We start from the raw sequence: 57,671 nt of genomic DNA, 5'->3' as shown, positions 1-57,671 counted from the left end.
GCGTAGTCAAGATTTTGATGAGAATGGAAATAATTTTATAGATTCTTCAGGTGCTGCTTATATTTTTGAAAGAGATAACAATGGTAATTGGAATGAAATCCAAAAACTAGTAGCTTCAGATAGAGAAACATTTCAACCACTTTTAGGAGAAACGGTTGCTATAAATGGTAATTATGCTGTAGTTAATGCTCCTTTGGAAGATAAAGGACTTGCAGGGCAGGATGATATTGATAAATCAGGAGCATGCTATATATATGAACGAGATACCAATGGTGTTTGGAATGAAGTGCAGAAAATAGTATCCAGTTTTAGAGGTGTAAATGAGCGTTGGGGAGATACATCTCTTGCTGTTTTAGGAGATATTATTGCTGTTGGTGCATTTAGGGATGATACAGACGTTTTAGGAGAAAATGAAATTCCCAGTGCAGGAGCAGTATATGTTTTTGAGCGTGATACTAATGGTGTTTGGAACCAAATTCAAAAAATTGTAGCGTCAGGTAGAGAACAAGGAGAATGGTTTGGTCGGTCAGTCGACCTATACGGGAACACATTGGTAATTGGTGCTGCTAACGAATACTTACAAGGTAATTTAAGTACGCAATATGGTGCTGTATTTGTGTTTGAAAGGGATGTAAATGGCGTTTATATTGAAACTCAAAAAATTAAACCAGATGCATTAATACATCAATCAAAATTTGGACATTCTGTAGATATATATGGTAATCGTATGATTGTTGGAGCTCATTTTATGGATATAGGAAGTGTATCCTTTGGAGGTGCAGCTTTTATATTCGAAAAAGATACTAATGGGGATTGGAATCAAACTGCTGTCATGTATGATGATGCAGTAAATTCTGGAGATGATTTTGGATATGATGTTGCGATTAGTGGCGGTTTTGCAATAGTTGGAGCTTATGAGCAAGATGATGATGTTATGGGATTGAATCCATTATCGCAAGCGGGAGCAGCCTACCTATTTGATGTTAATGAGCCTAATACTTTAAGTTCATTAGCTACGTTAAGCATAGTTGATAAAGATGCTAATTCTAACATTAGGGCTTACCCAAACCCAATTAAAGAAATGCTTAATCTTGATTTAGGAACGTATTATACCAATACTACTATCAATGTAAGCAATATTTTAGGGCAAAAAATTATTTCTAAAACATATCTAAACTCAAAATCAATTCAATTAGAATTTTACCAACCAAAAGGAATATATATGGTTGAGATAATGACCGAAAATAAAATCATTTCTGTATTGAAGGTCGTTAAACACTAATTTGAGAAAATTACGTGTAACTTTGCAGTCTAAAATTGTTACATGTCAAACATTATTTACATTGGCTACTATTTCAAAGTAAAACCATTGCAGCCAGCAGTAGAAATCCTAATTGCAGAATTAGGATATGCAGGTTTTGAGAGTTTTGTGGAAACTGAAGAAGGCGTAACAGCATACATTCAAAAAGAAGAGTGGAGAGCGGATATTTTAGAAGATATCCAAATATTGAATTCTGAAGAGTTTACTATAACATTCACTTTTGAAGAGATACAGCAAACCAATTGGAATGCAGAATGGGAAAAGAATTTTAATCCTATTGTTGTTGATGATATTTGTGCAGTTAGAGCACCATTTCATGAGTCATTTAATACCCAATACGATATTGTTATCGAACCCAAAATGAGTTTTGGTACAGGACATCATGAGACTACACACATGATGATTCAGCATATTTTAAAAAACGATTTTAAAGACAAGTCGATTTTAGATATGGGCTGTGGTACAGGCGTTTTAGCAATATTAGCTGAACAAAAAGGAGCAAAACCTATAGATGCTGTAGATTACGATAATTGGTGCTATTTAAACAGTATAGAAAATGTAGAGCGTAATCAATGTAAACACATCACAGTGATAGAAGGAGATGCATCTGTATTGGGTAAAAATAAGTATGACATCATTATAGCGAATATTAATCGTAATATTTTAATGCAGGATATGGAAACTTATATATCATGCCTAAATAAAAAAGGGATGTTGTTTTTAAGTGGATTCTACAACAATGATATACCGATGATTAAGGCAGAATGCGAAAAGCATCTGTTAAAATTTGAAGAAAAATTGGAGAAGAACAATTGGGTATCATTAAAATTTTTAAATTAGTATAAAAATTGTTTCCTAAAGATTAAAAATGAGTTCAAAAGAAAAAGTATCCGAAGAGTTATTACTCGAAGAAGATGTTTTAAGACAAAACGAAATTGTATTATACAATGACGATGTAAATACGTTTGATCATGTTATCGATACGTTAATTTACGCTTGTGACCATACTTCAGAACAAGCAGAACAATGTTCTTTAATTGTGCATTACAAAGGAAAATGTACTGTTAAAACAGGAGAATATGACGATTTAAAACCACGCTGTTCTAAACTTCTTGAAGCTGGATTGAGTGCTGAAATTGTCTAGATGTTTTATTAAAATATATGCTGACCTACTAAGTTTTTAAATCTGGTAGGTCTTTTTTTGTTTATAAAGATGAGGGACACACAAAATCAGTAGTAGGTAAACCTGTATTTTTTATTGCAGCAAAACCACCTGCAATGTCAACCAATTTATCAAAACCACGTGCTTTTAAAATAGATGCAGCAATTACAGACCGATACCCACCAGCACAGTGTACATAATAGGTTTTGTCCTTATCAATAACATTCATGTTGTCATTAATATAATCTAAAGCAAAATGTTGCACGCTATTTCCTTTAAGATGTTCTGCGATATACTCGCCCTCCTTTCTCACATCTAAAACATGAATTGTTTCATTATTAAACTGATTTGAGAAGGCTTCAGCAGATATTGAAGTAATAGTTTCTATGTCCTTACCAGAGTTTTTCCACGCTTCAATGCCTCCTTGTAAATACCCTAAGGTGTTATCGTAGCCTACACGAGATAATCTTGTAACGGTTTCCTCCTCACGTCCTTCTGGGGTTATCAATAAAATAGGCTGTTTTAAATCTGTAATTAAGGCGCCAACCCAAGGTGCAAAACCACCATGGATCCCAATAAAAATAGAATTTGGGATATGGGCTTCAACAAATTCCTTTTCGTTGCGTACATCCAAAACCAAAGCCCCTTCTTGGTTGGCTATGTTCTCAAAATCTTCGGGTAACAAAGGGGTATTACCTTGTTTTAATATAGTTTCGAATGTATCATAGCCTACTTTATTCATCATTGCATTTTTTGCGAAATATTGCGGAGGCGGCGTGATGCCATCTAAAACTTCTTTAATAAATTCCTCTTTGGTCATATCAGCTCGTAAAGCATAATTGCTTTGTTTTTGCTCTCCTAAAACACCTATGGTCTCCTTACTTAAATTTTTACCACAGGCAGAGCCGGCACCATGAGCTGGATATACAATAACATCATCAGATAAGGTCATGATTTTATTTCGTAGTGAATCATATAACATTCCAGCTAAATCTTCTTTAGTTAAATCAGATTTAATAGCTAAATCTGGGCGGCCAACATCGCCGAGAAATAGGGTGTCTCCTGAAAAAATAGCGTGTTCTTTCCCGTTTTCGTCCATAAGTAAAAATGTAGCAGATTCTAGCGTATGCCCAGGTGTATGTAGTACCTTAATGGTAACGCTACCCAGTTGGAATTCTTCGTTGTCTCTAGCTTCGTGAATGTCATACTCTGTTTTAGCGCCAGGTCCAAAAATTATTGTAGCACCAGTTTTTTTTGCTAAATCTACATGTCCAGAAACAAAATCTGCATGAAAATGCGTTTCAAAAATATACTTGATTTTGGCATTTTCTTTTTCTGCTTTATTAATATATTGTTGTGTTTCTCTAAGAGGATCTATTATGGCTACTTCTCCATTAGATTCTATATAGTACGCTCCTTGGGCTAAACAACCTGTGTAGATTTGTTCTATTTTCATAGTGTCGTTTTTGTCATTCCCTCGAAGGAGGGAATCTATTCGATTCTTTTTCAAAATTAATAAACCTAGAGTGTATGGTTTGTAACTATTATCACATTTAGATTTATTTTAACTCTCTGTAAATAATATAGGTAGCTATAAGGAGTATGAAATACCCAAAGCTTTTTTTGAGTTTTTCTCCACTGATAAATTTTGATATATACACACCTAAAATGATACCTAATATTGCTATACCTGTGAATGTTAAAAGAAATCCCCATTCTATATTTAGAGTTTGTACATCTCCAATAAAGCCTATTAAGGAATTTATGGTTACTATAATTAAAGATGTACCTACTGCTTTTTTCATGGGAATATTTGCCCAAAGTACAAGTGCTGGTACGTATAAAAAACCGCCACCAGCTCCTACAATTCCTGTAATTGTACCAATAATTAAACCTTGCACAAATGTTTTGTAATAAGGCTGGCTTTTAGAATTTATTATCTTGTTTTTTCCATTTTTTATCATGGAATAAGATGCAATTATCATGATGATGGCGAAAAATACCATTATACCTATATCCTTTGTAAGGTTGAAACTTCCTATGCTGAATAATGTGTCTGGAATTCCGGGTACTAAATAACGTCTTGATAGATATACCGCAACAAAGGACGGAAATGAGAATGCTAATCCTGTTTTAAAATCTACCAATCCCTTTTTGTGTTTTTGATATGTACCTACCAAGGACGATGTCCCCACCACAAATAACGAATACGCTGTTGCTAACACTGGGTTATAGCCTAGTAGGTATACCAGTAAAGGAACGGTTAATATGGAGCCACCACCGCCAATTAGTCCTAAAACCAAACCTACAATTAGGGCACCAATATATCCTACAATGTGTATTGAATTCATTTAATGGGGCAATTTGTTTTTTAGGAGCCCGTAAATAAAGGTTCCAAATATGGCAGCAGTTATAACGATTAGCATACTCCACACACCTGTGCCAAGAAGAATATACATAGGGCCAGGACAAGCACCGATAAGCGCCCAACCAAAACCAAAAATTGTTCCGCCAATTATGTAGCGCATAAACCCGTTCTCCTTTTTTGGTACAAAAATAGCTGCACCTTTTATGCTTTTTATGTAACCTCTTTTAGAAATCTGTAAAAACAAAATACCTGATGCTATGGCAGTTCCTATGATACCATACATATGAAAAGATTGGAAACGAAACATCTCGTAGATACGATACCAGGATACGGCTTCTGATTTTACTAGAACTATGCCAAAAAAGATACCAACCAATAGAAATTTTAATGCTTTCATAAGGTTAAAAAATTAGAGGTAAAATAAAGTTTGTCATGATTAGTCCACCAATAAAAAAACCGATAACTGCTATTAATGATGGTTTTTGTAAACTGCTCAAGCCAGTAATTGCGTGACCAGAAGTACAACCTCCTGCATATCTGGTTCCGAAGCCAACTAATAAGCCACCTATTACCAATAGTAAAATTGCTTTTGGAGATGCTAAAACATCTAGACTATACATTTCGTTGGGTACTAATGTTTGTCCTGGGTTGTTAAACCCCATAGTTTTGAGTTCTGTTACTGTGGTTGGGTTTAAATCTGTATCTGAGTTGTTTGACAAAAATTGTATTGCAATAAAACCACCAATAATGGCACCTAAAACAACGGTAAGATTCCATATTTGTTCTTTCCATTTAAAATTGAAAAAGTCGGCAAACTTCCCTGCTCCGGCTATAGTACACAGGGTTCGTAGGTTTGAGGACATACCAAATGTTTTTCCAAAGTATAGCAGTAGCGCCATGACTAAGGCAATTAGTGGACCTGAAATATACCAAGGCCAAGGATTTAAAATAGTTTCCATGTTTAGAGTTTTTATGCGAATTTATAATGAGAACTTGTAAGTTCTTGTAATACATGTTACATAACAAGAAGTTAATGAGTGATAATTTTAGAATCAAGCTGGTGGGTGGGGGAGTTGGGAATGGAATCTTCGCACATATTGGATAGAAGTTGTTTTTGTGCTGCCTGTTGGTAAGTAGACGCAAAAAAATTAAAACACTTCTATTTTGTTTCGGCTTAGTTTTATTTTGTTTTGGTTTTCTAATTGTTTTAGTATACGTGACACTACTACACGCGAGGTGTGCAAATCTTCTGCTATGTCCTGGTGTTTTACAATAATGGTGCTAGAGTTGTAGAGTTGGGTTTTGTTGATGAGGTACTTATAGAGGCGTTCATCCATTTTCATGAATGCTATATTGTCTATGGCTTCTAACATTTCGTCAAAACGGCTTTGATAACTTTCCAAAATAAAATTTCGCCAGCTGGCATTATTGTGAAACCATTTTTGCATGTTTTCAACGGGTATAAGTAGTAATTTAGAATCTTTTTCGGCCACTGCTCGTATTTTACTTTTTGTGGTGCCCATACAGCAGGTAAGTGACATGGTACAGGTTTCTCCTGCTTCTAAGAAATAGATAAGCAGTTCGCTACCGTCTTGATCTTCGCGAAGAATTTTAATGTTTCCTTCTAGTAATAGGGGAATGTAGTGTAAAGGCTGATTAATATCTATAATGATATCGTTTGCTTGATATGATGCTATTTTACCTATGCTTTCTATTTCTTGTAATAGAGTACTATCTAAAATATAACTAAATTTTTGTTGTAACAGAGTAGAAGTCATAGTCAAAAATAATCATTTCGAAATTTGAAATAAAAGTTTGGTTAAGATTTAATAAAAAATGTATATTTGCAGCCACTAAAAAAGGCCACGTGGCGCAACTGAATAGCGCACTTGATTACGGCTCAAGAGGTTGCAGGTTTGAATCCTGCCGTGGTCACGAATAAAATAAAAATCCCAGTGTTAAATCAAGCTTGCTTGAATTTATAAGCTGGGATTTTTATTTTTCAAAGCGGAGCTTTGTCAGGATATACAATCCTGCCGTGGTCACGAATAAATGGAAAACCGGAAACGAAATTGAGTTTACTCAAAATTTTGTTTTCGGTTTTTCTATTTTCAAAGCGGAGCTTTGAGGGATGCGCGTTAGCGAATCCTGTTGTGAATTTATTTATCAGGTTAATATCTTTATATAAAAAGTTTGATCTCTGTCCTGTCGAGGTCGAGAAAAACAAGAAACCACGTCCAAATAAGACGTGGTTTTTATTTTATGGAACAGCTAACGTCGTTTGAAGTTTAGGAATAAAACAAGGACAATAACATTAAAACAGGCTTTCTTGAATTTATTAGGTTGGATTTTTTAATAGCTAACTAAAGCTATAATGCGAACAAGTATATATAAATACGTTGTATTTTAACTTTAATAGATCTAAATTTATTTAGAAATACTGTCCGCCATAATTAAAGCATTGTAAGCATTTACAATTTTACCAGATTTTGAGAGTTGATTGAAGGGTGTAGTTCTGTTCTCGTTTTCTACGGTAGGCATCTTTACAGAAAACGTATATTCCACGCCACTATCCATGATGATTTGTTTGACTTGAGGGGCAGTTAGATTGGGGTAATAAGAAAATAGTAAAGCAGCCACTTTTGATGTTAGAGCAGAGGCAAGTGAAGTGCCACTATCGAATCTATATTCATCGTTAGGATACATAGTATAAATTTTATCTGCAGGTGCAAAAATATCTACATTCTTCTTACCATAATTACTATCTTCGAAATTCAAATCTTCGTTTGCATAACAAGTAGAGCCACCTACTGATATAAAATTATTTACAAATTCAATCCTTCTACTTGCGTCCAAGTCTGTGGGGTATTTAATATTTTTAGGATTGTCTACATCATAATAATCATTACCTGTAGAACTTACTAACAATACATTATTTTGTTGTGCATATAAAAAGGCTTCGTCGACCATATGTTTATATACTGAAAATTCCTTACCAAAACTCATATTGATAACTTTTGCTCCTTGGTCTACCGCGTAACGAATCGCTAAAGCTATATCCTTATCATGATTCGATCCATGACCAGATATGGCTAAAGGCATAATTTTAATCTCAGTGCTTTCTTTTACAACAAGGCCAGCAACCTTTGTACCATGAGAATATATACCCAGATTACTATTTACTCGGTTTGACCCATAACCAATATCATTGATATTACTGGGATTATCGCCCAGAAACGCTCGCTCATCATAAACAATATTTAGTTGTTTATTTATTAGTATTCTTGCCTTTACATTTAAATGCTCAATATACTCATCTGTATAGCCATGTTCTATAAATCCAGACAGAATCTGTATATTTTCTAGCAAAATACTATCCCTAACTATACTTGATTTAATACTATCTAATTTTTTTAATGTAAAATTAAAATCATCATCATATCCGAGAGACATAATAATTTTTGATTTGGCTTTACCTTTCCATTTCTTAACATTCTCTGCATATTGTTTTTCTTCTGGTACAGATTTTAATTTCTGGTTTAATCTGTATTTTGCATGTTGATATGTTATGAAACCTAGCGAATCTTTTGGATCTAGATCACTAAGGGTTTTTCCCTTATAAAGGCTGTCATACTTTTTTACATATCTAGTATAACTGTAGTGTAAATACTTATGATCGATACTATCATTGCTTCCTAGAAAATCCCAACCATTAATGTCATCAACATAGCCATTGTGGTCATCATCCAATCCATTGTTGGCAATTTCATCAAAATTTTTCCAAATATGATCCTTCAAATCCTTGTGTTCGATATCGACTGTACCATCAATAATAGCAACAATTACCTTTTGGTGCTTTTTGTTTTTTAATAGTTTTTTTGCTTTGTCTAAACTTATACCAGGAATTGAGTCTTCAATAATATCTTTCTTAAACCAAGTTTTTTTGTCAAATAACGTATCACTAAAAACCAAAGGGTTTTCTATTTTTTTTATCTGAGGATACTCCTTTTTCTTGGTACACTGAAAAAGGAGTATTGTAATAACTGAAAGAAAATAAATTCTAATAAATTTCATAAGAAAGCGGGTGATCATTTATAAATGGTATTTATGAACCTAATCTCTCTGTTTTTGCCTTTTTTTATATTTCTTTACGTTTTCTACCAGATATGTAGCCTATCCAAAAGCAAATTATTTTAATTGATAGTCAGGGTGCCCTGTTTGCCAAAAAATAAAAGAAAAGATGTTTGCCCAATCTTTATATACCTTGAGCTCATCTGGATTATCACCATGTCCAGTTTCATAATCTGCTAACAATAAAACAGGATTTTTGAGTTTATTATTACTTTGTAATTTAGCAACAAATTTTCCTGACATCCAAGGCTGAACTTGAGGATCGTTCATGCCTGTAGTTAAATAGACTGCGGGATAATCCACATTTTTTTTAAGATTTAAATATGGATCCATTTTAATTAAAGACAAACATTCCAAAGAATCTTTTGCAGATCCAAACTCTTCAGAATTAGTGCCTGCAGAGCCTATAACCTCACCTCTAAAAGGATTTAAATAACCATATTGAGAAATAACAACTTTGAAAAGGTCTGGACGTTCGATCATGGCTCTTCCAACAGTTATACCTCCAGCACTTGCTCCATATAGTGTAATTTTATCCTTGGTTGTTAATTTTTCTTCTACAAGGTATTCAGAACAGGAAATCAAGTCTTTCCATGAATTAGACTTAGTAGACTTGTATCCTCCTTTATGCCATTTATCACCTTTTTCTCCTCCTCCTCTAACATGAGCAATAGCATAAATACCTCCCCTTTTGACAAAACTTAACATTAAACTTGAAAAATATGGACTTTCGATATCTCCATAAGCTCCATAACTATACAAGAAAACAGGAGCATTATGGTTTTTATTAAAATCTATATTTCTAATAATCGATAGAGGAATTTCTTCTCCATCATGGGCTTTTATAAGCACCTCTTCTGCAATTATATTATTGAATTCAGGATATTCTATATTTGAAGATAGATTATGTTTTGAAAATGTATTAGATTTAATATTATAAAAATATTCAATGTATGGACTTGTCCATCCCTCGATAGCTACCCACAAATCGCTAGAATAAGGAGACTTATTACTTAAACTTATTCTACCTGCTTTTTTGGGAGTTTTTAATTTTTCTTCTTTTCCATCAACTAATCTGTATAAATTGGCATCCACACCATATTTTAGAGTTGAATAAAAAATGGCATCTTTAGTTATTTCAAAATCATCAATAACTTCTTCTGGTTTTTCATTTACTAAAGTGATTGCCTCGTCAAAATTTAGTTCAGAAGTATTTACCGACATTATTTTTTTGTTGTCTGCATCTTTAGCTGATAAAAAAATGAATTTATCATCAATAAAATATCCTTTTTGGGTTAAAACTTTATCTTTTTTACCATACAAAGGTTTCCAATTATAGTTTCCAGATTTTATGTCTACAATATTAGCATAATATGCTTTCCAGTAATTATCTACCTCTGAAAGGTAACCTATAATATATTTATCTTTCTCTGAATGAATTTTAGTAGTAGGATAAATAGTTTCCGAAATATTTAATTTTGAATGCGTTTTATTTCCAAAAATATAATCAACTTTTCCATTTTTATCTTTCAATAAGTGTAAAACGGATTGGGAATTTTGTTTAAATTTTGGTTTTGTTATATCAGTATCTTGAAATCTTAAGTAAGTGAAACCAGAGTTGTCAGGCAACCAATTAATTCCTAAAAAACTAGTGGGCCAAGCATTAATCAAAATTTGTGGTAGTAATTTTTTATTAGTAACATCTAACACTACTAAATCAGACAAGTCTCTTCCTGAATAAGTAAGTGACACCGCTACATACTTACCATTCCAACTAGGTTTAATGTAATTAATGACATAATCATTCCTGTTATTAATGTTTAGTTTTTTTGGATCTAATAAAATAACTGCATCAGATAGTGAATTTTCCTTGTAATAAAGTTTGTAGTAACTTTCGTCTGCTTCCTTTTTCAGGAAAAAATATTTACTGTTTGAAGTGACATTAATCCTTTTTGTTTTAAAAGATTTTCTATTGCTTACTTTATATAATTCTCTAGCCAAATCATCTCTTCCTTCAATATTATCTAAAATTGTTTTAGCAAAAATGTTCTGACTTCTGTACCAATTATCAACCAAGGAGTCCTTAATGTCTTCTAAATTCCTATAACTGTCATTTACAGTAGTACTAAAATATTTTTCAAAAGTAGGCTCTTTCCTGATTTTTGGAGAAGGGTAATTCTTATAAAAGTTGTTTTTTTTAATACAGCCTACTATGGAAAGTAGACTTAATGTAATCAACAGTTTTTTCATATTGTTAAAATAATTTTATCCCTTAAAGAGATCTTCTATCTTTAAGGGATATGATATTATTATGCAATTTTAATTAATTCTATCATTTATTTCCTGGTATTTTTAATTTCTTCCTATCAATGTCGTCGTCTTTCCCAACTCCTCCATATACTAAGTTAGTATTGTTTAGTTTGAATTTAGAAAAAGTTTCTAAATTTTTGACGTTTTGTTTTTTGTCTTTTTTCATTTTTATAAAGATTATGATTAATACTCAAACTTACATCAAAAATCTTATGATTATTAGTATCTATTTCATGTTGATCTCTTAATTTATAAATTTAGAGAACTTTTTAAGTAATATTTATGTTTGATTTAGTTGTTTAATAAAGTAGGAAGGGTAAATGCCTGTTTTTTTATAAAATGCTTTGGAAAATGATTCAGGGTTGTTGAATCCTATTTCTTTTGCCATAGCTGTTACTGTATAATTTCTAAAAGCTTTATTGTTTTTCAATTCTTTTATTGCATACTCTATTCTCAAATTGCTTAAGTAACTTGAAAAAGACTCCTTCTTGTAACAGTTTATAACCTTAGATAAATATGATGTGTTAGTCCTAAATTCTTTTGACAATTTGTTTAAGGTAATATCATTTTTTGTAAAATTACCTTTAGATTCAAAAAGTTCTAATTGTCTCAAAATATTTGATATTACTTCTTCAGAAATTCCTACATGTTTACTTTTGTTATTTAATGTAATTGCTTTACTTTTATTGGTGTTATTGTTATGTTCTTGCTCGTTAATAATTTTGTTAAATCTCTGTTTGTAACGTTTCTGTTTTCTGTAAAAATTTAATAATAAAAAAGTAAAAACTAATATTATTATGATCGCTGTATATACTATTCCTTTGTTATTTAATTTATACTTAATTAATTCTTTTTCTAATTTAACTTTTTCGTTTTTAAGCTTAGGAACTTCATAATTTTTAATAATCCCATCATTAATGTCTTTGAAATCGATATCCAGAATACTATCTATTTCTATCAATTTGTTAACCGAATTTAATTGCTCTTTTTCAGTTCCGTTTTTAGAATAATAATCAAACATTGATTTATATACATCTCTTAATTCAAGAAAAGAAACATTATTTTTTCTATATATTGAATCGACTTTTTTAAAATATTGAATTGTTTTTTGTTCGTCATTATTTTGAAAAACTTTAGCTTTATAATACATACAAATTGCCAAACTAGTATTGTCTAACATTGATTCTACTTTATTTAAGCTATCCAAAGCTTTGGAATTTTCCTGTTTATAATAAAAAGAAATAGCACTATTTAATAAAAAGCGACTGTACATTTCATTATCATTTAGACTAAGTTTAATTCCTTTATTAGTATATATTAGAGCAGAATCGGTTTTCTTACCTCTTAAATAAGACTTAGACAAGTCATCTAAAACTAACAAATAATCATCTCCATTTTTTATTTTAAACTTAGGTCTAGCTTCAAAATAAGAATACTGATTTTTGAAAATTTTTATAGCTTCATTATAATTCCCCGAATTATAATGCATTCCTCCAATGAACTGTTGTATTTCAATTTGTTGATTTACGTTATTTCGCTTTAAGGCATAGGTATAAGCTACTAAATAATCATCTAACGCCTTTTTATCTTTACCTATTGAATAATGATGATATCCTCTTATCATATATCCTAGAGCAGGGAACTTTTCATTTAAATAATCTCTAGTCAATAAAACAATACTATCTGAATATTTTATGGCTTCGTTATATTCTAAGTTATAAGACTTATACAAATATGCATTAGCTAGGTTAAAAGTATCCTTTGCTACTTTCGCTTTATTTACCCATGCATCAACATAAATTGAGGCTACCTTAGAATCATCTTGATGCTTAAAAAATTTCTTTTCTAGGTATTTATAAGGTTTGTTTTTTAATGAATCCTGTTCATAATCTTGACAATTAGCAGAGTTGTAAATTGAGACTATAAAAAACACAAAAAACCAACTATAGGATAAGTTCATAATATTTTTTTGTAAGACCAAATTTACAAATTCAGCCCCGAAATTTATAAATGCTGACGTGTTTTGTTTGCAAAACTACTACGTACATTGCAATTTTGAACAGTCCTAAAATTTATATCGACATAAATTATTTTGGATTAGTCTATTAGCAGGTGCAACAAAAATTGTGCCTGCTTCACTAAAATTAGCTTTTTAAATGCATCAAATTTTTCCAAAAGAAATTATAAATTCCAGTATTCATTCCCATCAATTTAAGCACAGTAAAAAGAGTAAAGTTATTTACACTACAATTTTATGTGCAATAATAGCTGTATTAGTAGCGCTTCCCTTTGTTAGAGTTGATATTTATAGTACGCATCGTGGTTTAATAAAACCAGATCAAGAACGATTAACCGTTACTTCTATAAATTCAGGTAAGGCCGTCTTTGTAAACTTAAAAAGTAATCAGTTTGTCAATAAAGGAGATACCTTAATTAGTTTAGATAATACTCTTATTAACGAAAAACTAAACTTATTAAAACTACAAACAGATAACATCAATATATTAATAGATGATTTAGCATATTTAGTTAGTGATTCTAAAATTCAAAACAGAAAGATATCTTCTCCAAAGTATAAAAAAGAATATTTGTTGTATACCCAAAAATTACAGGAGCTATACACCCGCCATAAAAAATTAAATAAGGACTATGAGAGAAATAAATTACTTTTTAAAAAAGGTGTAATAGCTAAAGTAGAATTTGAAAATGTTACCCTAGATTTTGACTTGATAAACAACAGCATTTACCAATTAAAACAGCAACAAATGAGTGTGTGGGAATCTCAATTAACCGAATATAAAAACAAGGTAATTGAGTTGGAAAGCAACACAAAACAACTTCTAGACAACAGATTGGAATATGTGATTAAAGCTCCTATTTCTGGTAATATAGTAACCTTAAAACCCCTAGAGAAAGGAAGTATGGTTAGTGCTGGAGAAGTGCTAGCAAGTATATCCCCTAACACTTCATTACTGGTAGAGTGTTTTATTGCACCAAAAGATATTGGTTTAATAAAACTTAATAATACAGTTACTTTTCAAGTAGATGCTTATAACTACAACCAATGGGGTTTAGCTACAGGAACCGTTATAGATATTGCTGAAGATATTGAAATAAAGAATAATGCGCCAGTATTTAAAGTATTATGCCAACTGAACGAAAAAAAATTAGGTTTAAAAAATGGATTTAAAGGGCAGTTAAAAAAAGGCATGACCCTTAATGCTCAATTTAAATTAACCGAACGCACGTTGTTCGATTTATTATACGATAAAGTAGATGATTGGGTAAACCCAAGCCAAAACGAATTAGTAGCTATAAACAATTAATCTGAATACAAAACATGAAAAGTATAAAACACTTAGAGCGTTTACAACAACTCCACCAGCGTATAGAGCAAGCCAATACAGGTACCCCTAAAGAACTTGCACGTTTTATGAATATAAGCGAACGGCTGTTGTATAATTTAATTGAAGAGTTAAAGGATTTTGGTGCCCCTATATCCTATAACCGTAGAATAAAAACGTATTATTATAACGATGATTATGAGTTGCAAATAAGTATATCTGTAACAGCACTAAGTAATAACGAGGTATTACAACTATTTGGAGGCACTTATTTTTTTAAGAGAAATACACTACTGCAAGGTTTATGCAGTCAACCCGCATAAATTAGTAGCATAAAAACAAAACCAGACGTGGTAAAAGTTAGACGTAACTTGTTTGTTTTTTGAATTAATGTTTAATAATTAAATTTTAAAAAATGAAAAATTTACATAGTTTTGATGTCAAGGAAATGAATACAATGGAATTAACTACTACTGAGGGTGGTAGCTGGTTGACTGATGCAGCTGCTTGGTATATTTCAACAAGCACCAAAGTACTTGTCGCTTTTATAGAGGGAGTTAGTGATGGAGCAAATCGTGCGACTGATGCACATGCAAATACATATCATTAATTAATAATTTTAAAAATTGAAAAGATGAATATAGAAACATTAGATGTTCAAATTATGAACATACAAGAAATAACTGAAATTGAAGGAGGAGGTTGGTTTACTGATTTTGCAGAAGACGTGGGCTATGCTGTTGGCTATGCTGTTGGGGTAGCAGCCGGCACAGTAGTTACAGCCGTTCACATACTTACACATGAAGCGCAACAATAGCTTTAATATAGTAGTATATTTAAATAACGCCCGTAATTTACGGGCGTATTTTAATACATTTGATTTAAATAGAAAATCATGAAATTAGTATCCGAACTCTCTCTTTTTCTTAAAAATCCGAAAAGAATAAAAAGAGAGAAAGTGAAATTAATAACAGTTTTAAAGGGATTTTTAATTTTTGATCTGACTGTAACATTTTTATGGGCTTTAGTAGTAGGTATACTTTCGGTAATATTTGATGAGTTTGCTATGATCTTTAAGAGTAAAAAAGACCTTGAGACTAACGTTGTTAATGCTTTTTTACTAACAGTTTTTATTGCACCAATTATGGAAGAGTTAGCTTTTAGATATAGTATAAAAATCAACAAATTAACTATTTCTATTAGCCTGTCTATACAACTAGTAATCTATATGCATATGCTTAACATTTTTGAGGCCACATTTTATGAGAGAGTTCTTTTAATGATTGTGTTTGCCGTAATCTGTTATTTTACTGTAGGTCAAAAAATAAGTACACTTTTAAATAAAAACTTTAACATCTATTTATATTTTAACTTATTGATGTTTAGTTTTTTACATGCGTTTAATTTTTCTTATTACGAAATTTTTCATTTTTTGTTCATACCTATTTTAATCTCTTTACAGTTTTTCTTTGGGCTGTATCTAAGTTTTATAAGGCTTAGACATAATATATCATTTGCTATAAGCTTTCATATCATCCATAATGCATTCATATTCGGTTGGGGGCTGCTAATACAATAACTAGATATAATTTAAAAAGTATAAGAAATTAACCTCCAATAGAAACCATTACTAATAAATATTTCAACTGCAAACGTTTTGCAGTAAGCTTCTCTAATATTGCCATAATAAAACCTATTTATGGCAAACATCAAAATAAAACAACACGATATTACAGACTGTGGTGCTGCTTGTTTGGCATCCATCTCAGCACATTATAAATTACAAATCCCTATTGCTCGCATACGGCAATACGCAGGTACAGATAAAAAAGGTACTAATGTATTAGGTCTTATTGAGGCTGCAGATAAATTAGGCTTTGAATCCAAAGGGGTTCGTGGCGAGCTAGAAAGCCTTTTTAAAATACCCAAGCCAGCTATAGCACACATTATAGTGAAAGAGCGCTTACATCACTATGTGGTAATTTATGAGGTTACTAAAACTCATGTTACCGTAATGGATCCTGGTACAGGGAAATTTCATAAAAAAACGCATGAGGAATTTACTAAAGAATGGACAGGAGTTTTAGTATTATTAATGCCAAAGGATACGTTTAGTACTGGCAACGAAAAAGTATCTATTTATAAACGGTTTTGGTTTTTATTAAGACCTCATAAATTTGTTTTAATTCAGGCTTTCATAGGTGCAGTGGTTTACACTTTACTAGGGTTTTCTACATCTATTTACATACAGAAATTAACGGACTTTGTTTTGGTAGGCGGCAATACTAGACTTCTTAATTTATTAGGAATTATAATGATTGCCTTACTAGCATTACAAATAGTAATAGGCGCTTTTAAAGATGTTTTCCTCATTAAAACAGGTCAGCAAATTGATGCACGTTTAATCTTAGGCTATTATAAACACCTATTTAAATTACCACAACAGTTTTTCGATACTATGCGTGTTGGAGAAATTATTTCTCGCATTAATGATGCTGTTAAAATACGCACTTTTATTAACGGTGTATCTCTAAGTCTTACGGTAAATGTACTCATTTTGTGCTTCTCCTTTGGGTTAATGTTTTTCTACTACTGGAAGTTAGCATTAATCATGCTATTGGTTATCCCAGTATATGCGCTCATTTATTTTATTATTAACAAGCTTAACAAGAAAACAGAACGCACTATTATGGAAAGAAGTGCAGATTTAGAGAGCCAATTGGTGGAGTCTCTTAATGCTGTTGGTACTATAAAACGATTCGGATTAGAAGATTTTGCAAATATTAAAACAGAAACAAAATTTATTAACCTATTACAAATTGGGTACAAGTCTGCTTTAAATTCGGTTTTTTCTGGGACGAGTTCAAGCTCAGTAGCTCAATTATTTACCATAATATTATTATGGAGCGGTTCTTACTTCGTTATTGAACGAGAAATAACAGCTGGAGAGTTAATGTCATTCTATGCTATTGTTGGTTATTTTACTGGACCTGTAGCTAGTTTAATTGGAGCTAATAAACAAATACAAAATGCGTTGATTGCAGCGGATAGATTATTTGAAATCATGGATTTAGAACGAGAAGAGTCTGATAACAAAATAAAACTTACAAAAGATGCTATAGGTAACATAAGCTTCAAAAATGTTAAGTTTAGATACGGTACGCGGGTAGAAGTATTTAAAGATTTCAACTTAACTGTACCAAAAGGCAAAATAACAGCCATTGTTGGAGAAAGTGGCTCCGGAAAATCTACTTTAATGTCTTTACTTCAAAACATTTACCCTATACAAAATGGGCGAATTACTATAGGCGATTTGGATTTAAAATATATCGAAAACGAAAGTCTAAGACAGTTAGTAAGTGTTGTGCCTCAAAAAATAGATTTGTTTGCAGGAAATGTAGTAGAAAACATAGCTGTTGGAGAATTTTCACCAAATATGGAACGTATTATTGCTATTTGTAAAGCCATAAATATCTTAGAGTTTATTGAAGCTTTGCCAAATAGCTTTGGTACTTACTTGGGAGAAAATGGAGTATCCTTATCTGGAGGACAAAAACAACGTATTGCTATTGCCAGAGCCATTTATAAAGAACCTGAAATATTAGTATTGGATGAAGCTACATCTTCATTAGATAGTAAATCTGAAAATTTCATTCAAAATACTATTAATAATTTGAGAAAAAACAATAAGACCATCATAATAATTGCCCATAGATTGAGTACCGTGATTAATGCTGATAAGATAGTAGTCTTAGATAAAGGGAGTGTTTTGGAGGCGGGGTCTCATGATGAATTATATTCAACAAAAGGACATTATTTTAATTTATGGCAACAACAATTACCTGTAGTTGCATTGCTTTAACAATTATAACTTATGATACAGCTAATAATATTAATAATTGGTCTAATAATGGGAATTCTAGATCAGTATCTTTAAGAAAAAAATTACATTTGATACTTTTTTAGATTCTAACTAGAATGAAATTTCCTCATTACAAACAATATGATTTAAAAGACTGTGGTCCTACATGCTTAAAAATTATTGCCAAATTTTATAATAAAACGATACCTCTTCAACAACTACGTAATCTTACAGAGACTACGCGATTAGGTTCTAGTTTACACGGTTTGGCAGAGGCTTCAGAGCAATTAGGCTTCCGTTCTATTGGGGTTAAAATTTCACTAGAAAAATTACTTGTAGCGCCTTTACCTTGTATCTTACATTGGAATAAAAAACATTTTGTGGTCCTGTATAAAATAGTAAAAGGTGTTTTTTATGTCTCAGATCCTGCACATGGTTTGTTAAAATACTCAAAAGAGGAGTTCTTGAAATGTTGGATTGGAAATAATGCTAATGATAAAACAGAAGAAGGAGTAGTTTTACTTTTGGAAACTACACCTGCATTTTATGAAATTTGTTATACTGATAAAGATAATAAACTTGGCTTTTTATTTCTTTCTAAATATATTCTGAAGTATAAAAAGTTTATTTGGCAGTTGGTAATTGGTCTAATAGCAGCTAGTGCTTTACAACTGGTATTTCCTTTTTTAACACAAAGTATTGTTGATGTAGGTATAAAGAATCAGGATATTCACTTTGTTTATCTAATTCTTTTTGCACAATTAGCTCTTTTTATCGGAAGAACTTCAATAGAAGTAATTAGAAGTTGGATTTTACTGCATTTGAGTACTCGAATAAATATCTCGTTGGTTTCTGATTTTTTTATAAAACTAATGAATCTACCAATAGCATTCTTTGATTCAAGAATGACTGGGGATATTCTTCAGCGTATAAACGACCACAGACGCATTGAACAGGTATTAACTACGTCATCTTTGAGTGTCCTTTTTTCAACATTTAATCTGATTTTGTTCAGTTTAGTACTACTGTATTATAATCTTCAGATTTTTGGTGTTTTTATTATAGGGAGTGTTCTCTATTTCTTATGGATTAGTATTTTTCTAAAGAAGCGAGCCAATTTAGATTATAAACGATTTTCTGAGGTAAGCCAAGAACAAAGCAGGGTTATTGAACTTATCAGTGGCATGCAAGAAATTAAACTCCACAATGCTGAAAAACAAAAACGTTGGGGGTGGGAGAATATCCAAGCAAGATTATTTAAGGTTTCTATAGATGGCCTAAAATTGGAACAATACCAAAGTGTTGGATCTAACTTTTTTAACGAATTAAAAAATATTTTAATTACCATACTATCTGCTAAATTGGTAATTGATGGAGAAATTACCCTGGGTATGATGTTAGCAATAAGCTACATAGTGGGGCAATTAAATTCTCCTATAGTCCAACTCATAGATTTTATTAAGGAAATTCAAGATGCTAAAATTTCTCTAGAGCGTTTATCGGAAATACATCAAAAAGAAGATGAGGAAAAAGAATTTGACAATAGAATAAATGAAATCCCGAAAGGTATCAACTTCAATATAATGGATGTGTCATTTAGGTATTCTGGCTCTGACCAAGTAGTGCTAAATAAAATTGATCTAGAAATCCCTGCTAATAAGATTACGGCTATTGTTGGAGTGAGTGGAAGTGGCAAGACAACCTTAATGAAATTATTATTGAAATTTTATGAACCTAATCAGGGAAAAATTATAATTGGTCAGAACGATCTAAAACACATCTCCCATAAGCATTGGCGAGAGAAATGTGGTGTGGTAATGCAAGAGGGTTATATTTTTAGCGACACTATAGCGAATAACATTGCCGTTGGTGAGGATGTTATAGATAAAACTAAACTGGCGCACGCTGTAGATATAGCCAATATTAAAGACTATATTGAATCACTGCCTTTAAGCTACAATACTAAAATAGGTATGGAAGGTATAGGTTTAAGTACTGGACAAAAGCAACGTCTTTTAATTGCAAGAGCAGTATACAAAAATCCTAAATTTTTATTTTTTGATGAAGCTACCAGTGCACTGGATACCAATAACGAAAGGGTAATCATGGAAAAGCTAAATACATTTTTTAAGAATAAAACCGTGGTTGTTATTGCACATCGTTTAAGTACTGTAAAAGATGCTGACCAGATTGTCGTGATAGACAACGGACAAATTGCCGAGGTAGGTCATCATAAGGCATTAGTTGCGAAAAAAGGAGAGTATTATAATTTGGTAAAGAATCAATTGGAACTAGGAAATTAAATGGCGGATAATAGCTTAAAAAACATTGAATTGCGCAGTGAGGAAGTACAGGACATCCTTACTAAAGTACCTAATTGGGTGATACGTTGGGGCAGTACAATCTGTTTTCTTTTGATTCTTTTATTGTTACTTATCTTTTGGTTGGTTAAATATCCCGACATTATTCCCTCTGAAGCCTTAGTTACAACGCAAATACCACCGCAAAAAGAATATGCAAGAGTTACAGGAAAGCTTACTGCTGTTCTTGTAAAAGATAATGCTACCGTAAACGTCAATCAACCCCTTGCTATTATTGAGAATACTGCCGATTACAAGGATGTATTTCTCCTAAAGAGCATTATTGACACCTTAATTGTTGATGCCAAAGCATTTCAGTTTCCTTTAGATAACATGCCTGTATTATTTTTAGGTGATATAGATGCTCCATATGCACTTTTTGAAAACAGTTATATACAATATAAACTAAATAGAGAACTTAAGCCCTTTTCTAATGATGCTCTGGCTAATAAGTACTCCATTGCTGAACTCAATAGGAGATTAAAAAACCTGCAATCCCAAAAAGAGATAAATGCCATTGAAATGGAGTTTAAAGCCAAAGATTTAAAACGCAACGAAACACTTTTTGAAAAAGGTATTATTTCAGAGCAGACTTATGAGAACAAGCAATTGGAGTATGCCCAAGCAAAACGAAACTATCAAAGTTTTGAGTCCTCTATTTCTCAGATTAAAGAAAACCTAAGTAATGCGCACAAAAATTCTAGAGGTACAGAAATCAATCGGGTTAAGGAAGAAATGACATTACTTAAACAAGTCATACAATCCTATAACCAATTAAAGAAAGCCATTAAAGATTGGGAATACCAATATGTGTTAAGGTCTGATATAAATGGTAAGGTATCCTTTTTAAATTATTGGAATGTAAATCAAACTGTAAACCAAAGCGATTTGGTGTTTACTATTATTCCTGCTCAGAGTTCGTTATTTATAGCAAAATTGAAAGCACCAACGCAAAACTCAGGAAAGATAAAGGTTGGGCAAACGGTTAATATCAAACTAGAAAATTACCCAGATACCGAGTTTGGTGTACTAAAAGGCATTGTGAAAAATATATCTCTAATCCCAAATAAAGAAGGTTTTTATATTATTGATGTGGAATTACCTAAAAAGCTAATCACTACTTATAATAAGGACATTGATTTTAAACAGGAAATGTCTGGTTCAGCAGAAATCATTACCGAGGATTTACGGTTAATAGAACGCTTGTTTTATCAGTTTAGAAATGTTTTAAAACGTTGATGTATGGAATAATTAACGTTATCTATTTCGTTAGTATTTTTTTTAGTATTAAAATTAATGTTATTTATATTAGTGGTTAGACAATTTTGATAAGGCGTTTATCTTTAAAATAGTTCACAAATAATACTTGTGTTCCAAATGTTCATAGTCTTTAGTTGCGTTTTATTAACCCAACGCATTTTTAGTGACAAACCAACGCCAACCAATTATAGCCAATTGTAGTTTATTGGCTTTAGCTAAATCTAGTTTGCTTTTGGAATAACTAGGAAGAATCGCTTTATTAACCTTTGCTAAAAATTTAAAAACTTGCTTTTTCATTTAAAACTGTTGTAAAACAAAAATAGTAAAACTTATTCTAGACTAAGTTTTACTTTTTTTAAGTTAAATACTAGAAATAATTAATAGTATTACATCAACTAAAAATTTGGCAAGAGTTATCATTTTATTTGGTTTTTAAGGTTAATAGTTATCAATGTTTTCTCAATATATATATAGCCTTAATCTGTACCAAGTGTTTTTATAAAAATCGATGAATTTGAATAGTGATTTGTAAGTAAAAAAATAATATTGATTTCAATATTTATGTGACTCTCTTTAAATATGTATTAAAATGAAATTTTTATTTTAAATTTTGTTTCATTTTGTAATAATTGTAGGGGTTTTTGAGAGCGTATTTTTAAAACCAAGGGGAATTTTATCTTGAAATCTTTGTTTTTATATAGTTTTATCTTTTTTGTTTTGAGAATTTAATAAAAATTGTCGCTTTCTTAACGCTTTGATGAGGTAACAGGTATTTATCATAATTTTATGAATTGCCAATATTGTTAGTTAATAAGTTTTGTTAAGTTCTGAGGTCTTCAAACTTTAATTTATCTTCGCAAAAAAAGTTTATGAGTGTCCTTTGGGTTGTTCTTGGTTTTGTTTTGTTGGTAATAGGCGGGGAATATTTGGTGCGTTCCTCAGTTGCACTTTCCTTTAAATTTAATATATCAAAAATGGTTATTGGTATGACAGTAGTATCATTCGCCACTTCTGCGCCAGAGTTATTAGTAAGTTTACAAGCTGCATTTACTGGTTCTCCTGCCATAGCCATTAATAACGTGGTAGGGTCAAATATCGCAAATATAGGTTTGGTATTGGGTGTTACTACATTAGTTGGTCCAATTATCGTAGACAGATCATTTTACAAGTTAAATTGGCCAGTAATGATGGTATTTTCCATTATGCTTTACTACTTTTTGAAAAACGATAATGTATTAACCGCTATTGAAGGCGCTTGCTTATTTTCAGGATTAATACTCTTTATAGTGGTATTAATTAAACATGCAAAAAAGGACTCCATACCAGATGAGGTGGATGATACATTGGCTACAGTTTCAAATTTTAAAATTATTGTTTGGTTGTTGATAGGAGCAGTAGCATTGTATTTTGGTAGCGAATGGCTTGTGGATGGTTCTAGGGAAATAGCACGCTCAGTAGGCGTTAGTGAAGCTGTAATAGGCGTATCTTTAATAGCCATAGGTACTAGTGTACCAGAGTTAGCAGCATCGATAATTGCTGCTGCTAAACAAGAAAAAGCTATTTCTCTGGGTAATTTAATTGGATCTAATATTTTTAATATAGCATCGGTTTTGGGTTTGACATCACTTGTAAAGCCAATTGAAGTTACAGACCCCCGAATTCTAACTAACGATATTTTTTGGATGCTAGGCTTTGCGGCGGTACTGATTCCTCTTATTTTTATCCCTAAGCAAATGCAAATAAGCAGGTTTAAAGGCTTTTTTTTAGTACTGGCTTATAGTGTTTTTATGGTTTTTGTTTATACAACTTAAACATTAAATTTCAATGAAATTATTCTACATTTTTGTTTTTGTTAGTTTTTTATACGCCTGCAACGCATCTAAAAAAGTATTAACCGCTCAAGATATCATTAACAATGCTATTGCTAAACATTGTAATGGGAATTGTGAGAACAGCACTATTACTTTTAGTTTTAGAAATAAAACATATAAAGCTTATAAAAACAAGGGGATATACGAATATGAGCGCACATATAAAGATAGCTTACTTGCTGTAAGGGATGTATTGACCAACGATGGTTTTAAACGTTATGTTAATGATACTTTGGTTGTACTTAATGATGACGAAAAGTTTAAATATGCCAATAGTGTAAATAGTGTGCATTATTTTGCCCAATTGCCTTATGGTTTAAATGCGCCAGCAGCTAATAAAGTATTGTTGGGAGAAGCCACAATAAAAGGAAAGCAGTATTATGAAATAGAAGTAACTTTTGATGAAGAGGGTGGGGGGAAAGATTTTGAAGACGTATTTGTATATTGGATAGCCAAAGATGATTTTGCATTAGATTACTTAGCTTATAGTTACGCAGTGAATGGCGGAGGTATAAGATTTAGGGAAGCTTACAATAAAAGAGTTGTAAATGGCATGACATTTATGGATTACAATAATTATAAGCCAGATAATTTAAATATAGAGTTAATTATACTGGATGATTTATTTCAAGAGGGAAAACTTGAATTAATATCTAAAATTGAAACTAAACATATTGAGGTTAGTTTAGAGTACTAGTGTAAAAAAAAGACCGCTATAGCGGTCTCCAACAAATCTATTATGTTTAATTTACTTTTAGTTTAACAATCCTGCCATTTTTCTTTTTTTCTCCTAAAAGAAATACCGTTTGGTTATTTAAATTAGCGATGCCGTTATTTACTTTATAGTATACTTTTGAGTCTTTATCATCAATTAATTTCTTATAATCAAAGTTTCCTTCTTCATTAACAGATACGATGTAAAGATTAGATTTTTTTGACGAAGTTTGTCTAAACGCTATTCTACCATTATTTAGTTTAGTAATATTGTCTGAACAGTTGATAAAGAAGAAGGTGGAATTTTCTATGGGAAGGGTTGTAAAAGAACTTGTGGTAAACCCAGTTTGTGCTTTATTAATATTTCTAGCCCATTTTAAATCCCCATCTGAGTCTAATCGAATAGACATTATATCGTTAAAGTGATATACTGTATAAGTATTCCATCCCCCATTTGCATTCATAGTTGTATAAGTTGATATGAAAAACTCTTCAGCATTAATTACAATGTCTCCATTAGCCATGAGGTATACGCCTTTAAAGTCAATATTTTTTATGCCTTTATCTTTTTTGCGCTTTTTCTTATTCTTTTTGTTTCCGTATTTATCATTTAAAAATTTATCTGAGAAATTATTGAATTTACTATAATTTATTTCAAGGCTGTTAGGGTCTAAATCATAAATACAAACACCATTAATTTTATTTTCTTTCTCATTACCAAAGAAACCAGTGCAAACTAACCTATTATTGTTTTTTAATAAATATAAAGATTCAATTAACTTACCTGTCGTTTTAAAGCTGGTGTTTTCTGTATTTGTTGCACTGACTTTATATAGCTCAAAATGATAATTTACTTTACCATCTTTTTTATCTCGTTTAGTACCTTTTTCGTATGATTTTCCTAAAAAGTATATAGTACCATCAGTATCGTCAACTTCAAAGCTGTTGTATTCAAATAGGTTATCTTTTATGTCTTTTGTAATAAGCTTATCAAAAACTAATTCGAATTCATCATTAAAAACAAATACTTTATGAGTTTCTTGATCCTTGTTTTTAATATCAAAATTAATAGCGAAGAATTTATTATTTGAAGAAAAGATTACTTCTCCCATGTGATTGCCATCAATTTGTCCCCATCCATTATTTATAAAAAAAGGAAATAGAAATACTCCAAAATATTCTTTGATATTCTCCTCAGAGAATTTGAGTAAATTTTCGGTAGAGAAATCTAGTGTAGATATATTGGATGAAGAGACATTAATGGCAATAGCTTTTTCTTTCTTTAACTCTTCAATTTCTATTAAGTGAAGTTTGTCATTTTTTAAAAAAGCGTTCTTAATGGTCTTATTTTTAACTTCGTAGTCTAATGTTTTAATTTCGTTTAAATCCTGATCAAAACATTGGATATAGTAGCCCTTAAGCTTTTGCATCATACCTCCGTAATATGATCTGATAGTAACTATGCCCCCATTTTCACTTTCCAGTGTGAATGACAATCGGGAGTTTTTTTTCTTATCCTTAAATATTTCGCTTTTAGTTATAGAAACATCTTGACAATAAAGTATTGTGCTTATCGAGATAAAAAAAAGCAGTAAGAGAGATTTTTTCATTTATGTTTAGATTTTTTGGTGGTTACAAATCTAACAAAATAAATGAAAGCAAAAACTGACTTAAGTCAGATGTTTAATCCCTAAAAATAGTCTGTTTCCTATCAGGTCCTACAGATACAATAGTAATAGGAATCTCCAGTTCTTTTTCTAGAAAATCAATATATTTATTAAGTTCCTTAGGAAATTGTGAAGCCTCCGTCATAGTGGTTAAATCTTCACTCCATCCTTTAAATTCAGTATATACAGGAGTAACGTTTTCTGGTTCTATGTTATAAGGTAAATGTTTAATTTCTTCGCCTTTATAGTTATATGCTGTACATACTTTAAGGGTTTTAAAACCAGAAAGTACATCGCCTTTCATCATGTTTAGTTGTGTAACACCATTTACTTGGCATGCGTATTTTAGCGCTACTAAATCTAACCAGCCACAACGTCTTGGACGACCTGTAGTAGCACCAAATTCATGTCCCACTTTCGCCATAGTAGCACCATCTTCATCAAACAATTCTGTAGGGAAGGGGCCAGAACCAACTCTGGTTGTGTAGGCCTTAAAAATTCCAAATACTTCTCCTATCTGGTTAGGCGCAACACCCAAACCTGTACACGCACCAGCTGCTGTTGTATTACTTGATGTTACAAAAGGATAAGTTCCAAAATCAATATCTAGTAGAGAACCTTGAGCACCTTCAGCTAAGATTGACTTTTCACTTTTTTGAGCCTGATAAACATATTCCTCAGAATCAATAAAGGTTAAGGATTTTAATACTTCTATAGCTTCAAAAAACTCAGTTTCTAATTCTTTTAAGTCGTATTCAATAGAAGCATCATAATAGTCAATCATAGACTCGTGCTTATCAGCTAGACTTTGGTAGCGTTCTTTCCAATCGGCTAACTCTAAATCGCCTACACGAATACCATTTCTACCTGTTTTATCCATATATGTAGGTCCTATCCCTTTTAAGGTAGAGCCTATTTTAGCTTTACCTTTTGCAGCTTCACTAGCGGCATCTAGTAAACGATGCGTAGGTAGGATGATATGAGCTTTTCTAGAAATTATCAACGATTTTCTGTAATCTACATCTTGTTCTTCAAGTTTATCTAACTCTCTTTTAAAAATTACAGGATCTATTACCACACCATTACCAACTAAATTAACCGCATCATCATGAAAAATCCCGGAAGGTATGGTATGTAATACATGTTTTCTGCCATTAAATACTAAGGTGTGTCCTGCATTTGGTCCTCCTTGAAAACGTGCTATTATATTGTAGTTATTTGTTAATACGTCAACAATTTTTCCCTTGCCTTCGTCTCCCCATTGTAATCCTAGTAGTAAATCTACTGCCATTTTAAAAAGTAAATTAGTTAGTTGTCCTCGTCGTTAGTTTTTGAAGTTTTTCTGTTTCCGTAGAAATATAAAGAGTGGTTATTAATTTCGATATTAAAAACCTCTTCAATAGTTTTTTTAATAGATTGAATTCTTGGATCGCAAAATTCTATAACCTCACCCGTATCTGTTAAAATGACATGGTCGTGTTGTCTATCAAAATACGACTTTTCGTAATGCGCTTGGTTTTGTCCAAATTGATGTTTTCTTACCAATTTACATTCTAAAAGTAATTCTATGGTGTTGTATAATGTTGCGCGAGAAACGCGGTAATTTTTGTTTTTCATATTGAGGTAAAGAGACTCAATATCAAAATGTTCATTACTATCATATATTTCTTGAAGAATGGCATAACGCTCGGGCGTTTTTCTATGTCCCTTCTCTTCTAAAAAGCTAGTAAATACACTTTTTACAATTTCCTGATTTTTGCTGTCTGTATTCGAATCCATAAATGCGCTGCAAATTTACACTTTAAACTCTGGAAACCTTATCAATACCATTAATTTTTTTAAGATTATCCAATATTTTTTTCAACAATGCTTTGTTCTTAACTACTAACTTAATTTTACCAGAGAAAATCCCATCATCTGTTTCAAAGCTTAAACTTTTCATGTTAATATGTAAGTTGTTAGAAATTACTTTTGTAATGTCGTTAACAAGTCCCATGTGATCAATTCCAGAAATTCTAATCTCAGTAGCATATTCTTGTTGGCTCGAATCAATCCATTTTGCTTGCATAATTCTATAAGCATAATTGGATTGTAGACTTAAAGCATTTGGGCAATTGTGCTTATGTACTTTGATGCCTTCTGAAACTGTTAAGAATCCAAAAACATCATCGCCTGGTATTGGGTTACAGCAGTTAGATAGTTTGTAGTCTAGCTTTTCTTCTTCTTTACCAAATACTAAAGAATCGTAGTTAGAAGTAATTTCGTCCTTTTCAATCTGTTCTTTTGAAATGATTGGTTTTCTTGTGATTTTATTTTTAATAAAACTCACAAGAGCATTACTTCTTGAGGCTGCAAAGTCTTTAAGCATGGAATTATCTATAGAACCAATGCCTACACGATAAAATAAATCTAAGCTAGTTTTTAAGTTAAAATGCCTCACTAATTGGTTCACTGATGACTCATTTAGTGTTATTTTAAGTTGTTTTAGCTTACGTCTTAAAACTTCTTTACCTTCTTCAGCGATAAGTTTTCTGTCTTCTCTAAGGGCAGATTTTATTTTTGCTCTAGCCCTAGCGGTAGTAGTATAATTTAGCCAGTTAGCATTAGGTTTAGAGCCTTCTGATGTAATAACTTCAACCTGATCACCACTTTTTAGCTCGTGACTTAATGGTACAAGTTTTCCATTAACCCGAGCTCCTCGGGTATGCATCCCAACTTCAGTATGAATGTGAAATGCAAAATCTAATGAGGTAGCACCTTTAGGTAACGATTTTAGCTCACCAGCTGGCGTAAACACAAATATTTCTTGGGAATATAGATTAAGTTTAAACTGCTCAACAAAGTCCACAGCATTTAAGCTTGGGTTTTCCAGAGCTTCTTGCAATCTATTAATCCAGTTTTCTAAGTTATCCGTTTTTTCTGCACCTTGTTTATACTTGTAGTGCGCTGCATAGCCTTTTTCTGCAATTTCATTCATGCGTTCACTACGTATTTGTACTTCAACCCAATTTCCTTTAGGGCCCATTACTGTAATATGTAGTGCTTCGTAACCTGTTCCTTTTGGGGATGTAATCCAATCCCGAAGACGTAATGGATTAGGTCTAAAATGATCGGTAACTATAGAATAAATTTTCCAAGCTAAAAACTTTTCATTTTGTTTATCACTTTTATATATAATTCTGATAGCAAACTTATCGTAAACTTCATCAAAAGACACCCCTTGGGTTACCATTTTTTTTCGAATAGAAAAGATGGATTTAGGTCTTCCTTTTATAGTATAATTAAACTCCTCCTTATCTAGTGATTTTTTTATAACAGCGCTAAATTGTTCAATGTATTTGTCTTGCTCTTCTTTACTTTCCTTTGTTTTTAAAAGGATATCACTATATACTTCAGGTTCAGTATATTTTAAGGCTAAATCTTCAAGTTCGGTTTTAATATTATAAAGCCCTATTCTATGAGCTAACGGTGCATAAATATATAAAGTTTCAGAAGCAATTTTTACTTGCTTATCAGGTCTCATGGAATCCATGGTTTGCATATTGTGCAAACGATCTGCTATTTTTATAATGATAACGCGAACATCATCATTTAAAGTAAGTAACATTTTCCTGAAATTTTCAGCTTGTAAAGACACATCCATATCTTGCTCTTTACTTAGAGAAGATATTTTTGTAAGTCCGTCAACAATTCGGGCTACAGTCTCACCGAATAATTGTTCAATATCATCAATGGAATACTCTTCGCAGTCTTCAACTACATCGTGAAGTAATGCCGCGGCTATTGATGTAGCATCTAAACCAATTTCTTGAGCAACAATTCTAGCAACAGCTAGGGGGTGAAAAATATAGGCCTCGCCAGACTTTCTGCGCTGGTTTTTATGGCCATCAAGAGCAACTTCAAAAGCCTTTCTTATTAGCTTCTTATCCTCATCACTTAAGGTGGTATAGCTAACTTTTAAAAGGTTTTTATAAGCCTTGGCTATTAATTTGTTTTCTTTTTCAATCTCTTCTTCAGACATCGAATAAAAATAAGATAAACCGTTTTAATAGCCAATACTGATTTTCTATTTTTTTAAGAAAGCTTATTTAAAAAATCTACAAGTTGGTTTACTGCTTTCCCGCGATGCCCAATTTTATTTTTTAAAGTCAAATCCATCTCAGCAAAAGTTTCATCATAACCCAAAGGTCTAAATATAGGGTCGTAGCCAAACCCTTTATTTCCATGTCTTGTTTTGGTAATATGTCCTTTGCAAATTCCCGAAAATGTAGATAGTTTATCATTTAACGAAAGTGCAATTACAGTTTTAAACTGTGCACTTCTATTATCTGTAGGCTTTAAGTTTTGTAGCAATAAATTCATGTTGTCATTTGCATCTCTTTTAGGTCCAGCATATCGAGCTGAATATACTCCAGGAGATCCGTTAAGCACATCAACTTCTAAGCCTGTATCGTCAGCAAAACAATTATAACCATAATTTTCCTTCACGAATTGTGCTTTTTGAATAGCATTACCTTCAATGGTATCTTGGGTTTCGGGGATATCTTCAAAACATTCTATATCCTTCAAACTTAAAAGTTTTATGTTTTCAGGTATCAAAACTTGAACTTCCTTTAGTTTGTTTAGGTTATTAGTTGCAAAAACTAGATGTATCATTATTTTAATTAGCTTTATAAACAATAAAACAAATCAAAATTTATTAGATATGAAAAAAATATTATTAACTATGTGCATAGTTTTGTTTTGCGTTTCATTTGTGCAAAGTCAAACCGTTAAATTAAAAGCAAAAAAGCCTAAATACGAAAACATAAAGTATAAAAATCCAGGAGAGAAAGCTAGCGTGTTTTTTGTTGATAGAATTGTATATTCAACAAATTATAAAGGAAAAGAAAAGGAAAATTCATATCAAATTTCTATTTATGGAAAGACTAATGGTAAAACCAAACAAGTGCATTATACTGCAAAATCTGTAGACGAATTTGATTATTACAGAAGAATTTTTAAAAGTAGTTACAAAGAAATATTAGTTTTTGAAAATAACTATAAAGCAGGAGGTAAAACGTATTTTGATGTTGCAATTACAGTAGAGTATTAAATTTGTTGGACTTAAAAACTAATAGTGCAACTTTTAGATTTTCCAAACCAGGCTACACGGTTTTTTGATGCCATTTTATAAATGCCATCCCTAATTAACCTTGGAATAAAAGCTAAAAGTGCAGCTACACGTTGCCATTTAGGTATTTTAGATACAATTTTTAAAAACCCATCAGAGTGTGTTTTTATACCATTATTATCAATTAAAATTACGGTATCAAGTTGATGGGTAGGGAAACCATAAGTCTTGAGTAATTGTTGGCCGAATGGAGATTGAAAAGCTACAAATTGAAACACATCTTTTGGAGCAAACTTTAATAACCACCCCACTACGCCATTACATAAATTGCATTCGCCATCAAAAATAATAATATCCTTAGTTGTATCTTTTTTCATAATGTATTATGCTTTACTTAAATATAGACGTAGAATATTAGTTCAACTTTCAAAAGAACTTAAAATTTTTAAACTTTTTTTATGATTTTGGTCAGTAACTATAAGGGCTAAAATTTGTATTTTAGAGTATAAATTAACAATTAAAAGTAAACGGATTATGACAGTAAATTTTCAATATGTAGGTGTGGATGTTAGCGCAACACTTTCAGCGTTCACAGAGGAGAAATTAGGTAAATTGTTTAATAAATATGAGTTTTTAATAAGTGCCATGGTATACTTTAAACAGGATGAAAAAGACCATGATGCTGGAAAAATATGTAATATAGAATTGAGTTTGCCGGGACCGAGAATATATGCTACTTCTAACGAACATAATTTTGAGGTGTCTGTTCGAGAAACTATTAATGATTTAGACCGACAACTAAAAAAACGAAAGCAAGTTTTTAAAACGCATTAGTTATCGATGATGATAGGGTTCATTTCTCAAAATAGTGAAACCTCTATACAGCTGTTCAATAAAAAATAAACGTACCATTTGATGGGAAAATGTCATTTTTGATAGTGATATTTTCCCATTTGCTTTTTTATGAATGGCTTCAGAAAACCCATAAGGGCCACCAATTACAAAAACCAATCGCTTTCTGCCAGAATTCATGTGTTTTTGGAGATACATAGAGAAGTCTACCGAAGTGTATTGCTTTCCATTTTCATCCAAAAGAATTAAAACATCTTGAGGTAATATCTTTTTTAAGATAAGCGCTCCTTCTTTTTGCTTTTGTTCGGCTCCACTTAAGTTTTTAGCTTTTTTTAAATCAGGAATTATTTCAAAATCAAAAGCAATATAATGGCTCAGGCGTTTTTTATAACTATTAATTAAAGTAATAAGTTCCTTATTGTCGGTTTTGCCAATGGCAAGTAGTTTTATAGTCATGTTGCAAAATTACGATTTCCTTAATTTATCAGATTAGCATTTTTGACCATTAAAACTAAAAAATTCGTAAATTAAAGTTCCATTTATTATTTTTGCGCAAATTCCCTGATATGATTACGAAAGAGTATTTTGAAAAAGAGGTAGCATATATTATTGAAAATGCTATAAGAGAGGATGTTGGAGACGGCGACCATAGTTCGTTGGCATGTATTCCAGAAAATGCTAGAGGAAGAGCTAAGCTTTTAGTAAAGGATAGAGGTGTAATTGCAGGAGTTAATTTTGCAAAGCGTGTTTTTGACTATGTTGATAAAAAACTTAGAGTAGAAGTTAAAATTGAAGATGGTACACCAGTATCTTATGGAGATGTAGTGCTTTATGTTGAAGGCCCTTCGCAATCTATATTAAAAGCCGAAAGAACCTTGCTAAATTCAATGCAACGCATGAGTGCTATTGCTACAAAAACAAGAGGGTTTGTAGAGCTTCTTAAAGGGACTGATACTAAGATTCTAGATACAAGGAAAACTACACCTGGGATTAGAGTCCTTGAAAAATGGGCAGTACAAATTGGTGGAGGTAAAAACCATCGCTTTGCACTTTATGATATGATAATGCTTAAGGATAATCATATAGATTTTGCAGGAGGTATAACCAAGGCTATAAATATGACTAAGGATTATCTTAATGAGACAGGCAAGGATTTGCAAATTATGGTTGAAGCTCGTGATTTAGTTGAAGTAGAAGAAATTCTGCAAAGCGATGGTATTTACCGTATACTTTTGGATAATTTTGATTACGAAGATACTAGAAAAGCTGTAGAGCTAATTGGCGACAAGTGCCTTACAGAATCTTCAGGGAATATTAATGAAACTACTGTTAGACATTATGCGGAATGTGGAGTAGATTATATTTCATGTGGCGCCTTAACACATTCAGTTCATAACATGGATCTTAGTTTAAAAGCTGTAAAATAATCCTATTTTTTTAGATTTTACCTGTAAGTTAGTGCTACTAATTTTTTAACTTGCATTTTATAATGCATAAACGAAAATTGTTAGCAGTTAATGACTAAACCTATTGAAGATAAACTAGATAAAATTCCTGTAGTTAATCTCTTAGTTAGGTTTTTAAAACAAATTAAGTTACCAGGTTTTGAGGGATTATCTGTATACGATTTATTGGAGCTTTATGCTTTAGGAATTGTAAAAGGAGCACTTACAACCAGAGCAAGTGCAATTGCATTTAGTTTTTTTACTGCTATTTTCCCGTTTTTACTTTTTGTAATTATTCTTATTCCTTATATACCAATTGATAATTTTCAAACTGAATTTTTAGAGTTTTTAAATTCTTTTTTACCACCACAAACCTCAGACTTTTTCTTTTCAAATATTTTTGATAATATCAGTGATAGTGGAGGAGCAGGTTTAATATCTTCGGTGTTTTTACTGTCTATGCTTTTAATGGCTAATGGTGTTAATGCGGTATTTTCTGGTTTTGAAAATTCATACCACGAACAGCTTACACGTAACGTATTTCAACAATACATGTATGCCCTAGGTATTGCACTAATATTAGCAGTTTTAGTATTGCTAACAGTAGCTGTTTTTGGGTATTTTCAAATCTATATTTTAAGCCCTATTTACGAAAGCCTGAGTGGAGAAGTTTTAACCGATGATGACAACGGTTTGGGTTGGATAATTTTTGCAAAATACATGTTTTTTGTAATCATGGTATATTTAGCAACAGCAACTTTGTATTATTTTGGAACTAAGGAAGGTAAACATGCACGTTTTTTTTCAATAGGGGCTTTGTTAACTACCTTGCTTATTATTCTAACCTCTTATTTGTTTGGTATTTATATAGATAATTTTTCAAAGTATAATGAGTTATATGGGTCTATAGGCGCATTATTGATATTATTATTGTACTTATGGCTTAACTCCAATATTTTGTTATTGGGGTATGAATTAAATGCTTCTTTAAATATTTTAAGAAAAATTAATAGAGATGATAAATAGATATTTTATTTTGATATTGAGTTTGATGACAAGCCTTCTTACTGCTCAAGATATTTTTGGTAAATGGAAAACGATTGACGACGAAACTGGAGAAGCAAAATCTATTGTTGAAATATATGAGGAAAACGGAGCAGTTTTCGGTAAGATTATAGATATTATAAACCCTGAGAGGCGCGATGCTGTCTGTGATAAATGCGAAGGAGAAGATAAAGGAAAACCTGTTATTGGTTTTGTGCTCATAAGAGATATGGAAAAAGATGGAGATTATTACGAGAACGGTACTATTTTCGACCCTCAAAAAGGAAAAAAATACAAGTGCCGCTTAGGATTAGATGAAGATAATAAAGATGTACTGCAAGTACGAGGTTATGTTGCTTTTTTCTATGCTACACAATATTGGCAACGCATTAAGGAATAAATTAAAACAAGAGTTTCTCATTTGTCACATTTTATTGATGTTATATTACCCATTCCATTACAGAAATTATTTACTTATAGAATAACTTCTGCTGAGGCTACATATTTAAGTGTAGGGATGAGAGTTTCAGTTCCTTTTGGGAAATCTAAAATATATACAGGAATTGTTTCTAGAATTCATACAGAAACACCTTTGGTTTATGAAGCCAAAGACATTCATCAAATTTTAGATGAAACCCCAGTAGTAAACAACATCCAATTAGAATTTTGGGAATGGATTGCTAACTACTATATGTGTACGCTAGGCGATGTTATGCGTGCAGCTTTACCAAGTGCTTTTATTTTAGAAAGTGAAACTATAATCACAAAAACTAAAGCACAACTTAATGATGAGGATTTAAAAGATGATGAGTTTTTGGTATATGAAGCCTTACATCATCAGTCTTCTCTTAAAATTCAAGATGTGATGAGCATTTTGGATAAAAAAACCGTATTACCTGTAATTAAACGTTTAATAGATAAAGATGCTATTTCTGTACAGGAAGAAGTTTTTGAAAAGTATAAACCTAAGTTAGTGCGATATGTGAAGATGAGTTCAAACTTTTCTTCTGAAGAAAATCTTCAAAAATTATTGAATGACTTAGCTAGAGCTCATAAGCAAAAACAGGTTGTAATGGCCTTATTTATGTTGTCTTCAAAAACAAAAAAACCTATTAAGGTTTCAGAATTAGTAAAGGAAAGTGGTGCATCATCTTCAATTGTTAAAGCATTAGTAGATAAAAATGTTTTAGAGGAATATCAAATTCAAACAGATAGGGTAGAATTTTTGGGAGAAGTAAAAGCGGCTTCAAAAACATTAAATGAACATCAAGAAATAGCATTATCACAAATAAAATCTGAATTTAAAAATCAACATACAGTTTTATTACACGGTGTAACATCTTCAGGAAAAACAGAGATTTATGTTAAACTAATAGAAGATGTATTAGCAAAAGGTAAACAAGTACTGTATTTGTTACCTGAGATAGCTTTAACTACGCAATTGGTAACTAGATTACAAAACTATTTTGGAAATCGGGTAGCAATATTTCATTCTAAATACTCATCTCACGAACGTGTTGAAGTATGGAATAATGTTTTAAAAAATGTTGAAAAAGCGCAAATAGTTTTGGGAGCCCGTTCGTCGATATTTTTACCTTTCACGAATTTAGGGTTGATTATTGTTGATGAAGAACACGAGCAATCCTTTAAACAGTTTGATCCCGCACCACGATATCATGCTAGAGATGCAGCTATAGTGTTAGCACATAAGCACAATGCTAAAACCCTTTTAGGATCAGCAACACCTAGTTTGGAAAGTTTTTTTAATGCACAACAAAAACGTTATGGTTTTGTGGAATTAAAGTACCGCTACAATAACGTATTAATGCCTGAAATAGAGCTTGTAGATATAAAGGACAAGCACAAGCGAAAACTCATGAAAGGTCATTTTAGTGATAGATTGATGGAAGAAATGGCAGAGACACTTTCAGAGGGGCATCAAATTATTTTATTTCAAAACCGTAGAGGTTTTTCTCCAATAATAGAATGTAATACTTGTGGGCATGCACCACAGTGCCCTAACTGCGATGTGAGTTTAACATACCATCAATACAGAAACCAGTTGCGTTGTCACTATTGTGGTTATAATACCCCTATGCTTAAAACCTGTAGTGCTTGTGGAAGCCCAGAGTTGGATAATAAAGGTTTTGGAACAGAACAAATAGAACAAGAGGTAAAACTATTGTTTTCAGAGCATAAAGTAGCACGTATGGATTTAGATACAACTAGAGGTAAATACGGCTATGAAAAAATTATAACTGCATTTGAACAACAAGAGGTTGATATTTTGGTAGGTACACAGATGCTTACAAAAGGGTTGGATTTTAGAAATGTGAAGTTAGTAGGAGTGATGAACGCAGATAATATGCTAAATTTTCCAGATTTTAGAGCACATGAGCGCAGTTTTCAACTAATTATGCAAGTCTCAGGTAGGGCAGGTAGAACTGATAAAAGAGGTAAGGTTTTGGTGCAAACTTATAATCCTTATCATAATATCTTACAGCAAGTATCTTCTAATAATTATGATGCTATGTTTAAAGAACAGATGGATGATCGTTTTAACTATAAATATCCACCTGTTTACAAACAAATAAAAATTACTTTAAAGCATAAAGATTATAATAAAGTGGAACAAGCATCTATTTGGTTAGGTAAGTCGTTACGCCAAATATTTGGAGATAACGTTCTAGGCCCAGAGTCTCCACCTATTTCTAGAATAAGAAATCAATTTCACAAAAATCTCCTAATTAAGGTTCCTAAAAAGCAGTCTCTTTCAAAAACAAAAGAAGCTATTATTAAAATAAACAATAGCTTCTTTAGTATTAAAGATTTTCGGTCGGTTAAAATAATCTTAAATGTCGATAATTATTAGTAGTCTATCATTCTGAAGGTTCTTCCAGAATATGAGTTAAAATAATTTTTATAAACTGTAATTGTTAGTTCAGTTTGACAATAACCTATTAAGGTCTAAATATTATTTAAAGCATCAACCAATTGCGTCTTTTTGTTTCGGCTTAACGGTATTTCGTAAGCACCAACTTCCACATTTTTACTATTAAATCTGTCAATTTTATCAAGATTAACAATGTAAGATTTGTGGATTCTTAAAAATTTGTTTTCTGGCAATTCTGCCTCAAAAGCTTTCATTGTAGACAATACTACTAAACTTGTTTCTTCGGTAACTAATTTTACATAATCGCCAAGAGCTTCTATCCATTTAATATCCTTTATGTAAACTTTACGTTTTTTAAGGTTACTCTTTACAAAAATATGCTCGCCTTCTTCTTCTGTGAAGTCAAGGGTTAATTTATGTTGTTCAAGAGCTTTTTCAACAGATGTGTTAAAACGTTCTTTAGTAATTGGTTTGTGTAAATAATCGGTAGCATCATAATTAAATGCTTTAAAAGCATATTCAGTTTTACCGGTTACAAAGATAATTTGAGGTTTTTTGTTTAATACGTCTAAAAGTTCAAAACCATTTAGCACTGGCATTTCAATGTCTAAAAAGATTAAGTCTACTTGATGCGTATTTAAACCATTTTTTGTTTCGAGTGCGCTACTGTACTCAGCTATTAAGTTAAGTGAAGGATGATTTTCGACTAACTTAACAATAGAGAGACGTTGTATCGCTGAATCGTCTACTACTACACAGTTTAAAGTCATAACATTTTATATTATTTCGGTTAAGATATCGACAATAGTACGATAAATTCCGCTAAAAACCAAAAATCATCGGTAAACTGTTGATTTTAACATAATATTAACATTTTAAAAACACTATTAATTTAATGCTGAGAAAGTGTTGTAATATAGTAAAAAATGGTTATTTTTGCAGCCAATTTTTAACAATAAAATAGATTTTTATGAATCATTATGAAACTGTTTTCATCTTAAATCCCGTTTTATCTGAAGATCAGATAAAGGAAACAGTAAAGAAATACGAGGATTATCTCGTTTCTAAAGGTGCTAAGATGATATCAAAAGAAGATTGGGGACTAAAAAAATTAGCATACCCTATCCAGAACAAAAAGAGTGGTTTTTATCACTTATTTGAGTATCAAGTAGCAGGAGAAGCTATCGATCAATTAGAAGTTGAGTTTAGACGTGATGAGCGTTTCATGCGTTACTTAACAGTGAAATTAGACAAGCACGCAGTAGCTTGGGCAGAAAGAAGAAGAGAAAAACTTAACGCTAAAGCTTAATTATGGCATCAATAGATCAACAAGCAAAAGGAAAAAAAGACGGAGAAATTAGATATTTAACTCCGCTTAATATAGAGACTAACAAGCAAAAGAAATACTGTCGTTTTAAAAAATCAGGTATTAAATATATCGATTATAAAGATCCAGATTTCTTATTAAAGTTCGTAAACGAACAAGGTAAAATTTTACCAAGACGTTTAACAGGAACATCATTAAAATACCAACGTAAAGTGTCTGTTGCTGTGAAAAGAGCACGTCATTTAGCATTAATGCCATACGTTGCAGATTTATTAAAATAAAACAATCATAACAATGGAACTTATATTAAAACAAGACGTTGAAAATTTAGGATTTAAAGACGACATTGTAACAGTTAAGAACGGTTATGGTAGAAATTATTTAATTCCTCAAGGGCATGCAGTTATAGCTACGCCATCTGCTAAAAAAGTTTTGGCAGAAAACTTGAAACAAAGAGCATTTAAAGAGAAGAAAATAGTTGAAGATGCTAATAAAACTGCAGAAGCAATTAAGGTATTAGAAGTTAAAATAGCTTCAAAAGTTGGTGCAGGCGATAAGTTATTTGGTTCTGTAAACAACATTGATTTAGCTGCTGCTCTTGAAAAAGAAGGACATGCGATAGATAAAAAATTCATCTCTGTTGCTGGTGGAAACGTAAAGCGCTTAGGGCAGTACAATGCTACTATTCGTTTACACAGAGAAGTGTCTGTAGAATTACCATTTGAAGTTGTAGCACAAGCTAAGTAATTTCAAAATTCTTATATATTTAAAACCGTTTGGATACACTCTAAGCGGTTTTTTTGTTAAAAGTAATAGGAAACTTATAATGAAGAATAATTAGGGTTGTAAACTCTTTGGAAATGAGAATATAAATTCAAATGCAATAATGAAGAAAGTAATCATCATTTTATTAGTATTTATTTGTTTTTCATGTAAAGATGTAAAAGCAAAACAAAAACGTGTTATTACTGAAAATGAAAATATACCATCGGTTTTACTGGAAACTTTTAAGTATAATCCAAAAGCTAAGCCATTAATAAGTGTACATCGAGGAGGAAAGGGTGTTGAAAATTATCCAGAGAATTGTTTAGAAACCTTAAAGTATATTAATGATAGTATACATGGTGCTATTTTTGAAATTGATGTAGCTAAAACCAAGGATAATGTTTTGGTGCTAATGCATGATAATACTTTAGATAGAACAACTACTGGTAAAGGCGATATAGCAAATTTTACATTTAAGCAACTAGCTAGTTTTAATTTAGAAGACGATTTTGGTAACGAAACCAAGTTTAAAGTTCCCAAATTTGAAAATGTCTTAAAATGGGCTAAAGATAATGGCGTAATATTAACTATAGATATTAAACGAGATGTAGATTTGGAAGATGCAGTTAATAGTATTAAAAAAGAGAATGCAGAAGACATTTCAATCATTATAACTTATGATGTAAGACAGGCAGAATTGGCTAATGCAGCAGCACCTAATTTATTATTATCTGTATCGGCTAGAAATTTTCAAGAATTTAATTGGTTATTACATTCAGCAATTCCAACTAAAAATATGATAGCATTTACAGGAACACGTATGTCGCCAGATTCGTTATACACTAAAATCCATAGTTATGGTATAAAAACTATATTAGGTACTTTAGGTAATTTAGACAAACGTGCAGAGACAAAAGGAGATTCTCTGTATAATTTTTGGATAAGCAAAGGTGTAGATGTTATAGCAACGGATAGACCATTTGAAGTAGCAGCAGCTATTAATAATTAAGATATTAATACTATAATTTCTCCATTTAGGACAATTATTTAGAAATATGAAGTATAGAAGACTAACAAAAGAACAGTTTGAAGAATTACACCAAGAATTCATCAACTTTTTAGCAACACAATCTATAACTGCTGATGAATGGGCTAATTTAAAAGCAAATAAGCCTGAAGTTGCTGAAATGGAACTGGATGTTTTTAGTGATTTAATTTGGGAAGGTGTATTAAACAAAGCAGAATATTTAGAGCATTTTGCACCGCAACACATGTATTTATTCAATTTAAGAGAAGAAAAGATGCATGCTATTGTAGTTAATGTTAAGAATGATAGTATTGACATTACCACCAAAGAAGGTTATAGCTGGTTGCGTGAAAACTTAATGGACGATAGTGTAGAGTTTTTACAGGCAGACAAAGACTATTCAGAAGATAAAAATCTGGATAAATTTAAGATGATTGAACAAGGTGCATCTATAACCAAAGGTGAGTTGTATCATTATTTTGATAATTTGATTAATTAGTTCTGTCATTCCTGCATGGGCAGTAATTTATTTCAAGATAATCTATTATTTTTGTTGCTCTTCATCATAAATTAACTAGTATGATGCGGAGTAAAAACTAAAACAAATACCTGCGGTAGCAGGCAGTAATATGGCACAAAAACCATCCATTCCAAAAGGTACAAGAGATTTTAACCCAGAGCAGGTAGCAAAGCGTAACTACATTTTTAGTACAGTTCGCAGTGCGTTTGAAACATTTGGATTTCAACCTATTGAAACGCCAAGTTTTGAAAACTCTAATACGTTGATGGGTAAGTATGGAGATGAAGGCGACCGTTTGATTTTTAAAATTTTGAATTCTGGAGATTACTTGTCAAAAGCAAATGAAAAGGCATATTCTGAGAAAGACTCGAATACTTTGACATCAAGTATTTCTGAAAAGGCTCTCCGTTACGACCTAACAGTACCTTTTGCCCGTTACGTTGTACAACACCAAAACGATATAGAATTTCCTTTTAAACGTTATCAAGTTCAACCTGTTTGGCGTGCTGATAGACCTCAAAAAGGACGTTTTAGAGAGTTTTACCAATGTGATGCTGATGTGGTGGGAAGTGATTCTTTATGGCAAGAAGTAGAGTTTATTCAGCTGTATGATACTGTATTTTCAGCATTAAAACTTGATGGTGTTACGATTAAAATTAATAACCGTAAAATCCTTTCAGGAATAGCAGAAGTTATTGGTGCAAGTGATAAATTGATTGATTTTACTGTTGCTCTAGATAAGCTTGATAAAATAGGAGAGGAGAAGGTAAAACAAGAGATGTTAGGTAAAGGTATACCACAATCTGGAATAGATAAATTGGCACCTTTGTTTTCTATCTCTGGTAATTTCGAATCTCAAATTGATAGTTTAAAAGCTATTTTATCTATTTCTGAAGAAGGTAAAAAAGGGATTGAGGAATTAGAATTTATAAATAACGCCATTTCTGTGTTAGGCTTAAAAACAGCTAAGTTACAACTAGATGTAACTCTAGCAAGAGGACTTAATTACTATACAGGTGCAATTTTTGAAGTTGCAGCTCCAGAGGGTGTGAAAATGGGTTCTATTGGTGGCGGAGGACGTTATGATGACCTTACTGGGATTTTTGGAATGCCTAATATGAGTGGTGTAGGTATCAGTTTTGGTTTGGATCGTATTTATTTAGTACTTGAAGAATTAAACTTGTTTCCAGAAACTGTTTCTAAAAATGTAGAGGTTTTATTCATCAACTTTGGTAATAAAGAAGCTCTATTTAGTTTAAAGGCTATAAAGCAACTTCGAGAACAAGGTATACACGCAGAATTGTATCCAGATGCTGCTAAAATGAAAAAACAGATGACACACGCTAATAGGCGAGAGATTCCTTTTGTAGTATTGGTTGGAGATCAGGAGATCAATTCAAGTACGTATACACTAAAGAATATGAAAACGGGTGTACAAGAGAAAGTCGCTTTAGATGCATTAATTTCTAGTATAAAAAGAAGTCCTGAAGGTCAGTTCAGGACTTGAAATAGTCTTTTTTGAAATTAGATTTGGGTTAATGAGACTAACTCAAACAACTATTTTATCGCTATTTTTTTAGATATTTTACCTAGATCTGTTTCGATACTTAAAACATAGTTTCCAGCTATGTTTTTTGGAATTTTATATCTAATACTATCTTCACTAGAATTTGGCTGTAATTTGAATAAAGACTGCCCAAGGATATTAAATATCTCTACAGATGTTATGAGATGAAATTCTGGATTGTTTATTACGATACTTTCTTGTTCGTTAGAATATAATACATCAATATTTTTAACAGTTTTAAAATCATCATTACTTAGTGTTTGAGATTTTGAAAATGTAATTTCAAATCGGCTTAGGTGCTCACCTGCTGTTAATTGTGTTTCGTATATGCCAGCAACTTTCAGGTTGTGGTGTATCCCTAGTTCTTTATCGTGTAAATAAATATCCAAGTTATCAGGTATGTTTTCTAGTTCATCAATAATAACGCTGTTAAGTCCAGCTTCTTTTACGTGTATGCCTAATGGTATTATGGTTTGGTCTGTAATGGTATCTAGGGCTTGAATTACAAATTTTTCATTATTTATCATCCAATACATGTCGTCTATTTGAGTATCAATATATTTGGAGTCATATCCCCAGTCTACATTTTTTGATGCATTTGGATCTGCAGTAAGTAATATTTGTCTTCTTAAGGTGTTGGTGGAGTTAAACCCAATTCTAATCCTCATTCTTGAATCTGCTACCTTAGAACTTTCATTTTTACTTGTCTTTTTGGAGTTTTGACCTTTAACAAATAGGGAGTTACTACCATCTTCAACTTGAAATACACGCTGTGCGTTATTAAACTTAATGGTACCAGTAGCTTCAGCGGTTACAAAAAAGCCTTGACCAACAGGAATATACCTCCCTGGTATTTTTGTAGGTGTGCCACCAGAAGCAACATCAGGATCTGTTGTGCCAATAGCGGCCGCGGGAACTCCTCCTGCTAGAGAATAAGTAGCATAACCACCTTGATATTCGTTTGCTATATGAGAATTACCTCCCCAGTGTTCCCAAAAGTACAGTGTTCCTGTTGTTGAACCAGGTCCAGCTATTGTAGCGCCATTATCTAATATAAATTGTTCTGCATCTATGGCAGATGGATAGGGGTTACCTACTAAATAGTCATTCCCAGCACTTATGTCTAAATCAATATCTCCATTATTAGGCTTGCCTTCAAGTATGTAATTTTGTTCGTCGCTAATACTTCCACTTCCTGGACCTTTCATAGTGAACCCCTCGCCAGATTTGAGAGTACCAGACTGCCTCACATGTTGCCATGAAGCATAATCGTCACTAAGTCTGTTATTAAACTTCCAAATCCAGTAATCTGCAATACCTAAAGGAGATGCAGTGCCATTGTATCCAGAGCTTAAAAAATTAACATTAGTAAAAATATCAGTTACATTGTAGTCATTATTATTAGAGGAATTATTGGTTCTACCAACAGGAGACGACCAATAGTTATAAGTGTAGGTATCTGCAGTACCTTGCTGATCTTTTTCTAAGCTACCACTACTAGTAGGATCTAAACTACTATCTTCTTGTTGAACGAGTTGAGATTCGCCTTCTAAATCTATTTTCCCATCGAGCTTTAAATACCAACTATTGAATAAACCAGAGCTATTTGTTACATCAAGAGTGGCTCCGCTATCAATTATCATTCCTACAGTGTTTATATTTTCGTCTATTTCTAAGCTACCTTGTATATGTACTATTGCACAATCTGGAGGTATGCTGTGAATATCCCAAACACTTCCATGTTCCCAATTATTGGAATTATTCCAATTACCACTGCAAGATGTAGTGGTAACATAAGGTAAAGGTGCAGTGTATTCTTGATAGGTCCTCATATTATGCAACTGTCCATCTACATTGGAATTTGAATCATCTGGAGTGTAACCAGTATCAATAATGCCCATTTTGTAATATAAAATTAGATCACTCCAAGATAAATCTTCAATGTCTTTAGGTATTACAGTTCCTCTTACATTTCCATCATTATTTTCAATTTCCTGGTTAATTTGTCTGTGTAGTTGTTCTAAAGTAAGTGCTTTATCATAAACCCTACATTCATATATGGATCCTTCAAAATAATTATTGTCATTATAAGTATTCCTTCCAATTTCAAAATCATGATTTGAATTCCAGTCACTAAGATTATTTATTGATACTCCGATTAGAGCTGGGGTTGTATAGTTATAAATACTGGTGCCATTTAAAAATAATTCGAAAGTTCCAGATACGTTGTTGAATGTTAAAGCAGCATGATACCATATGTTATCACTTAGTAATGCTTCTGAAATATCTGGAGAATCTAATTCTGATCCAAGATTTGTACTCATAAAACCCTTAAGTCTCTTATTTGAGTCTACAAATAATCTAAAATTACGTTGTCCCATAATTTCTCCTCCGTCTGAACTAGAATCCATTTTAAACCATGTCATCATAGTAACTTCAGATTTACCTCCTAAAAAAGCACTTCTACTGATGTAATCGTTAACGCCATCAAAATCTAATGTTTGTGGAATACAAAAACTAAAGTCGCCTAAACCAGAACCGTGAATTCTAGATGTAGAACAAGAACTACAATCTTCCCATAAAAAGCTAACACTTGTAATGTAATCTGAGTCAGAAAAGTTAACCCCTACCATTGCGTTAGTTCCTGTTGTAGAAGAAGCATTGGCGTCAACAACGCCAGTTGTATTATTTGAGGTGTAAGATGGTGTTGCAGAATTTGTAAAAGTTGGATAAATAGTTCCTCCTGAGACTGTAGTAGCACTTATGGTGTACATATCTCCATGCCCTCCTCCTGCATTAACATGTAAAAGATCAAAAGATAGAGCATAAATGGGGGAACTAAATGTAATAGTACATGTAATTCCTGTGGATGAAAAGCCAGTAGTATATAGATCTAAATTTTCAGTTGTACCTCCACTTGCTGATGTTCCAACTCTTGGTGTCTGACCTCCCCAGCTACCAAGTGTACTTGTTTCTCCGGTAAATGTTATTGTGAAGTCAATACCTGAGTTATCTACGTTGGTATAGGTATTTGTAAAAGCTCCATCAGGAGCCCAATTATATTCGTTACTTGCAGATGGCGTAGAAGCCCAATCTAATGTAAAGTTCTCACCACAACTAGGCGGTAAGTGTATCTGCGCAAAAGTTTTTTGAGTATAAGAAAAGAGAGACGATACCAATATAATGGTAATGGTAAAATTCTTCATATGTAGGTTATTTAGTTTGGGGCTAAATATTTATAAACGAAACGTATATGTTGTAAATGTACGATTTTGTTTTCAAAAAACGATGAAAAGTATAAAATAATCGACTAAATGCGATTTAGTTAAATGTTTACACTGTTTTTAGATTATCTAATGAGTATTTTTTTGGTAATTTTCATTAAATCGGTTTCAATATTAATTACATAATTTCCAGAAATATTTTGAGGCACTTTATATTCTATGAGTTTTTTATTGGAATCTACATTGAGATTAAATAATGACTGCCCAAGAATGTTAAACATTTCTACAAGTTTAATGTTTTGAGCATTAGGGTTATTTATTGTAATACTATTATTTTTGTTTGAATAGTAAACATCCATTGTTTCCAGATTTTCGCGCTTTTCTGTGCTTAAGATATTTTGAGATTTAGAAAACGTAATTTCAAATCTTTCTAAGACTTCCCCTTCAGGTAAATAAGTTTCATATTTTGATTCTTTTAAATTATGATAAACATCGAGTTCTTTGTCATGAAGATATATCTCAATTTCTGAAGTTGGATTTTCTAGTTTGTCAATACTTATGCTATTTAAACCAGGTTTATTGGTGTGAACCCCTATAGGAAGTATTGTTTGAGGGGTTATAGTATCAATGGCTTGAATTAAATATTTTTCACGATTGAGCATCCAATACATGTCATCAATTTGTGTGTCAATATACTTTGAGTCGTACCCCCAGTCTACACCAAAAGTTGCATTCTTGTCTTCGGTTAAAAGAAGCTGTCTTTTTATTGTATTTGCAGAATAAAATCCAATTCTAAGTTTCATTCTTGAGTCTCCAATGCTATTTTCTATTTTTTTGTTTGCTGAATTATTTTTGAACTTTATTGAATTAGTATCATCATTATTATAAAATACGCGCTGGCTGTTATTGAATTTTATGGTACCATTAGTTTCTGAAGTAATATAAAACCCTTGACCAACTGGAATATATCTTCCAGGTATTTCTGCAGCGGTATTTTTAGTTTCTGTTTCTTGTGTATTAGTTCCTTTAGAAGCTGCTGGTATACTACCAGAAAGAGAAAATGTAGCATATCCTCCTTGATAATCGTTAGCAACATGTGAGCCACCTCCCCAATGTTGCCAGAAATATAATGAACCATTGGTAGAACCTAATCCAGATATTTCGGCTTTGTTGTCTAGAAGAAACTCTACAGCGTCTATTGCTGATGGATAAGGGTTGCCAACTAAATAATCGTTTCCTGCATTTACGGTCAAGTTAATGTCTCCATTATTTGGTTTACCTTTAAGTGTGTATTCTTGTTTAGAATCTATTGCGTTTGTGCCAGGGCCTTTCATAGTGAAACCTTCCCCGGGAGCAATCTCGCCAGTACTTCTAACATGTTGCCATGATGCATAATCATCACTTAGCTTGTTACTGAATTTCCAAATCCAATAGTCAGCAATACCAAGTGGAATTTCAGAACCATCGTATCCATTGGTTAAAAATTCTATACCATAAAAAATATCTTGAACAGTATAATTGGTATTATTTTTTATATTACTTTGTTTACTTACAGGAGATGACCAGTAATTATAAGTATACTTATCAGAAGTACCTTTAATGTCTTTTTCTAAAACACCACTACTAGTTTCATCTAAAGTACTATTTTCAGTTTGTATTAGTTGTCCTCCATCCTTTAGTTTTATGTTGCCATCTAGTTTTAAATACCAAGAGTTAAATAAGCCAGAATTATTGTTTATGATAAGATTTTTTCCTTGATTAACTATTAGCCCTATAGTGTTCAAATTCTCGTTGGTTTCTATATTACTTTGTATTGAGACAATAGCATGTTCAGGAACATCATTGTGTATATTCCAAGTATTACCATGTAGCCAACTATTGGCATCTTTCCAGTTGTTATTGTTGTTATTTGTTTTTGTGATATAGGGTAGTGGAGCTGTGTATTCCTGAAATGTAGACATATTGTGTAACAGGCCATGTTTATTACTGAGAGAACTGTCTAATGTATAGCCTGTGTCCAGAATATCCATTTTGTAATAAAGAATTAAATCGTCCCAGGTTAAATCAACTATATCTTTAGGAATCGTTGTTCCTCTAACATATCCATTATTGTTTTTTATTTTTTGATTTATCTGTTGATGTAATTGATTGCTATTTAATGCAGTTTTATATATTCTTATCTCATTAATGGAGCCTTCAAAATAATTATTTTTTATTTCGGTGTTTCTACCTATTTCAAAGTCGTGGTCTGTATTCCAATCTGTGGTGTTATTAATTGTAGTGTTGGCGAGTACTGCATCTGAATAACTCCAAATAATATTGCCATTTAAATACAAAAGAACTATACCAGTATCTCCATCATACACTACAGCTACATGTTGCCATATATTAGGCTCAATGAACCCTTCAGTAATATCAGGAGAAACTATTTCCAATCCAGTATCGGTTTTTATAAAAGTTTTTAGTTTGTTATTGTTATCTAGGTATAATCTAAAATTACGTTGTCCCATGATTTCACTAGAACCTGAATTGCTATCTGCTTTGATCCAAGACATCATTGTTATTTGATCATGACCTCCTAGAAATGCAGGAGTACTGATGTAGTCATCTTCTCCATCAAAGTCTAGTGTTTGTGGTGTACAGAAACTAAAATTACCAATACCTGTAGCATGTGCTTTTTCAGCTGCACAGCTTTCACAGTCTTCCCAAAGAATAGTTATGCTTGTTATATAGTTTGGATCAGTAAAGTTTACGCCTACAATAGGATTTTCTCCAGAAGTTAAATTAGATACAGCATTTACAATTCCTGTTGTTTCATCAGTAGTATATGAAGGGGAAGGGGAATGCGTGAACTCAGGGTAAATAATATCTCCTTCTAGATTTTTTCCAGTAATGGTATATTTATCCCCATTTACTTCATATACATTGATATGGTGTATGTCGAAAGACAGTGCATATATAGGTTTGCTAAATGTTATGGTGCATGTAATCCCATCTTTAACGAAGCCATTGCTTAACAAATCGATGCCTTTGTGTAGATAACTGGATTTTGTCCCTACTTTTGGGGTTTGTCCTGCCCAAAACCCTAAGGTACTTGTTTCTCCGGTAAATGTAATAGTAATATCTACATCAGAATTATCAACATTATTAAGCACATTTGATAATGCGCCAGATGGCCAGCCATATTCATTTGAATCTTCTGGGTATGTAGACCAATTTAGTGTATAATTATTTCCACATTCGGGAGTAGTATGAAGTTGAGCAAATACTTTTAAAGTATTAAAAAAGAGAGAGAACACTATTAAGAGTGTAATAGCAATATGCTTCATGTTATAGGTTATTTAGTTTGGGGCTAAATATGTTTTGTATGCTAAAAAATAGCATTGTGCTAATATAAAGATTTATTTTTCAAATAAACGATAAAATGTATGAAATAATCGATGAAAAGCATTTTTAAAATAAAATGATGTATAAATAAGCTTTTCATTTTAGATAAAATAAAAAGTTGGAGCGAATTAGCTTTTACCTAAAATCTCCAACTTTTTATTATTAAAACTAAATTTATTTTTTATTCAATAATAATCTTTTGTGAAATCGATTGGTTATCATCTAAATGAATTTTTACAAGGTATACACCAGTAGAAACATCATTTACTTCATGTAGAATTTGATTCTTATTAGATGCTTCGTCAAAATTTTTTATCGATTGACTTAACAAATTGAAAATTTCGATTGCATTGACAGTTCGTTCTTTTGGATTTTCAATCACTAATTTATTGTTGTCATTTTGATAACGAATTACTAAATCATCAAATTCAAAATCATCTGTTCCAAGTGAAGCACTATTATTATTGCCAAAGGTTATTTCAAATCTATCTTTATATTCTCCAGCTTGTAGATTGACAGTATAGTCACTTTGTTTTAAATCATGGTGCACATCTAATTCTTTATCATGTAAATAGATGCTTTTGTTAGTTTCAATATTTATTAACTCATTAATTCTTATTGTAGATATACCTGGCTTTGAGGTTTTTATGCCTAATGGAAGTACTTGGCTTTCTTCAAAATTATCAACACCTTGAATTACCAGTGGTGTATCATTAAAATTCCAATACATATCTTCATTGCCAACATCTAATAAAATAGCATCATATCCAAGATCAAAATTATTTGTGGTTCTTTCATCTACACCCACAAGTAATTCACGATGATATCCGTCAGGAGAATCAAACATTAGTCTTATTTTTTGTCTTGTATCTTGTTCTGTGTTATTACTGGCTGTAGATTTCTTTGTATTGTTGCTTTTTACAAAAATAGAACCTGTATTTGATCCAGAAACAGTTTCTCTTTGAAATACTCTTTGACTGTTTCTAATTAAGATATTTCCACCAACTATTGGTTGTGATAACCCAGTTAAGGTAGGATCGTTTACAGCTGAAGCAAAGAACCCTTGTCCTACTGGTATATACCTTTCAGGGCGTTTTGTTCCTGTTGCATAAGTTACATTAATTCTAGCATCGTCTGATATAGCCAGAGTTCCACCAATTAAGGTTAAAGTGGCATAACCACCTTCGTAAGAACCAAGGTTATGTGTGTTATCTGAAAAATGATCCCAAAAGTATAAGGCACCATTAATTACATTTTGTGTATTAGTTCCTCCGTCAGCAGCACTTAAGTTATCTAAAATAAATGCATTTGCGTCTAAGGCGGAAGGGTATGGGTTACCAATTAAATAATCATTATCAACAGTAATTGGTAAGCTAAAATCTCCGTTATTAGGTTGTCCAACAAATTCATAATTTTGTTCTGGAGTGGCTACACCTGGTCCTTTCATTGTAAACCCTTCTCCTACAGAAATAGGAGTTGTGCTTCTAGCATGTTGCCATTGTGAATAATCATCGTCTGGTAAATTAGTATAGGTCCAAATCCAATAATCGGCATTTTGCAATGGAGATGTTGTACCATTGTAGCCTGTGGTTAGAAAGCCTATGTTATTAAATACACTAGCAACTGTATGGTCTGCATTACTAGTTGGAGCAACTGGGGAACACCAATAATTATAGATATAAGTACTAGGTACACCTTGTTGATCACGTTCTAATGTGCCTGTGCTAGCGATATCAAAATCACTACGGTCTGATTGTACTAATTGCGATTCTCCTTCTAGATCAATGGTGCCGTCAAGTAATAAATAATGTGTTACGGTTAAGCCTATACCTTCATTAGCAGCTGTGTCTCCATTCACTTGTAAATCGCCACTATTTATAATCAGAGCTTGTACTGAACAATCTCTTGTTCTTGTTGTTGTAGATGAGGCACCAAGGTAAGTGTCATGGTTTATTTCTACTATATTCCAACTTATTGGTGTAGTGCCATCTACAATTGATAAAGCATTAGGTAAATCTACTACCGAATTGTTTAACCAAGTTCCTGCTGTATCCCATGAACCAGCAGCTTGGGTGCTGTAAGGTAGTGGGGCAGTTTGGTAATCAACTGTATTTAAATTTCGTAAAGCGCCTTGAATATTATTACCCGACATGTCATCTGTGTTGGTATATGTGTATACTGACATTGGATAATATCCTGCTAAATCAGTCCATGGTATGCTACTAATTTCACATTTTGTAATAGTAGTTGGGATAACATCTCCATATTCTAATGCTAAGGTACTATCATTAATGATTTCTTGATTCATAACATACCTTAATTGATCTAAAGAAAGTGCTACATCCCAAACTCTTACTTCATCAATGTTTCCGGTAAAATAGTCAGTTGTATTTGGGTCAAAACCATCAGCGGCAGCCACTAAGAATTTTTGCGAGGTAGCTACTGGTGCTGGTAAAGTGCTTGACGCAGCTTCTACACCGTCTATATACAATCTTGCTGTACCACTCTCATAAATTACTGCCACGTGATGCCATTTGTTTTCAGGAATGGCTACTGTAGTGTTAAGAGTGCCAGCTCCTCCATTTACTGAAAATTCTAATTGTCCAGAACCATTAATTCTAAGATCATATCCTTCTGAATCTGCTGCATTTCTCTTAGATATTATAGAAGCGTTTGTTGTTCCTGTATCTCTTTTAATCCAAGCAGACAATGTAAATTCAGTTGTATTTAGGTCTAAGTTGTTTTCCATATCTACATAGTCAACAACACCATCAAAATACACTGAACGTTCAACAACAACTTGTGGGGCATAACCAAATGTAATGTATTTTGTACCATTAAAGTTATAGTCTGCTTCTAAGTTACCACTGCCATCAGGAGTCATTACTCTATAATCTGCTGTTGGATCGAAAACTCCAGTGTCAGAAATAAACATATAATAATTCCCTGGAGGCGTTATGTTTCTTATCGCATTTTGTGGAATTCTAACTTTACAAGAAGGTATATCTCCTCCAATTTCAACTACTTTCCAGTTACGTTGCATAGCGACAAATGATACAGGTGTAGATAAACCTGAAATCCCAGAGCTCATATCAACACTTATAGCTGTAGCTGCTAAATTTAAGTCAGATCCATTGTTACCCCACATCAGGAATTCCCTATCATTAAAATTTGTTGGATTACTTGTGACATTGTCGCTGTTTGTATCATAAATATCGGATAATCCAATAGTTAATATGCCTTCAATTAGTCCTGTGCCGTCAGTAGCATCATTAGAACTGCTAGATTGTTTTTGTGTTAATTCAGATGCATCATCTCTACCTATACCTGCAACATCGTAGTTATAACCACTGTTGGCACTTGTATCCCATATTACTGTATCTTGTGAGTCAATATAGTCTCTATCATTAAGGTTAACTGCTGTAGTACTAGCTGTATCATGAAGTGTGATGCCATATTTAATACAAAGTGCAGATAGAATCTTATGCTGATCTGTTGATGAGTTGGTCTGAGAGTAGCTTAAAACTTCACCGATTTTTCCATCGAAGAAGGTGTCAAAAGGGTGACCGTTTATAGAGATACGTCCACTACCCAAACAATAGTAAGAGTTTAGGTATTCTACAAAGGGTAATGGGTCAAATGGTGCGGATGATACTTCTCCTGTTTCATTATCTATTCTAATACCATTTTTATAAATTTCTGTAGATGTATTGGTAGCGTTGTTTTTAATATTGAAAACAATAACTTCATTATCATAAGAATCTGTTGCGCTGGAATACGTTCTACCCCATGAACCACTAGATCCTAATCCAGCTAAACTTGTTGGGACAGTACTAACCATGTGGTTAACCATAGAGTTATAATTTTGAAATCTCATTGATCCTGCTCCAAAGTATAAGCCACTACCATCACTATGCATTGTTTCTATAGCATGTCTTCCAGAAATTGGTGCTTGCGTATTAGATAATTCATCGTCAATTACGCCATCAGTTTGTATTACAATAAAATATTCTCTTGCAAAATATCCACCTTTACCTTTCATAACGTCTTGGTTTGTCTTAACGAAGTCAACATAGGGATTAAAGTTGATGTTATTGGTAGCACTATTATAAAATACAGGACTGGTTGCAGTAACACTTACAGCATCGTTATCTTGAGCTTGATCTGTCCATGTAGCAATGTCTGATCCATCTGCTACTACACCAATTTCAGAATCGGCTTTTAGCCAGAGTTTCAGGTTATTGGTAACACCTCCTGGCGCATAACTTGGATCAGCAAAAGGCGTGTAAGGATCTCCATGTATAAACACGTTATCAAAGTTAAATCCATCACCATTTGAGGTTTGGGATGCAAAACGTATTCTAAATTGAACAGTAGCTACATTATCTAGAGCTGAAGGTAAACCAATGCTTGCTTGTTCTGATAAATTTCTTATGGGCGTGAATGATTCAGTACTGTTATTTCCGCTCCAGCCATTTACAGCTCCTAATGCGTTTACACTTGCAGAATTATACCATTGCGTTCCATCCCCCATAGCTCCCAAAGTGGTCCAGGTAGATCCATTAGTTGAATATTCTATTAAAGCACCATCATTAGCATCTGTATTATAACGTATGTCTATACTGAACTTTAAATTGTAGAAACCTGTTAAATCTATTACAGGGCTTGTTGCGTATGTATCGGTATTTGTTAAATAGTTGTTGTAGCTATCAGTATACCAGTAATTTGCTTCGCATATATCAGTAGTGTTTGTTCCGTATGTCCATGTTGAGCCAGAGCCACTGTTAGTCATAGTCCATCCACCATCATTATTATCAAAATTTTCGTAGTAGATAGTATATGTTGGAGGACCACTTATTCCAGTACCTTGAATATCAAAAGTATAAGGGTTTTCATCTCCATCGTCATTTGCTATAGATGCAGTTGCAGTTCTAGTACCTAGAGCGCTAGGGTCGAATGTAATTTCAAAAGTAGTGCTGCTGCTAGCTGCTATGGTGGCTGAAGGGATACTTGTTACAGTAAAATCTCCAGGGTGGGCTCCACCAATAGTTATATAAGGAGAAGCTCCTGTAAGATTTAAACTAGATACGGTACCTAAGTTTTGAATGGTAAAGGTATTGGCATTATTGCCACTAGTAACTACAATGCTACCAAAATCTGTGTCGTCGCTTGTATCTGGTGTGGTATCACCATCAGCGATATCAACGCTATTACCTTGAATATTTATTTCTTGTACTGTTGTTATCCCCGTACCTTGAATATTAAAACTATATGGGTTTTCGTCTGAATCATCATTAGCAATACTTACGGTTGCGGTTCTTAAGCCTGTTGCGCTTGGGTTAAATGTAATAGTAAATGTTGTACTGCCACTGGCAGCTACAGTAGCTGAAGGATTTGCTGTTAATGTAAAGTCGGCTGCATGGGTTCCGTTTATTGTAATATAAGGGGATGGATCGGTTAAATTTAAGGTTGCGGTACCTGTATTTTGAATGGTAAACGTATTGGCATTAGTACCAACGGTAACATCAATATTTCCAAAGTCAGTATCATCTGTGGTTGATGGCGTTGTATCTCCATCTGTAATTGTTGTAGCATTACCAATAAGGTTTATTTCTGGTTCTGGTGCTGTGTTGTACAGAGAAATATCATCTACTGCTATATCACTATTCCAGGAACTTCCTGTTATGCCTTGAATTCTTAATTTAATAGTTTGCCCAGCATAAGCAGCAAGGTTTAATGTAACGGTAATCCAAGCATCTCCATTTGCAGTTTGAACTTGACCAGTTTGTGTCCAAAGATTTGTAGGGTAAGTAATTCCACTATCGGTACTAATATCTACATTGAGAGTTCCTAGATCAGCACCATACATGTGGTAGCTAAAGGAAAACTCTGGATTTGTTAAGCCACTAAGGTCAAAACATGGGCTAAAAAGATTACTTGTATTATTGTAATTTGAACTAGCTTCCGTATAAATGTAATATGTTCCACCTCCAGCACCAGTTGGGCCGGTATCTGTAGAAGTGGTTCCGCCGCTGTTAACGGTCCAATCAAAATTATCAGTTGTATCTTGAATCCATGCTCCAACAGTATTTGATTCAAAATCTTCAGTATATGGAAAACTACTCACTGTTGAGCCGCATGGGTCTATTCCAGTTCCTTGAATATCAAAGGTGTATGGGTTTTCATTTGAATCATCATTAGCAATACTAACGTTTGCTGTTCTTAATCCAGTAGCACTAGGATCAAATGTAATAGTAAAAGATGTATTTCCACCAGCAGCAATGGTAGCTGACGGATTTGTTGTTAATGAAAAATCGGCTGCGTGTGTACCACTTATAGTGATGTAAGGAGAAGGGTCTGTTAAATTTAATGTTACAGTACCTGTATTTTGAATGGTAAATGTATTAGCGTTAGTACCACCAGTAATATCAACACTACCAAAATCTGTATCATCACTCACATTAGGAGTTACATCTCCATCTAGTATGTTAGTTGCATTTCCTGTAATATTAATTTCTGGCACACTTCCAGCAACAACACTTAAACTTATATTATCTATAGCAATATCACTGCTCCAGCCACTACCAGTGGATCCTGAAATGCCATTAAATCTTAATTTTATTGTTGAACCAACATAAGCTGATAAGTCGATTGAGGTATTAAGGTAACCAGAATCTTGAGTTGCTTGTTGATTACCTGTTCTTGTCCATAATGTCGTCGGAAATGTTGCTCCGTTATCAGTACTTATTTGTACGTTAAGCGTACCCATATCTGCACCAAACATATGATAATCAAAAGAGAATGTTGCACTTGCTGTTCCTGATAAATCAAAACAAGGGCTATCAAAGTTCGTGAAATTACTTGGAAACCCTATACCGCCACTTGTTGAAGCTTCAACATACATGTAAAATGTAGAGCCAACTCCTACTGTAGTTGGTCCAGTACCACTTGATAATGTTCCATTATTATCTCTTGTCCAATCACCATTATCACCTGTTGCTTGTGTCCAAGCTCCAGTACCAGATTCAAAATCTTCAGAATAAGGAAATGAGCTTATTGTTGTTCCACAGGTTTGTGAAAATAAATTGTTAGAAATAAGAATACTTACTATAAGGATAGTACTCCTTAATAAAAAAGTAATTTTTTTCATGAGAGGTTAAATTTAGCTTGGGACTAATTATTTAAGCACCAAATATAAAGTGTAACTCCATGAAATACAAAAATAATCGATGAAATACATTATTAAAAATTAATTTATTGAAAATCAATTAATTAAAATTTTAAGTGTAAATTGTTTGAGGAATGATTTTATAGAAAAAAGGCTGAGTTTTCATTAAACTCAGCCTCTTTTTTTTATTACTTATAGTTGATTAGAATTTTATTAACTGTTTCATCATAGAGAATCCAGTTTCTATATTTATTATTTTCACAACATAAGGTGCTTGGTCTAATTGATCTAAACCATTTACACTTATTCTTCTGTTAGAACTAGAATATTGTCTATCTATAACTAATCTACCATTCATGTCGAATATCTGTATACCAAACTCTACACTATTATAGCTTGAAGGTAAATCAATGTTAATAGTATTACCAAATGGATTTGGTAGCACAGAAATATTTCTGAATTCTAATTTGTCTCTATCAAGCGTGGTTTGGTCAAACCCATCACAATCTTGATCAATACCATCATCTGTGATTTCAGGTGCTCCAGGATATATGTTAGCTCCAGTGCCAGGTGTATCATCACAATCAGTCACAGGAAGTACACTAGATGTGTATTCTATTCCTGGAGATGAACAATCAGAAACCGTTGATATTGCGTAACCATCTCCATCAGCATCCAAATACCAAACAGTTTGAGGCGTAACAGTTAAGTTTAGTACATCATCAGCTGTACATCCATCGTTAGTAATTGTAAGTCCAGATTGCGCTGTTGTATAATCTTGGCCATTAGCTGCCCATGTATATGTTTCTCCTGAACAGATGGTTGCATTTGTAACGTCGTCTGCAGGTTTTGGCGTAACAGTTAAGTTTAGTACATCATCAGCTGTACATCCATCGTTAGTAATTGTAAGTCCAGATTGCGCTGTTGTATAATCTTGGCCATTAGCTGCCCATGTATATGTTTCTGATC

Annotated in this window: 47 protein-coding genes and 1 tRNA gene (1 of these 48 running past the window's edge); 26 read left to right on the top strand and 22 right to left on the bottom strand. The window is 32.4% G+C overall.

What is annotated here, in order from left to right; genetic code table 11:
* The 3 genes in view from EYD46_RS16725 to EYD46_RS16715 are tightly spaced (at most 42 nt apart) and all read left to right on the top strand, a layout consistent with a single transcriptional unit that may run on beyond the window.
* Positions 1–1,282, top strand: partial view of a T9SS type A sorting domain-containing protein gene (locus EYD46_RS16725; RefSeq protein WP_130938313.1) — the 3' portion only. The gene continues 329 nt to the left of window position 1, outside the view; the window shows 1,282 of its 1,611 coding nt (coding positions 330–1,611); the start codon falls outside the window, past its left edge; the stop codon is at positions 1,280–1,282.
* Between the two features lie 42 nt (positions 1,283–1,324).
* Positions 1,325–2,161 carry a 50S ribosomal protein L11 methyltransferase gene (prmA, locus tag EYD46_RS16720; protein ID WP_130938312.1) on the top strand — a complete coding sequence of 279 codons (837 nt, stop codon included), beginning with the start codon at positions 1,325–1,327 and terminating at the stop codon, positions 2,159–2,161.
* Between the two features lie 28 nt (positions 2,162–2,189).
* Positions 2,190–2,465, top strand: coding sequence for an ATP-dependent Clp protease adaptor ClpS (locus EYD46_RS16715; RefSeq protein ID WP_130938311.1), 276 nt, complete (start codon positions 2,190–2,192; stop codon positions 2,463–2,465).
* Positions 2,466–2,526: 61 nt separating this feature from the next.
* Here the strand turns inward: EYD46_RS16715 and EYD46_RS16710 are convergent, their stop codons facing one another.
* The 5 genes from EYD46_RS16710 to EYD46_RS16690 form a co-directional block, all read right to left on the bottom strand.
* Positions 2,527–3,939: an MBL fold metallo-hydrolase gene (locus tag EYD46_RS16710; RefSeq protein WP_130938310.1), complete on the bottom strand. Its 1,413-nt coding sequence runs from the start codon at positions 3,937–3,939 to the stop codon at positions 2,527–2,529.
* 103 nt (positions 3,940–4,042) lie between these two features.
* Positions 4,043–4,834, bottom strand: a complete 792-nt coding sequence (locus EYD46_RS16705; RefSeq protein WP_130938309.1) for a sulfite exporter TauE/SafE family protein — start codon at positions 4,832–4,834, stop codon at positions 4,043–4,045.
* A complete protein-coding gene (locus EYD46_RS16700; RefSeq protein WP_130938308.1) occupies positions 4,835–5,248 on the bottom strand; it encodes a DUF6691 family protein in 414 nt (137 codons plus the stop codon).
* A 4-nt stretch (positions 5,249–5,252) separates the two neighbouring features.
* The gene (locus EYD46_RS16695) at positions 5,253–5,810 is read right to left on the bottom strand and encodes a YeeE/YedE family protein (protein ID WP_130938307.1); all 558 of its coding nucleotides are present in this window, start codon (positions 5,808–5,810) and stop codon (positions 5,253–5,255) included.
* A 189-nt stretch (positions 5,811–5,999) separates the two neighbouring features.
* Positions 6,000–6,629 carry a Crp/Fnr family transcriptional regulator gene (locus tag EYD46_RS16690; protein WP_130938306.1) on the bottom strand — a complete coding sequence of 210 codons (630 nt, stop codon included), beginning with the start codon at positions 6,627–6,629 and terminating at the stop codon, positions 6,000–6,002.
* Between the two features lie 83 nt (positions 6,630–6,712).
* Between EYD46_RS16690 and EYD46_RS16685 the strand changes: the two genes are divergently transcribed.
* Positions 6,713–6,786, top strand: a tRNA-Arg gene (locus tag EYD46_RS16685).
* 492 nt (positions 6,787–7,278) lie between these two features.
* Here the strand turns inward: EYD46_RS16685 and EYD46_RS16680 are convergent.
* From EYD46_RS16680 to EYD46_RS16670, 4 genes are all read right to left on the bottom strand, one after another.
* Positions 7,279–8,925, bottom strand: a complete 1,647-nt coding sequence (locus EYD46_RS16680) for a S8 family serine peptidase (protein ID WP_165454407.1) — start codon at positions 8,923–8,925, stop codon at positions 7,279–7,281.
* A gap of 114 nt (positions 8,926–9,039) precedes the next feature.
* Positions 9,040–11,232: a prolyl oligopeptidase family serine peptidase gene (locus tag EYD46_RS16675; RefSeq protein ID WP_130938304.1), complete on the bottom strand. Its 2,193-nt coding sequence runs from the start codon at positions 11,230–11,232 to the stop codon at positions 9,040–9,042.
* 82 nt (positions 11,233–11,314) lie between these two features.
* Positions 11,315–11,458, bottom strand: a complete 144-nt coding sequence (locus EYD46_RS17830) for a hypothetical protein (protein ID WP_165454406.1) — start codon at positions 11,456–11,458, stop codon at positions 11,315–11,317.
* A gap of 114 nt (positions 11,459–11,572) precedes the next feature.
* On the bottom strand, positions 11,573–13,252 hold the full coding sequence (locus EYD46_RS16670; RefSeq protein ID WP_130938303.1) for a helix-turn-helix domain-containing protein: 1,680 nt from the start codon (positions 13,250–13,252) through the stop codon (positions 11,573–11,575).
* A gap of 196 nt (positions 13,253–13,448) precedes the next feature.
* Here EYD46_RS16670 and EYD46_RS16665 point away from each other — a divergent pair, with 196 nt between their 5' ends.
* From EYD46_RS16665 to EYD46_RS16635, 8 genes are all read left to right on the top strand, one after another.
* Entirely contained in the window at positions 13,449–14,618 is a 1,170-nt protein-coding gene (locus tag EYD46_RS16665) for an HlyD family secretion protein (RefSeq protein WP_130938302.1), read from the top strand.
* Positions 14,619–14,632: 14 nt separating this feature from the next.
* Positions 14,633–14,959, top strand: coding sequence for an HTH domain-containing protein (locus EYD46_RS16660; protein ID WP_130938301.1), 327 nt, complete (start codon positions 14,633–14,635; stop codon positions 14,957–14,959).
* A 134-nt stretch (positions 14,960–15,093) separates the two neighbouring features.
* The gene (locus EYD46_RS17825; RefSeq protein ID WP_165454405.1) at positions 15,094–15,246 is read left to right on the top strand and encodes a hypothetical protein; all 153 of its coding nucleotides are present in this window, start codon (positions 15,094–15,096) and stop codon (positions 15,244–15,246) included.
* A 24-nt stretch (positions 15,247–15,270) separates the two neighbouring features.
* Positions 15,271–15,453 carry a hypothetical protein gene (locus EYD46_RS16655; RefSeq protein WP_130938300.1) on the top strand — a complete coding sequence of 61 codons (183 nt, stop codon included), beginning with the start codon at positions 15,271–15,273 and terminating at the stop codon, positions 15,451–15,453.
* A gap of 78 nt (positions 15,454–15,531) precedes the next feature.
* The gene (locus tag EYD46_RS16650; RefSeq protein WP_130938299.1) at positions 15,532–16,215 is read left to right on the top strand and encodes a hypothetical protein; all 684 of its coding nucleotides are present in this window, start codon (positions 15,532–15,534) and stop codon (positions 16,213–16,215) included.
* A 120-nt stretch (positions 16,216–16,335) separates the two neighbouring features.
* Complete coding sequence (locus EYD46_RS16645) at positions 16,336–18,498, top strand: peptidase domain-containing ABC transporter (RefSeq protein WP_130938298.1); 2,163 nt, start codon at positions 16,336–16,338, stop codon at positions 18,496–18,498.
* A gap of 116 nt (positions 18,499–18,614) precedes the next feature.
* The gene (locus tag EYD46_RS16640; protein WP_130938297.1) at positions 18,615–20,801 is read left to right on the top strand and encodes a peptidase domain-containing ABC transporter; all 2,187 of its coding nucleotides are present in this window, start codon (positions 18,615–18,617) and stop codon (positions 20,799–20,801) included.
* Positions 20,802–22,097: an HlyD family secretion protein gene (locus tag EYD46_RS16635; protein ID WP_130938296.1), complete on the top strand. Its 1,296-nt coding sequence runs from the start codon at positions 20,802–20,804 to the stop codon at positions 22,095–22,097.
* A gap of 165 nt (positions 22,098–22,262) precedes the next feature.
* Here the strand turns inward: EYD46_RS16635 and EYD46_RS16630 are convergent, their stop codons facing one another.
* Positions 22,263–22,415 (bottom strand): SsrA-binding protein, encoded by a 153-nt coding sequence (locus EYD46_RS16630; RefSeq protein ID WP_130938295.1) that lies wholly within the window; start codon positions 22,413–22,415, stop codon positions 22,263–22,265.
* 572 nt (positions 22,416–22,987) lie between these two features.
* On the opposite strand from EYD46_RS16630, the gene EYD46_RS16625 reads away from it, so the two are divergent.
* Positions 22,988–23,929, top strand: a complete 942-nt coding sequence (locus EYD46_RS16625; protein WP_130938294.1) for a calcium/sodium antiporter — start codon at positions 22,988–22,990, stop codon at positions 23,927–23,929.
* Positions 23,930–23,942: 13 nt separating this feature from the next.
* On the top strand, positions 23,943–24,686 hold the full coding sequence (locus EYD46_RS16620; RefSeq protein WP_130938293.1) for a DUF6503 family protein: 744 nt from the start codon (positions 23,943–23,945) through the stop codon (positions 24,684–24,686).
* A gap of 46 nt (positions 24,687–24,732) precedes the next feature.
* Here the strand turns inward: EYD46_RS16620 and EYD46_RS16615 are convergent, their stop codons facing one another.
* From EYD46_RS16615 to EYD46_RS16595, 5 genes are all read right to left on the bottom strand, one after another.
* Entirely contained in the window at positions 24,733–26,199 is a 1,467-nt protein-coding gene (locus EYD46_RS16615; protein WP_130938292.1) for a hypothetical protein, read from the bottom strand.
* Positions 26,200–26,386: 187 nt separating this feature from the next.
* Positions 26,387–27,661, bottom strand: a complete 1,275-nt coding sequence (locus EYD46_RS16610) for an adenylosuccinate synthase (protein ID WP_130938291.1) — start codon at positions 27,659–27,661, stop codon at positions 26,387–26,389.
* Between the two features lie 17 nt (positions 27,662–27,678).
* Positions 27,679–28,149 (bottom strand): Fur family transcriptional regulator, encoded by a 471-nt coding sequence (locus EYD46_RS16605; protein WP_130938290.1) that lies wholly within the window; start codon positions 28,147–28,149, stop codon positions 27,679–27,681.
* A 22-nt stretch (positions 28,150–28,171) separates the two neighbouring features.
* Entirely contained in the window at positions 28,172–30,391 is a 2,220-nt protein-coding gene (locus EYD46_RS16600) for a RelA/SpoT family protein (RefSeq protein WP_130938289.1), read from the bottom strand.
* Positions 30,392–30,444: 53 nt separating this feature from the next.
* Entirely contained in the window at positions 30,445–31,023 is a 579-nt protein-coding gene (locus EYD46_RS16595; RefSeq protein WP_130938383.1) for a non-canonical purine NTP diphosphatase, read from the bottom strand.
* A gap of 52 nt (positions 31,024–31,075) precedes the next feature.
* Between EYD46_RS16595 and EYD46_RS16590 the strand changes: the two genes are divergently transcribed.
* Positions 31,076–31,465 (top strand): hypothetical protein, encoded by a 390-nt coding sequence (locus tag EYD46_RS16590; RefSeq protein ID WP_130938288.1) that lies wholly within the window; start codon positions 31,076–31,078, stop codon positions 31,463–31,465.
* Positions 31,466–31,476: 11 nt separating this feature from the next.
* On the opposite strand, the gene EYD46_RS16585 is transcribed toward EYD46_RS16590, so the two are convergent.
* The gene (locus EYD46_RS16585; RefSeq protein ID WP_130938287.1) at positions 31,477–31,860 is read right to left on the bottom strand and encodes a thiol-disulfide oxidoreductase DCC family protein; all 384 of its coding nucleotides are present in this window, start codon (positions 31,858–31,860) and stop codon (positions 31,477–31,479) included.
* A gap of 157 nt (positions 31,861–32,017) precedes the next feature.
* On the opposite strand from EYD46_RS16585, the gene EYD46_RS16580 reads away from it, so the two are divergent.
* Positions 32,018–32,317, top strand: a complete 300-nt coding sequence (locus tag EYD46_RS16580) for an HPF/RaiA family ribosome-associated protein (RefSeq protein ID WP_130938286.1) — start codon at positions 32,018–32,020, stop codon at positions 32,315–32,317.
* On the opposite strand, the gene rlmH is transcribed toward EYD46_RS16580, so the two are convergent.
* Positions 32,318–32,791 carry a 23S rRNA (pseudouridine(1915)-N(3))-methyltransferase RlmH gene (gene rlmH, locus EYD46_RS16575; RefSeq protein WP_130938285.1) on the bottom strand — a complete coding sequence of 158 codons (474 nt, stop codon included), beginning with the start codon at positions 32,789–32,791 and terminating at the stop codon, positions 32,318–32,320. It abuts the gene before it with no gap.
* Positions 32,792–32,901: 110 nt separating this feature from the next.
* Between rlmH and nadC the strand changes: the two genes are divergently transcribed.
* From nadC to priA, 4 genes are all read left to right on the top strand, one after another.
* A complete protein-coding gene (gene nadC, locus EYD46_RS16570) occupies positions 32,902–33,762 on the top strand; it encodes a carboxylating nicotinate-nucleotide diphosphorylase (RefSeq protein ID WP_130938284.1) in 861 nt (286 codons plus the stop codon).
* Positions 33,763–33,852: 90 nt separating this feature from the next.
* A complete protein-coding gene (locus EYD46_RS16565) occupies positions 33,853–34,806 on the top strand; it encodes a YihY/virulence factor BrkB family protein (protein ID WP_130938283.1) in 954 nt (317 codons plus the stop codon).
* A 25-nt stretch (positions 34,807–34,831) separates the two neighbouring features.
* Positions 34,832–35,224 (top strand): DUF2147 domain-containing protein, encoded by a 393-nt coding sequence (locus tag EYD46_RS16560; protein WP_229731374.1) that lies wholly within the window; start codon positions 34,832–34,834, stop codon positions 35,222–35,224.
* Positions 35,225–35,245: 21 nt separating this feature from the next.
* Positions 35,246–37,696, top strand: coding sequence for a replication restart helicase PriA (gene priA, locus EYD46_RS16555; protein WP_130938281.1), 2,451 nt, complete (start codon positions 35,246–35,248; stop codon positions 37,694–37,696).
* 95 nt (positions 37,697–37,791) lie between these two features.
* Here the strand turns inward: priA and EYD46_RS16550 are convergent, their stop codons facing one another.
* On the bottom strand, positions 37,792–38,487 hold the full coding sequence (locus EYD46_RS16550) for a LytR/AlgR family response regulator transcription factor (protein ID WP_130938280.1): 696 nt from the start codon (positions 38,485–38,487) through the stop codon (positions 37,792–37,794).
* 200 nt (positions 38,488–38,687) lie between these two features.
* Between EYD46_RS16550 and rpsF the strand changes: the two genes are divergently transcribed.
* The 6 genes from rpsF (at position 38,688) to hisS (ending at position 42,863) form a co-directional block, all read left to right on the top strand.
* Positions 38,688–39,026, top strand: a complete 339-nt coding sequence (rpsF, locus tag EYD46_RS16545) for a 30S ribosomal protein S6 (RefSeq protein ID WP_130938279.1) — start codon at positions 38,688–38,690, stop codon at positions 39,024–39,026.
* A gap of 2 nt (positions 39,027–39,028) precedes the next feature.
* On the top strand, positions 39,029–39,325 hold the full coding sequence (rpsR, locus tag EYD46_RS16540; protein ID WP_130938278.1) for a 30S ribosomal protein S18: 297 nt from the start codon (positions 39,029–39,031) through the stop codon (positions 39,323–39,325).
* A gap of 13 nt (positions 39,326–39,338) precedes the next feature.
* Positions 39,339–39,791 carry a 50S ribosomal protein L9 gene (gene rplI / locus EYD46_RS16535; RefSeq protein ID WP_130938277.1) on the top strand — a complete coding sequence of 151 codons (453 nt, stop codon included), beginning with the start codon at positions 39,339–39,341 and terminating at the stop codon, positions 39,789–39,791.
* Positions 39,792–39,930: 139 nt separating this feature from the next.
* Positions 39,931–40,818, top strand: a complete 888-nt coding sequence (locus EYD46_RS16530) for a glycerophosphodiester phosphodiesterase family protein (protein WP_130938276.1) — start codon at positions 39,931–39,933, stop codon at positions 40,816–40,818.
* Positions 40,819–40,864: 46 nt separating this feature from the next.
* Positions 40,865–41,335, top strand: a complete 471-nt coding sequence (locus EYD46_RS16525; protein ID WP_130938275.1) for a DUF6495 family protein — start codon at positions 40,865–40,867, stop codon at positions 41,333–41,335.
* 130 nt (positions 41,336–41,465) lie between these two features.
* The gene (hisS, locus tag EYD46_RS16520) at positions 41,466–42,863 is read left to right on the top strand and encodes a histidine--tRNA ligase (RefSeq protein ID WP_130938274.1); all 1,398 of its coding nucleotides are present in this window, start codon (positions 41,466–41,468) and stop codon (positions 42,861–42,863) included.
* 50 nt (positions 42,864–42,913) lie between these two features.
* On the opposite strand, the gene EYD46_RS16515 is transcribed toward hisS, so the two are convergent.
* The 4 genes from EYD46_RS16515 to EYD46_RS17820 form a co-directional block, all read right to left on the bottom strand.
* Positions 42,914–46,129, bottom strand: a complete 3,216-nt coding sequence (locus tag EYD46_RS16515) for a LamG-like jellyroll fold domain-containing protein (protein WP_130938273.1) — start codon at positions 46,127–46,129, stop codon at positions 42,914–42,916.
* Positions 46,130–46,272: 143 nt separating this feature from the next.
* A complete protein-coding gene (locus EYD46_RS16510; RefSeq protein ID WP_130938272.1) occupies positions 46,273–49,476 on the bottom strand; it encodes a LamG-like jellyroll fold domain-containing protein in 3,204 nt (1,067 codons plus the stop codon).
* Between the two features lie 239 nt (positions 49,477–49,715).
* Positions 49,716–56,684, bottom strand: a complete 6,969-nt coding sequence (locus EYD46_RS16505; RefSeq protein WP_130938271.1) for a choice-of-anchor D domain-containing protein — start codon at positions 56,682–56,684, stop codon at positions 49,716–49,718.
* A gap of 220 nt (positions 56,685–56,904) precedes the next feature.
* Positions 56,905–57,671 (bottom strand): T9SS type A sorting domain-containing protein (locus EYD46_RS17820; RefSeq protein WP_165454404.1); only part of this gene is annotated, 767 nt, incomplete at its 5' end.

The organism is Hyunsoonleella pacifica (assembly GCF_004310335.1).
Taxonomy (GTDB): Bacteria; Bacteroidota; Bacteroidia; order Flavobacteriales; family Flavobacteriaceae; genus Jejuia; species Jejuia pacifica.
This window is presented reverse-complemented; position numbering and strand designations above follow the sequence as displayed.

Bases quoted from the DNA above. Each gene is read 5' to 3' on its own strand.
- prmA (WP_130938312.1), top strand. From the start codon at position 1,325: ATGTCAAACATTATTTACATTGGCTACTATTTCAAAGTAAAACCATTG.
- EYD46_RS16715 (WP_130938311.1), top strand. From the start codon at position 2,190: ATGAGTTCAAAAGAAAAAGTATCCGAAGAGTTATTACTCGAAGAAGAT.
- EYD46_RS16710 (WP_130938310.1), bottom strand. From the start codon at position 3,939: ATGAAAATAGAACAAATCTACACAGGTTGTTTAGCCCAAGGAGCGTAC.
- EYD46_RS16705 (WP_130938309.1), bottom strand. From the start codon at position 4,834: ATGAATTCAATACACATTGTAGGATATATTGGTGCCCTAATTGTAGGT.
- EYD46_RS16700 (WP_130938308.1), bottom strand. From the start codon at position 5,248: ATGAAAGCATTAAAATTTCTATTGGTTGGTATCTTTTTTGGCATAGTT.
- EYD46_RS16695 (WP_130938307.1), bottom strand. From the start codon at position 5,810: ATGGAAACTATTTTAAATCCTTGGCCTTGGTATATTTCAGGTCCACTA.
- EYD46_RS16690 (WP_130938306.1), bottom strand. From the start codon at position 6,629: ATGACTTCTACTCTGTTACAACAAAAATTTAGTTATATTTTAGATAGT.
- EYD46_RS16680 (WP_165454407.1), bottom strand. From the start codon at position 8,925: ATGAAATTTATTAGAATTTATTTTCTTTCAGTTATTACAATACTCCTT.
- EYD46_RS16675 (WP_130938304.1), bottom strand. From the start codon at position 11,232: ATGAAAAAACTGTTGATTACATTAAGTCTACTTTCCATAGTAGGCTGT.
- EYD46_RS17830 (WP_165454406.1), bottom strand. From the start codon at position 11,458: ATGAAAAAAGACAAAAAACAAAACGTCAAAAATTTAGAAACTTTTTCT.
- EYD46_RS16670 (WP_130938303.1), bottom strand. From the start codon at position 13,252: ATGAACTTATCCTATAGTTGGTTTTTTGTGTTTTTTATAGTCTCAATT.
- EYD46_RS16665 (WP_130938302.1), top strand. From the start codon at position 13,449: ATGCATCAAATTTTTCCAAAAGAAATTATAAATTCCAGTATTCATTCC.
- EYD46_RS16660 (WP_130938301.1), top strand. From the start codon at position 14,633: ATGAAAAGTATAAAACACTTAGAGCGTTTACAACAACTCCACCAGCGT.
- EYD46_RS17825 (WP_165454405.1), top strand. From the start codon at position 15,094: ATGGAATTAACTACTACTGAGGGTGGTAGCTGGTTGACTGATGCAGCT.
- EYD46_RS16655 (WP_130938300.1), top strand. From the start codon at position 15,271: ATGAATATAGAAACATTAGATGTTCAAATTATGAACATACAAGAAATA.
- EYD46_RS16650 (WP_130938299.1), top strand. From the start codon at position 15,532: ATGAAATTAGTATCCGAACTCTCTCTTTTTCTTAAAAATCCGAAAAGA.
- EYD46_RS16645 (WP_130938298.1), top strand. From the start codon at position 16,336: ATGGCAAACATCAAAATAAAACAACACGATATTACAGACTGTGGTGCT.
- EYD46_RS16640 (WP_130938297.1), top strand. From the start codon at position 18,615: ATGAAATTTCCTCATTACAAACAATATGATTTAAAAGACTGTGGTCCT.
- EYD46_RS16635 (WP_130938296.1), top strand. From the start codon at position 20,802: ATGGCGGATAATAGCTTAAAAAACATTGAATTGCGCAGTGAGGAAGTA.
- EYD46_RS16630 (WP_130938295.1), bottom strand. From the start codon at position 22,415: ATGAAAAAGCAAGTTTTTAAATTTTTAGCAAAGGTTAATAAAGCGATT.
- EYD46_RS16625 (WP_130938294.1), top strand. From the start codon at position 22,988: ATGAGTGTCCTTTGGGTTGTTCTTGGTTTTGTTTTGTTGGTAATAGGC.
- EYD46_RS16620 (WP_130938293.1), top strand. From the start codon at position 23,943: ATGAAATTATTCTACATTTTTGTTTTTGTTAGTTTTTTATACGCCTGC.
- EYD46_RS16610 (WP_130938291.1), bottom strand. From the start codon at position 27,661: ATGGCAGTAGATTTACTACTAGGATTACAATGGGGAGACGAAGGCAAG.
- EYD46_RS16605 (WP_130938290.1), bottom strand. From the start codon at position 28,149: ATGGATTCGAATACAGACAGCAAAAATCAGGAAATTGTAAAAAGTGTA.
- EYD46_RS16600 (WP_130938289.1), bottom strand. From the start codon at position 30,391: ATGTCTGAAGAAGAGATTGAAAAAGAAAACAAATTAATAGCCAAGGCT.
- EYD46_RS16590 (WP_130938288.1), top strand. From the start codon at position 31,076: ATGAAAAAAATATTATTAACTATGTGCATAGTTTTGTTTTGCGTTTCA.
- EYD46_RS16585 (WP_130938287.1), bottom strand. From the start codon at position 31,860: ATGAAAAAAGATACAACTAAGGATATTATTATTTTTGATGGCGAATGC.
- EYD46_RS16580 (WP_130938286.1), top strand. From the start codon at position 32,018: ATGACAGTAAATTTTCAATATGTAGGTGTGGATGTTAGCGCAACACTT.
- rlmH (WP_130938285.1), bottom strand. From the start codon at position 32,791: ATGACTATAAAACTACTTGCCATTGGCAAAACCGACAATAAGGAACTT.
- nadC (WP_130938284.1), top strand. From the start codon at position 32,902: ATGATTACGAAAGAGTATTTTGAAAAAGAGGTAGCATATATTATTGAA.
- EYD46_RS16565 (WP_130938283.1), top strand. From the start codon at position 33,853: ATGACTAAACCTATTGAAGATAAACTAGATAAAATTCCTGTAGTTAAT.
- EYD46_RS16560 (WP_229731374.1), top strand. From the start codon at position 34,832: ATGACAAGCCTTCTTACTGCTCAAGATATTTTTGGTAAATGGAAAACG.
- EYD46_RS16550 (WP_130938280.1), bottom strand. From the start codon at position 38,487: ATGACTTTAAACTGTGTAGTAGTAGACGATTCAGCGATACAACGTCTC.
- rpsF (WP_130938279.1), top strand. From the start codon at position 38,688: ATGAATCATTATGAAACTGTTTTCATCTTAAATCCCGTTTTATCTGAA.
- rpsR (WP_130938278.1), top strand. From the start codon at position 39,029: ATGGCATCAATAGATCAACAAGCAAAAGGAAAAAAAGACGGAGAAATT.
- rplI (WP_130938277.1), top strand. From the start codon at position 39,339: ATGGAACTTATATTAAAACAAGACGTTGAAAATTTAGGATTTAAAGAC.
- EYD46_RS16530 (WP_130938276.1), top strand. From the start codon at position 39,931: ATGAAGAAAGTAATCATCATTTTATTAGTATTTATTTGTTTTTCATGT.
- EYD46_RS16525 (WP_130938275.1), top strand. From the start codon at position 40,865: ATGAAGTATAGAAGACTAACAAAAGAACAGTTTGAAGAATTACACCAA.
- hisS (WP_130938274.1), top strand. From the start codon at position 41,466: ATGGCACAAAAACCATCCATTCCAAAAGGTACAAGAGATTTTAACCCA.
- EYD46_RS16515 (WP_130938273.1), bottom strand. From the start codon at position 46,129: ATGAAGAATTTTACCATTACCATTATATTGGTATCGTCTCTCTTTTCT.
- EYD46_RS16510 (WP_130938272.1), bottom strand. From the start codon at position 49,476: ATGAAGCATATTGCTATTACACTCTTAATAGTGTTCTCTCTCTTTTTT.
- EYD46_RS16505 (WP_130938271.1), bottom strand. From the start codon at position 56,684: ATGAAAAAAATTACTTTTTTATTAAGGAGTACTATCCTTATAGTAAGT.